The sequence below is a fragment of the Bacillus badius NBRC 15713 genome (genome assembly GCF_001591605.1).
GTDB classification, from domain to species: domain Bacteria; phylum Bacillota; class Bacilli; order Bacillales; family Domibacillaceae; genus Pseudobacillus; species Pseudobacillus badius.
The window spans coordinates 1-54,962 of sequence record NZ_BCVF01000025.1 but is presented as its reverse complement, the minus strand read 5'-3'; the positions used below and the strand labels follow the sequence as shown (position 1 = coordinate 54,962).

General features: G+C 41.8%; 64 protein-coding genes, 2 pseudogenes and 3 riboswitches. Of the genes and pseudogenes, 30 read left to right on the top strand and 36 right to left on the bottom strand.

Features of this window, described 5'->3' with window-relative positions:
* Positions 1-21 precede the first annotated feature (21 nt).
* Entirely contained in the window at positions 22-237 is a 216-nt protein-coding gene (locus tag BBA02S_RS13085) for a DUF6366 family protein (protein ID WP_041113356.1), read from the top strand.
* A 146-nt stretch (positions 238-383) separates the two neighbouring features.
* Here the strand turns inward: BBA02S_RS13085 and BBA02S_RS13080 are convergent, their stop codons facing one another.
* Together BBA02S_RS13080 and BBA02S_RS13075 are read right to left on the bottom strand one after the other, a co-directional pair.
* Positions 384-1,256 (bottom strand): YitT family protein, encoded by an 873-nt coding sequence (locus BBA02S_RS13080; RefSeq protein WP_041113355.1) that lies wholly within the window; start codon positions 1,254-1,256, stop codon positions 384-386.
* Positions 1,257-1,334: 78 nt separating this feature from the next.
* Positions 1,335-1,931 (bottom strand): TetR/AcrR family transcriptional regulator, encoded by a 597-nt coding sequence (locus BBA02S_RS13075; protein WP_041096684.1) that lies wholly within the window; start codon positions 1,929-1,931, stop codon positions 1,335-1,337.
* A gap of 328 nt (positions 1,932-2,259) precedes the next feature.
* On the opposite strand from BBA02S_RS13075, the gene BBA02S_RS21025 reads away from it, so the two are divergent.
* Positions 2,260-2,430: a DUF8096 family protein gene (locus BBA02S_RS21025; protein WP_169799366.1), complete on the top strand. Its 171-nt coding sequence runs from the start codon at positions 2,260-2,262 to the stop codon at positions 2,428-2,430.
* A 104-nt stretch (positions 2,431-2,534) separates the two neighbouring features.
* Here the strand turns inward: BBA02S_RS21025 and BBA02S_RS13065 are convergent, their stop codons facing one another.
* The 3 genes from BBA02S_RS13065 to BBA02S_RS13055 all read right to left on the bottom strand — a co-directional run bounded on the left by BBA02S_RS13065 (position 2,535) and on the right by BBA02S_RS13055 (position 3,918).
* The gene (locus tag BBA02S_RS13065) at positions 2,535-2,771 is read right to left on the bottom strand and encodes a hypothetical protein (protein ID WP_156136594.1); all 237 of its coding nucleotides are present in this window, start codon (positions 2,769-2,771) and stop codon (positions 2,535-2,537) included.
* Positions 2,772-2,827: 56 nt separating this feature from the next.
* A complete protein-coding gene (locus BBA02S_RS13060) occupies positions 2,828-3,451 on the bottom strand; it encodes a hypothetical protein (RefSeq protein ID WP_041096690.1) in 624 nt (207 codons plus the stop codon).
* 89 nt (positions 3,452-3,540) lie between these two features.
* Complete coding sequence (locus tag BBA02S_RS13055; RefSeq protein WP_041113354.1) at positions 3,541-3,918, bottom strand: immunity 22 family protein; 378 nt, start codon at positions 3,916-3,918, stop codon at positions 3,541-3,543.
* 307 nt (positions 3,919-4,225) lie between these two features.
* Between BBA02S_RS13055 and BBA02S_RS13050 the strand changes: the two genes are divergently transcribed.
* Positions 4,226-4,666 carry a GNAT family N-acetyltransferase gene (locus BBA02S_RS13050; protein WP_041113353.1) on the top strand — a complete coding sequence of 147 codons (441 nt, stop codon included), beginning with the start codon at positions 4,226-4,228 and terminating at the stop codon, positions 4,664-4,666.
* A 140-nt stretch (positions 4,667-4,806) separates the two neighbouring features.
* Positions 4,807-4,965 (top strand): hypothetical protein, encoded by a 159-nt coding sequence (locus BBA02S_RS21020; RefSeq protein ID WP_169799365.1) that lies wholly within the window; start codon positions 4,807-4,809, stop codon positions 4,963-4,965.
* Between the two features lie 444 nt (positions 4,966-5,409).
* Here BBA02S_RS21020 and BBA02S_RS13045 read toward each other — a convergent pair whose 3' ends face one another.
* The 3 genes from BBA02S_RS13045 to BBA02S_RS21760 form a co-directional block, all read right to left on the bottom strand.
* Positions 5,410-5,628, bottom strand: coding sequence for a hypothetical protein (locus BBA02S_RS13045; protein ID WP_041096696.1), 219 nt, complete (start codon positions 5,626-5,628; stop codon positions 5,410-5,412).
* 273 nt (positions 5,629-5,901) lie between these two features.
* Entirely contained in the window at positions 5,902-6,213 is a 312-nt protein-coding gene (locus BBA02S_RS13040; protein ID WP_041096698.1) for a hypothetical protein, read from the bottom strand.
* Between the two features lie 44 nt (positions 6,214-6,257).
* A riboswitch (cyclic di-GMP riboswitch) is annotated at positions 6,258-6,343 on the bottom strand.
* Positions 6,344-6,510: 167 nt separating this feature from the next.
* Positions 6,511-7,320, bottom strand: coding sequence for a methyl-accepting chemotaxis protein (locus BBA02S_RS21760; protein ID WP_041096700.1), 810 nt, complete (start codon positions 7,318-7,320; stop codon positions 6,511-6,513).
* Between the two features lie 20 nt (positions 7,321-7,340).
* Positions 7,341-7,427, bottom strand: a riboswitch (cyclic di-GMP riboswitch).
* A 287-nt stretch (positions 7,428-7,714) separates the two neighbouring features.
* On the opposite strand from BBA02S_RS21760, the gene BBA02S_RS13030 reads away from it, so the two are divergent.
* On the top strand, positions 7,715-8,245 hold the full coding sequence (locus tag BBA02S_RS13030; RefSeq protein WP_041096703.1) for a GNAT family N-acetyltransferase: 531 nt from the start codon (positions 7,715-7,717) through the stop codon (positions 8,243-8,245).
* A 152-nt stretch (positions 8,246-8,397) separates the two neighbouring features.
* On the opposite strand, the gene BBA02S_RS13025 is transcribed toward BBA02S_RS13030, so the two are convergent.
* Entirely contained in the window at positions 8,398-8,838 is a 441-nt protein-coding gene (locus BBA02S_RS13025) for an Lrp/AsnC family transcriptional regulator (RefSeq protein WP_041098119.1), read from the bottom strand.
* Positions 8,839-8,971: 133 nt separating this feature from the next.
* Here BBA02S_RS13025 and BBA02S_RS13020 point away from each other — a divergent pair, with 133 nt between their 5' ends.
* Positions 8,972-9,376 carry a carboxymuconolactone decarboxylase family protein gene (locus BBA02S_RS13020; protein ID WP_041113352.1) on the top strand — a complete coding sequence of 135 codons (405 nt, stop codon included), beginning with the start codon at positions 8,972-8,974 and terminating at the stop codon, positions 9,374-9,376.
* Positions 9,377-9,642: 266 nt separating this feature from the next.
* Here BBA02S_RS13020 and BBA02S_RS13015 read toward each other — a convergent pair whose 3' ends face one another.
* The gene (locus tag BBA02S_RS13015) at positions 9,643-10,011 is read right to left on the bottom strand and encodes a hypothetical protein (RefSeq protein ID WP_041096706.1); all 369 of its coding nucleotides are present in this window, start codon (positions 10,009-10,011) and stop codon (positions 9,643-9,645) included.
* A 240-nt stretch (positions 10,012-10,251) separates the two neighbouring features.
* Here BBA02S_RS13015 and BBA02S_RS13010 point away from each other — a divergent pair, with 240 nt between their 5' ends.
* Positions 10,252-10,434 carry an aspartyl-phosphate phosphatase Spo0E family protein gene (locus BBA02S_RS13010; protein ID WP_041096708.1) on the top strand — a complete coding sequence of 61 codons (183 nt, stop codon included), beginning with the start codon at positions 10,252-10,254 and terminating at the stop codon, positions 10,432-10,434.
* Positions 10,435-10,557: 123 nt separating this feature from the next.
* The gene (locus tag BBA02S_RS13005; protein ID WP_052475106.1) at positions 10,558-10,776 is read left to right on the top strand and encodes a hypothetical protein; all 219 of its coding nucleotides are present in this window, start codon (positions 10,558-10,560) and stop codon (positions 10,774-10,776) included.
* A 315-nt stretch (positions 10,777-11,091) separates the two neighbouring features.
* Here BBA02S_RS13005 and BBA02S_RS13000 read toward each other — a convergent pair whose 3' ends face one another.
* Together BBA02S_RS13000 and BBA02S_RS12995 are read right to left on the bottom strand one after the other, a co-directional pair.
* Positions 11,092-11,850: a class I SAM-dependent methyltransferase gene (locus BBA02S_RS13000; RefSeq protein WP_041096711.1), complete on the bottom strand. Its 759-nt coding sequence runs from the start codon at positions 11,848-11,850 to the stop codon at positions 11,092-11,094.
* Between the two features lie 31 nt (positions 11,851-11,881).
* A complete protein-coding gene (locus BBA02S_RS12995; RefSeq protein WP_041096713.1) occupies positions 11,882-12,757 on the bottom strand; it encodes an NAD-dependent epimerase/dehydratase family protein in 876 nt (291 codons plus the stop codon).
* Positions 12,758-12,887: 130 nt separating this feature from the next.
* Here BBA02S_RS12995 and BBA02S_RS12990 point away from each other — a divergent pair, with 130 nt between their 5' ends.
* On the top strand, positions 12,888-13,472 hold the full coding sequence (locus BBA02S_RS12990; protein WP_052477258.1) for a cytochrome c biogenesis CcdA family protein: 585 nt from the start codon (positions 12,888-12,890) through the stop codon (positions 13,470-13,472).
* A gap of 121 nt (positions 13,473-13,593) precedes the next feature.
* On the opposite strand, the gene BBA02S_RS12985 is transcribed toward BBA02S_RS12990, so the two are convergent.
* The 5 genes from BBA02S_RS12985 to yeiL all read right to left on the bottom strand — a co-directional run bounded on the left by BBA02S_RS12985 (position 13,594) and on the right by yeiL (position 19,490).
* Positions 13,594-16,185, bottom strand: coding sequence for a polynucleotide kinase-phosphatase (locus BBA02S_RS12985; protein WP_041113351.1), 2,592 nt, complete (start codon positions 16,183-16,185; stop codon positions 13,594-13,596).
* 2 nt (positions 16,186-16,187) lie between these two features.
* Positions 16,188-17,564 carry a 3' terminal RNA ribose 2'-O-methyltransferase Hen1 gene (locus tag BBA02S_RS12980; protein ID WP_041096719.1) on the bottom strand — a complete coding sequence of 459 codons (1,377 nt, stop codon included), beginning with the start codon at positions 17,562-17,564 and terminating at the stop codon, positions 16,188-16,190.
* A 271-nt stretch (positions 17,565-17,835) separates the two neighbouring features.
* A complete protein-coding gene (locus BBA02S_RS12975; protein ID WP_041098123.1) occupies positions 17,836-18,129 on the bottom strand; it encodes a hypothetical protein in 294 nt (97 codons plus the stop codon).
* Positions 18,130-18,239: 110 nt separating this feature from the next.
* The gene (locus BBA02S_RS12970; RefSeq protein ID WP_052475109.1) at positions 18,240-18,563 is read right to left on the bottom strand and encodes a hypothetical protein; all 324 of its coding nucleotides are present in this window, start codon (positions 18,561-18,563) and stop codon (positions 18,240-18,242) included.
* Positions 18,564-18,818: 255 nt separating this feature from the next.
* Complete coding sequence (yeiL, locus tag BBA02S_RS12965) at positions 18,819-19,490, bottom strand: transcriptional regulator YeiL (RefSeq protein WP_041096721.1); 672 nt, start codon at positions 19,488-19,490, stop codon at positions 18,819-18,821.
* 80 nt (positions 19,491-19,570) lie between these two features.
* On the opposite strand from yeiL, the gene BBA02S_RS12960 reads away from it, so the two are divergent.
* Positions 19,571-20,752, top strand: coding sequence for an MFS transporter (locus BBA02S_RS12960; protein WP_041113350.1), 1,182 nt, complete (start codon positions 19,571-19,573; stop codon positions 20,750-20,752).
* 138 nt (positions 20,753-20,890) lie between these two features.
* Here the strand turns inward: BBA02S_RS12960 and BBA02S_RS12955 are convergent, their stop codons facing one another.
* The 4 genes from BBA02S_RS12955 to BBA02S_RS12940 form a co-directional block, all read right to left on the bottom strand.
* A complete protein-coding gene (locus BBA02S_RS12955) occupies positions 20,891-25,678 on the bottom strand; it encodes an endonuclease (protein ID WP_082040185.1) in 4,788 nt (1,595 codons plus the stop codon).
* 74 nt (positions 25,679-25,752) lie between these two features.
* The gene (locus BBA02S_RS12950) at positions 25,753-28,479 is read right to left on the bottom strand and encodes a 5'-nucleotidase C-terminal domain-containing protein (RefSeq protein WP_082040184.1); all 2,727 of its coding nucleotides are present in this window, start codon (positions 28,477-28,479) and stop codon (positions 25,753-25,755) included.
* A 546-nt stretch (positions 28,480-29,025) separates the two neighbouring features.
* Complete coding sequence (locus BBA02S_RS21755) at positions 29,026-30,738, bottom strand: methyl-accepting chemotaxis protein (RefSeq protein WP_041096725.1); 1,713 nt, start codon at positions 30,736-30,738, stop codon at positions 29,026-29,028.
* Between the two features lie 228 nt (positions 30,739-30,966).
* Complete coding sequence (locus BBA02S_RS12940; protein WP_041096727.1) at positions 30,967-31,203, bottom strand: hypothetical protein; 237 nt, start codon at positions 31,201-31,203, stop codon at positions 30,967-30,969.
* A gap of 316 nt (positions 31,204-31,519) precedes the next feature.
* Between BBA02S_RS12940 and BBA02S_RS20325 the strand changes: the two genes are divergently transcribed.
* A complete protein-coding gene (locus tag BBA02S_RS20325; RefSeq protein WP_082028118.1) occupies positions 31,520-31,843 on the top strand; it encodes a CotD family spore coat protein in 324 nt (107 codons plus the stop codon).
* A 174-nt stretch (positions 31,844-32,017) separates the two neighbouring features.
* On the opposite strand, the gene BBA02S_RS12935 is transcribed toward BBA02S_RS20325, so the two are convergent.
* The 4 genes from BBA02S_RS12935 to BBA02S_RS12920 all read right to left on the bottom strand — a co-directional run bounded on the left by BBA02S_RS12935 (position 32,018) and on the right by BBA02S_RS12920 (position 34,562).
* The gene (locus tag BBA02S_RS12935) at positions 32,018-32,827 is read right to left on the bottom strand and encodes a GH25 family lysozyme (protein WP_052475110.1); all 810 of its coding nucleotides are present in this window, start codon (positions 32,825-32,827) and stop codon (positions 32,018-32,020) included.
* A 227-nt stretch (positions 32,828-33,054) separates the two neighbouring features.
* Complete coding sequence (locus BBA02S_RS12930) at positions 33,055-33,561, bottom strand: hypothetical protein (RefSeq protein ID WP_082040192.1); 507 nt, start codon at positions 33,559-33,561, stop codon at positions 33,055-33,057.
* Between the two features lie 55 nt (positions 33,562-33,616).
* Positions 33,617-34,156: a DUF1572 family protein gene (locus BBA02S_RS12925; RefSeq protein ID WP_041113348.1), complete on the bottom strand. Its 540-nt coding sequence runs from the start codon at positions 34,154-34,156 to the stop codon at positions 33,617-33,619.
* Between the two features lie 52 nt (positions 34,157-34,208).
* On the bottom strand, positions 34,209-34,562 hold the full coding sequence (locus BBA02S_RS12920) for a hypothetical protein (protein WP_156141439.1): 354 nt from the start codon (positions 34,560-34,562) through the stop codon (positions 34,209-34,211).
* A 227-nt stretch (positions 34,563-34,789) separates the two neighbouring features.
* Between BBA02S_RS12920 and BBA02S_RS12915 the strand changes: the two genes are divergently transcribed.
* Positions 34,790-35,080, top strand: coding sequence for a hypothetical protein (locus tag BBA02S_RS12915; RefSeq protein WP_041096735.1), 291 nt, complete (start codon positions 34,790-34,792; stop codon positions 35,078-35,080).
* 309 nt (positions 35,081-35,389) lie between these two features.
* Here the strand turns inward: BBA02S_RS12915 and mscL are convergent, their stop codons facing one another.
* On the bottom strand, positions 35,390-35,779 hold the full coding sequence (gene mscL, locus BBA02S_RS12910) for a large conductance mechanosensitive channel protein MscL (RefSeq protein ID WP_041113346.1): 390 nt from the start codon (positions 35,777-35,779) through the stop codon (positions 35,390-35,392).
* 312 nt (positions 35,780-36,091) lie between these two features.
* Here mscL and BBA02S_RS12905 point away from each other — a divergent pair, with 312 nt between their 5' ends.
* The gene (locus BBA02S_RS12905) at positions 36,092-36,703 is read left to right on the top strand and encodes an MOSC domain-containing protein (RefSeq protein ID WP_052477264.1); all 612 of its coding nucleotides are present in this window, start codon (positions 36,092-36,094) and stop codon (positions 36,701-36,703) included.
* A gap of 94 nt (positions 36,704-36,797) precedes the next feature.
* On the opposite strand, the gene BBA02S_RS12900 is transcribed toward BBA02S_RS12905, so the two are convergent.
* Entirely contained in the window at positions 36,798-37,178 is a 381-nt protein-coding gene (locus BBA02S_RS12900) for a DUF2500 domain-containing protein (protein ID WP_041113417.1), read from the bottom strand.
* A gap of 146 nt (positions 37,179-37,324) precedes the next feature.
* On the opposite strand from BBA02S_RS12900, the gene BBA02S_RS12895 reads away from it, so the two are divergent.
* The gene (locus BBA02S_RS12895) at positions 37,325-37,516 is read left to right on the top strand and encodes a hypothetical protein (RefSeq protein ID WP_041096741.1); all 192 of its coding nucleotides are present in this window, start codon (positions 37,325-37,327) and stop codon (positions 37,514-37,516) included.
* Positions 37,517-37,667: 151 nt separating this feature from the next.
* Here BBA02S_RS12895 and BBA02S_RS12890 read toward each other — a convergent pair whose 3' ends face one another.
* Positions 37,668-37,955 (bottom strand): DUF1292 domain-containing protein, encoded by a 288-nt coding sequence (locus BBA02S_RS12890; RefSeq protein WP_041096743.1) that lies wholly within the window; start codon positions 37,953-37,955, stop codon positions 37,668-37,670.
* A gap of 394 nt (positions 37,956-38,349) precedes the next feature.
* On the opposite strand from BBA02S_RS12890, the gene BBA02S_RS12885 reads away from it, so the two are divergent.
* Positions 38,350-39,930 (top strand): Vga family ABC-F type ribosomal protection protein, encoded by a 1,581-nt coding sequence (locus BBA02S_RS12885; RefSeq protein WP_041113416.1) that lies wholly within the window; start codon positions 38,350-38,352, stop codon positions 39,928-39,930.
* Positions 39,931-40,037: 107 nt separating this feature from the next.
* Here the strand turns inward: BBA02S_RS12885 and BBA02S_RS12880 are convergent, their stop codons facing one another.
* Positions 40,038-40,427, bottom strand: coding sequence for a hypothetical protein (locus BBA02S_RS12880; RefSeq protein WP_041096747.1), 390 nt, complete (start codon positions 40,425-40,427; stop codon positions 40,038-40,040).
* A gap of 657 nt (positions 40,428-41,084) precedes the next feature.
* Here BBA02S_RS12880 and BBA02S_RS21600 point away from each other — a divergent pair.
* A pseudogene (locus BBA02S_RS21600) lies at positions 41,085-41,135 on the top strand (excalibur calcium-binding domain-containing protein); the annotation flags it as partial.
* A gap of 387 nt (positions 41,136-41,522) precedes the next feature.
* Here the strand turns inward: BBA02S_RS21600 and BBA02S_RS12870 are convergent.
* Complete coding sequence (locus BBA02S_RS12870; RefSeq protein WP_125474389.1) at positions 41,523-41,828, bottom strand: hypothetical protein; 306 nt, start codon at positions 41,826-41,828, stop codon at positions 41,523-41,525.
* Positions 41,829-41,883: 55 nt separating this feature from the next.
* Positions 41,884-41,975: riboswitch (cyclic di-GMP riboswitch) on the bottom strand.
* 429 nt (positions 41,976-42,404) lie between these two features.
* Between BBA02S_RS12870 and BBA02S_RS12865 the strand changes: the two genes are divergently transcribed.
* The 4 genes from BBA02S_RS12865 (at position 42,405) to BBA02S_RS12850 (ending at position 46,267) form a co-directional block, all read left to right on the top strand.
* Positions 42,405-43,439, top strand: coding sequence for an ABC transporter permease (locus tag BBA02S_RS12865; RefSeq protein WP_041113344.1), 1,035 nt, complete (start codon positions 42,405-42,407; stop codon positions 43,437-43,439).
* Between the two features lies 1 nt (position 43,440).
* Positions 43,441-44,115, top strand: coding sequence for an ABC transporter ATP-binding protein (locus BBA02S_RS12860; RefSeq protein WP_041096755.1), 675 nt, complete (start codon positions 43,441-43,443; stop codon positions 44,113-44,115).
* A 95-nt stretch (positions 44,116-44,210) separates the two neighbouring features.
* On the top strand, positions 44,211-44,891 hold the full coding sequence (locus BBA02S_RS12855; protein ID WP_041113343.1) for a response regulator transcription factor: 681 nt from the start codon (positions 44,211-44,213) through the stop codon (positions 44,889-44,891).
* Complete coding sequence (locus BBA02S_RS12850; protein WP_041113342.1) at positions 44,888-46,267, top strand: sensor histidine kinase; 1,380 nt, start codon at positions 44,888-44,890, stop codon at positions 46,265-46,267. The genes BBA02S_RS12855 and BBA02S_RS12850 overlap by 4 nt, the downstream gene beginning before the upstream one ends.
* 60 nt (positions 46,268-46,327) lie before the next feature.
* Here BBA02S_RS12850 and BBA02S_RS12845 read toward each other — a convergent pair whose 3' ends face one another.
* Positions 46,328-46,780 carry a GNAT family N-acetyltransferase gene (locus BBA02S_RS12845; RefSeq protein WP_041113341.1) on the bottom strand — a complete coding sequence of 151 codons (453 nt, stop codon included), beginning with the start codon at positions 46,778-46,780 and terminating at the stop codon, positions 46,328-46,330.
* 213 nt (positions 46,781-46,993) lie between these two features.
* Between BBA02S_RS12845 and BBA02S_RS12840 the strand changes: the two genes are divergently transcribed.
* Positions 46,994-47,653: a Crp/Fnr family transcriptional regulator gene (locus tag BBA02S_RS12840; RefSeq protein ID WP_041096763.1), complete on the top strand. Its 660-nt coding sequence runs from the start codon at positions 46,994-46,996 to the stop codon at positions 47,651-47,653.
* Between the two features lie 82 nt (positions 47,654-47,735).
* Positions 47,736-48,227 carry an OsmC family protein gene (locus BBA02S_RS12835; RefSeq protein WP_041096765.1) on the top strand — a complete coding sequence of 164 codons (492 nt, stop codon included), beginning with the start codon at positions 47,736-47,738 and terminating at the stop codon, positions 48,225-48,227.
* A 97-nt stretch (positions 48,228-48,324) separates the two neighbouring features.
* Here BBA02S_RS12835 and BBA02S_RS12830 read toward each other — a convergent pair whose 3' ends face one another.
* The 4 genes from BBA02S_RS12830 to BBA02S_RS21330 all read right to left on the bottom strand — a co-directional run bounded on the left by BBA02S_RS12830 (position 48,325) and on the right by BBA02S_RS21330 (position 50,654).
* On the bottom strand, positions 48,325-48,927 hold the full coding sequence (locus BBA02S_RS12830) for an SAM-dependent methyltransferase (protein WP_041096767.1): 603 nt from the start codon (positions 48,925-48,927) through the stop codon (positions 48,325-48,327).
* A 68-nt stretch (positions 48,928-48,995) separates the two neighbouring features.
* A complete protein-coding gene (locus BBA02S_RS12825; RefSeq protein WP_041096769.1) occupies positions 48,996-49,295 on the bottom strand; it encodes a rhodanese-like domain-containing protein in 300 nt (99 codons plus the stop codon).
* A gap of 242 nt (positions 49,296-49,537) precedes the next feature.
* On the bottom strand, positions 49,538-50,080 hold the full coding sequence (locus BBA02S_RS12820; RefSeq protein WP_041096771.1) for a ribonuclease FAU-1 family protein: 543 nt from the start codon (positions 50,078-50,080) through the stop codon (positions 49,538-49,540).
* Between the two features lie 448 nt (positions 50,081-50,528).
* Entirely contained in the window at positions 50,529-50,654 is a 126-nt protein-coding gene (locus BBA02S_RS21330) for a hypothetical protein (RefSeq protein ID WP_255211756.1), read from the bottom strand.
* Positions 50,655-50,911: 257 nt separating this feature from the next.
* Between BBA02S_RS21330 and BBA02S_RS12815 the strand changes: the two genes are divergently transcribed.
* The 5 genes and pseudogenes from BBA02S_RS12815 (at position 50,912) to BBA02S_RS20310 (ending at position 52,414) form a co-directional block, all read left to right on the top strand.
* Entirely contained in the window at positions 50,912-51,157 is a 246-nt protein-coding gene (locus BBA02S_RS12815) for a DUF2164 domain-containing protein (RefSeq protein WP_041096773.1), read from the top strand.
* An 85-nt stretch (positions 51,158-51,242) separates the two neighbouring features.
* A complete protein-coding gene (locus tag BBA02S_RS12810) occupies positions 51,243-51,527 on the top strand; it encodes a hypothetical protein (protein WP_041096775.1) in 285 nt (94 codons plus the stop codon).
* Between the two features lie 168 nt (positions 51,528-51,695).
* Positions 51,696-51,836 (top strand): hypothetical protein, encoded by a 141-nt coding sequence (locus tag BBA02S_RS21015; protein ID WP_169799363.1) that lies wholly within the window; start codon positions 51,696-51,698, stop codon positions 51,834-51,836.
* Between the two features lie 10 nt (positions 51,837-51,846).
* Positions 51,847-51,984: pseudogene (locus BBA02S_RS20720) on the top strand (pentapeptide repeat-containing protein); the annotation flags it as partial.
* 244 nt (positions 51,985-52,228) lie between these two features.
* The gene (locus BBA02S_RS20310; protein ID WP_087903723.1) at positions 52,229-52,414 is read left to right on the top strand and encodes an aspartyl-phosphate phosphatase Spo0E family protein; all 186 of its coding nucleotides are present in this window, start codon (positions 52,229-52,231) and stop codon (positions 52,412-52,414) included.
* A 144-nt stretch (positions 52,415-52,558) separates the two neighbouring features.
* Here BBA02S_RS20310 and BBA02S_RS12800 read toward each other — a convergent pair whose 3' ends face one another.
* Positions 52,559-52,837, bottom strand: a complete 279-nt coding sequence (locus tag BBA02S_RS12800) for a hypothetical protein (protein WP_041096779.1) — start codon at positions 52,835-52,837, stop codon at positions 52,559-52,561.
* A 188-nt stretch (positions 52,838-53,025) separates the two neighbouring features.
* On the opposite strand from BBA02S_RS12800, the gene BBA02S_RS12795 reads away from it, so the two are divergent.
* The 3 genes from BBA02S_RS12795 (at position 53,026) to BBA02S_RS21010 (ending at position 54,670) form a co-directional block, all read left to right on the top strand.
* Positions 53,026-53,943, top strand: a complete 918-nt coding sequence (locus tag BBA02S_RS12795; RefSeq protein ID WP_041096781.1) for a DMT family transporter — start codon at positions 53,026-53,028, stop codon at positions 53,941-53,943.
* 225 nt (positions 53,944-54,168) lie between these two features.
* Positions 54,169-54,387, top strand: coding sequence for a hypothetical protein (locus tag BBA02S_RS12790; protein ID WP_041096783.1), 219 nt, complete (start codon positions 54,169-54,171; stop codon positions 54,385-54,387).
* Between the two features lie 145 nt (positions 54,388-54,532).
* Positions 54,533-54,670 carry a hypothetical protein gene (locus BBA02S_RS21010; protein ID WP_169799364.1) on the top strand — a complete coding sequence of 46 codons (138 nt, stop codon included), beginning with the start codon at positions 54,533-54,535 and terminating at the stop codon, positions 54,668-54,670.
* Positions 54,671-54,962: the final 292 nt, after the last annotated feature.

Sequence of the window (54,962 nt, the reverse complement as noted above, 5' to 3'; positions counted from 1 at the left end):
ATAGAAGATGGAGGCGGGAAAATGAGGGAAGACAAAGAAATGCCTGAAAGAAAAAGAGAACGACTGAGACAAGAGGAATTAAAAAGAAACCCTATTGGAAATATGAACGATGCATTTAACAGGGCTGAAACCGGATTTCTTGCCGATTGGTTAGGCAGCTTAGGCTGGAGAGGGACTGGCATACTTCTCCTGGCGATTATACTAGGTGCAATCATCGCCGCACTTTTCTTCAAATAAGGGTCTCTTTCCATTTTTTATTATGCCCTTTCCATGACAATGCTGGCCAGCGCCCTTACAGTCTCATAAGCTAAAGGCTGAAATCATCGCAGCAGCTTGGCAGCTGCCGCCACGTTTCATCTTGTCCTCTGTTTGCTGATTTTCATTTAATGGATGTTGCGCTTTCTGAAATTGCCGCCCTTTACCTCTGCAGTGTCATATACGGTCACAAAAGCAGTTTCGTCAATTTCGTTAATGATTTCCTTCATTTTACTTTCTTCTAACCGGTTAATCACGCAGGTGATTTCTATAAACTTCTCATGGGAATAACCGCCGTAAACTTCATTATATGTTGCTCCCCGGCCTAAACGATCGCGAATCGTCTCTACCATTAATTCGGGCTGAGTCGTAATAATCTTAAAGGTTTTAGAACCGCTTAAGCCCTCTTCCACGATGTGAATCACCTTAGAAGCAATAAAATAAGCAATGGCTGAGAGGATGGCTCCTTGCAGGCCAAACACAAATGATACGAAAATAAATACAAACAGGTTTAAAAAAAGAATGAGATCACTTGTCCCAAACGGCAATTTTCGAGAGAGCAGCACCGCCAGCATATCGATTCCATCTAATGCGCCCCCATTCCGCAAAGCCAGACCCATTCCAAAACCGAGAATAATCCCGCCGACAACAGTAACCAACAACGTATCTCCTTCAATAATAGCCGGGATATGATGCATAAGGCTAGTGCTGGCAGCCAGTGAAGCAATGCCGATAGTCGAATAAATCGCAAAGCTTTTCCCAATTTGCTGATACCCTAACCAAATAAAGGGGATATTCATAATGGCAATAAGGACGCCCAACGGCAATCCGAATAGCTGCGAGCCGACGATACTTAGACCCGTCACGCCTCCGTCAGATACGTTGTTTGGAATTAATACCGTTTCTAGCCCATAGGCCGCGATCACTCCCCCAAGAATGACTAAGAATGCCCGAGCAATAATTTTTAATTGATTCGGGCTGTTTTTTTTGATTGCACTCATCAAACCCCTCGCTTCTAATATTTTTTATTTACAAATGTACATAACACTCTTTTTTTACTGATTCCTGTTCACTCACATTCAAGTATCGCCCTTGCTGATGGACCTTAAAAAAATAGTTATGGCCTCATTAAGAAGAGGTTCAAGCTCACTTAATTCCTGAATGCTGGTGAGCTGGCATAATCCTCTTAGCCAGGCTTCAAGCAAGATAGCCGATTCATCCATGTTCTCAATAGCAAATTCTCCATTATCCATTCCTTCCTGCAAAACGGCCCGGTAAGCATTCTTTGGAACAATCGATAAATCGTATAATTCTTTTACCAAGCCTGCACTGGAATCCGGGTTGGACGCCAGCTCCTGCCCTGACTTTAAAAGAGGTGTCTGGTAATTATAAAGAACATGCCTCGCCATTCCATATAGTTTCTCTGTTGCGGAAGAGTAAGCAGCCGCTTTCCTTATCCATTTCTCATGCCACTCCTCTATAGTTTTTCTGGCTAACAAGACAAACAGCTTTTCTTTATTTTGAAAATGGTAATAAATATGCCCTTTACTGTAGCCTGAAGCTTTCGATAGATCGGCAACGGACGTTTGATTATATCCATTTTGTGAAAACAACAATAATGCGCTTTCCATAATCTCTTTTTTCACCTTTTCACTATCGTAACGCCTTTTAGTCAACACTCTGCCCCTTTCTTCCAGTGAAACAGACGTTTTAACTCGATTGAAAACTACTGCACTTTTGAACGAACGTTCTAATTTAATTATAATTTATTGAAGTAATTTGTAAATAAATTTAGATTCGTCATCCTCCTTAAAGGAACTTTCCCTTTTTTTAACGGTGGCTTGGGTGGCAAACGCTGCAGCGAAGACGCAAGTCACAGAGTCTCCGATTGCCTTTCTTCCATCCTTTGCCGGTCTTGTGCCCTTAGCATTAGAAAACAGGCATTTCTCCTTCGGTTTTTCCATGGTAAAATAATCACAGGACTTCAAGAGAAAGGTGAACATCATGGAAGAAAAGAAAGAGTATGACTTAACAGTGATTTATGACTACAGAGAGCATCCAGATGTCATTGCCGGCCGTTGTGATAACTGCGGAAATGCGCAGTTTAAAAGTTCCATGAAAGACGGTATTTTCCTCCGCGAATGCCGGAAGTGCGGCATGAAGAAAATGATTTAAACTGAGCTGGCAGATTGCTCGCTGCCAGCGTTTTAGTTGCCAGCCATCCGCCCTTGCAAAAGAAAAAGCACCCCGAAGGATGCTTTTTCTTTTGCATGTACTTGTTAGCTAGTCAGCCATGCGGCAATCAATCCGGCCGATGAACAACCGCCGTATAAGCCGTTCTCATGGATTTTATCGAACGTATCAACTTTGAAGCTTGATCTTTGAACAAAAAGAAGTTTGACTCTTGAACTTTCAGCTTTGAGCTTTAAGCTTTGAGCTTTTACCGTCGCGGGAGATTCCCCACCAAAATGATCACTATATTTGATTACAGTAAGAGTTAGCGGCTGTAAGGTCAAAGCCGCCAGCACCTGTTCAGTTTTATTGATTTTCGACTAACTAACCTTCTATTTATTTACTCAGGAACTTCAATTTCTGTCAATGTATTTGAAGTAGACAATACAAAATCAACCTCTGCCAGAAATTCATCAATCTGTTTTTCAAGCTTTTCATATTTATCACGGAGCTTTAGCGGATCGACCACTTTCGCCTCGTGTTTTTCGCGGTAGCTTTTCGTTAATTCGTTGCTTTCTTCCACCTTCAGCTTCGCTTCACGGCCATATAGCACTTCCAGCTGATGGTCAAGCTGCTGCTTCACCTCGTCATTAATTTGTTCGACCTCTCTGGTTGCAGCGGCAAACTCTTGCTTCATTTTCTCCAGCAGCCGCTGCTCATATTGGATCGAGGTTTTCCGCTCTATCGCTTCAGCTACTGTGTATTTTTCGCCGGCCACCTCTACATGCGTCATCGCATTAGACAACACGATCGCAGATTTAATAGCGTTGCGCCGCTTAATCAAGTCTAATGTTGATTGGTAAGTTGATTTAGCCTTTTCCTCAAATTCTTTTGTCGCAGCAAAGCCGCTGACTGGCTTATCTCCCACAGCATAGCTAATAAATGGCGTTGCCCTCATCGTCGATTGGATGCGTTTATCTAAAAGCTTTAATTCTGCCAGTCCTCTTGTGATAGACATTTTCATAGATTCACTACCCCCGCTATGTATTCTTTTTTAAATATAGCATAATTAAGGAGTGAAGCGTCTTTTTCATGCACATGATTAAGAAAAAACTATTTATATCTGATACTTCCTCTATACTTCACGCGGTTTAAAACGTTTGGCTGCTTCTCTCTGTATTGAAAATCGTACAGCAAGATGAAACTATTGACACCATCGGTCAAAGTTTCCCCTTGCAGCTCAGTAAAACCAGGAATCACGGCATCATCGTATGAACATCCCTCTAGCAGCGCCGCAAGATGATTGATTGTCTCTTCAAAAAACTCAGCTTCCATAAAATCCTCATCATAGTAATCAATTTGAACATCTTTTTCAAATTCCGACGGAACAGCGTCCCCATCTTCATTATAGGAGATAAGAAGATACTGCTGAAGGTCAGCATTTGTTTTAAACGTCCCTGTCCAGAGTGATACATACCCGTCTCGTTCCATCTAATCCCCCTCCTACAGCTATTTTCGCCTTGCTTAACCCCCTGATCAACCACTCATGTTCCTCTTCCCCTCAACCGGCCTTCCCCACCTGGAACTACTCTTATCCTGGTTGAAACGTTGCACAGTTATGATAGAGTTTTTGATATTCTTGTAATATAATGGAAATACAACTAGCTATCAAGAAACTACTAGTGATTCTAATAAAAAGCCGGCCAGTAAACCCATTGTATGCTCTTGGCTTCAGAGCTCCAAGGCTCTTAACGACATAAATAGTTTTACACAAAATAACGAAATGAGTGATTAAAAAGTGAAAGTGCGATTATTCACCGAAAATGACCTATCTGCTTGTACAGAAACATTTGTGGAAGTCTTTAACGATGAACCATGGAATGATCATTGGTCAATAGAAAAGGCAAAGCAATATTTATCAGGTTTCATAGCTACTCCCGGCTTCAAAGGTATGATCGCTCTTAAAGGACAAACAGTCATCGGCTTTCTGTTTGGGGTTCACCGAATCTGGTGGAATGGCGACGAATTTTTTATCCATGAAATGTGTGTTCGTTCAGAAAAGCAAAATAAGGGGATAGGCACGATGCTTTTGAAGTTCTTAGAAAATGAACTTGAGAATAGAAATGTCTCGCATATTTCTTTACTAACTGACAGAGGAATACCTGCCGAACTATTTTATTTAAAAAATGGGTTCCGTGAAATTGAGAGATTAATGTTTTTATCCAAACGTATTCAGTGAACAAGGCAGAAGAGCTTTTCCGGCCTTTCAGCATTATCTGTGCAGTTTATGTTTACCGCGAAATCCTTCTTCTAGTTGAATTATATTAAAATAACTAGTAAGATAGACTTACAAATATAGTTATTCGAAGAGGGATTCCCATGATTTCTGATGCTGAATTGTCAATTTTTATAAAAGAATTAGGTGAATTGATAGATGATTATTATCGATGCCCAGAAGAGTCTTTAAAAGAAGCCATTTATCAAGATATATTGCTTCTGGGAACGGCGATCTCTGTGGAGGATGAACACTGTTCGTAATTTGCTTCGCCTCAACTCTCGCTTTCAGTTTTTGAATTCCATTAACCAGCCGTCTCGATATTCCCCCTCATGAAGTTCATGTTTAGGAAGCATTCGAATCTTTTAAATCTGCACGTTTCCCAGCACCTTAAAACTCTTATGGATAAAGCCGAATATATTCGATTTCCTTCCCTTTCAATTCTGCTATGCGCTTAACCTCCTCAAAGATGTAAAAAACTTTATCCCCATTATCCATGTCAAAAGAATGATCCCGCCCTTTATAAAACTACAGAATGCGTGGATTTGAAAGCCATTTCGCCAAAAGATATTTATCCTCCTCTGCTAATGGCCTCACGTTTAATATACCCTTGAAAAGCACCTCCAAGCTGTATTGTATGCTCCAATACAGCTTGGAGGTGTTCGATTTATCCCGTTATCAAAGACTATTCTAAAAAAGCAGCGGCTTTATCCTTTAACCAACGGAATCGCTTTCAAGTATTCTTTCATTTCTGCTGCCAAGCATTCTATTTTTGAGCCGTTACTCAATGTAAACGTCAGCTGACCGTCTTTTCCGGGATCTATTCCCGTCACCCTAATTCCCTTCTTTTTGCATGTAAGCTCTACCTCGTGTTCAAACAAAAAATGATCCAATTGCTCATACGTTTTTATTTGCTTTAAATCCATATTTTCATCCCTCCGCAGGACTATTTCTTCATCAACTTTAGAAATTCCTGCTAATTTTTCTTTTTCATTGCCATTTTTACTAGTAAAATATACTCATAAAAAAAGGAGAGTCCGATTTAATAGGCAATAAAACAAGTCCCTCTCACATGAGAGGGACTTCCTGTCTGCTTATAAAGCTCGCTTGATCACATGCATCTGAGCGTTCAGCGCATTGGAAATTTCATTAATTGAAACCTTTCATATAACGGATCGATCAAAGTTCCAGCTTATCAATCAACAGGGTTCATCCTTGAGCAGCCCCTTCAGCTTTTGCTCGGCCGCTTCAAAATCTGTAGATAAGCCGACTAAGAAACGAATGATCTCATTCTGCTGGGACATTTGTCTTAAGGAAAAAAAGACGGCTGGTTTATTGACTTTAAGAACAGTCATTAACTCAGTAGTCGGAAGAATAGAACAAGATCTTGTCCTGACAAATGACCGTAAGAAAACAATGAAATCAAACGCTGAGTCAGGAGTATCCGGACTAGTTTCCATTAAGGCATAAAATTTTTTAATGCTGCTTTTTAATTCTTCGTCTTGCATCATGAGTCCCTACCTTTAACGTATAGTTACCAAATAGGGAATTCCTATCTGGCAGCCCGGCTATCTTAGTGTTGTCCACCTTAGACCCGCAGCTTTGCGTCCTTATCTTTCAATAAGTTTGCCTTTTTCCCTATAATTATCGGTTTTAAGAAAATATTCTTAATACAAAAGACTCATTTTTCAGCCGAATCATTAAAAAATTCTTCGTTATACGTTCCGCGGGCACGGCTTCAAGTTGTTATCTTTATTCCAAACAGGATAAGAACTCCCCTTTTTTCCATCTGTTTTGATTTGAGAAGTTTATTTAGCAACATCCTCCAGTTCTCTAATCCTCTTATTGAATTCAGATTGGGTTCTCATAATGGTTTGTTGCAAATCATCCGTTATTTTGCTAACCTTTTCTACTTCTGTTGTTATGTTCTCTATATTTAAATTCACATTTTTAATTGCCTGATCCACATTGCCGGCCAGTTTCCGCACTTCATCAGCCACTACCTTAAAGCCTCTCCCATGTTCTCCCACGCGGGCAGCTTCAATAGCGGCATTTAGTGCCAGCATATTCGTTTGTGAAGAAACATTGCGTATAATTTTAGAGATTTCACTTATTAATTTTGTTTGCTCTTTTAACGACTCAATTGCTTGTATTTTTTCATTAGAATTCGCCACCACTATATTGACTAATTCTGCCGGCATCTCTTTTAATTGGGAAATAACCTTTTTCGTGCTCTGTTCACGGTCTGTAATATCGGTAGCCATTTTAAGCACTGCCTCTACTTTTCCTTGTTCATTCAGAATGGGAATATAAGTGGCTTCGAGCCAAACGATATTTTTTTCCTTCCCAATCCTCTCGATTTTTTCTTGGAACTTCACTCCTCTTCTCAGGTTATTCCATAGTTCTTCATATTTTCCGCTGTTCCTGAACTCGACTGTACAAAATTGCTTGTGCTGCATGTTTTTCATCTCATCCACTGTATAGCCTAAAGTTTTAGCAAAATTTTCGTTTACCCAGATAACCTCTCTGTTTAAATTAAACTCTATCATGGCTAAATTTGATTCTAATGCAGCCAAAACCATGGCTTGATCCAATAATTGCGTGCTTGTGTTGACCATTTGTTCCTCCCTCTCATGTTAGAGGCAGCCCAGCCGTCCTAATCCATTTGATTTTAGACCCGTCGGCTTTGCGTCCTAACCTTTCGATTAGTTTGCTTTTCACACTCTTAAAGTTGGCACAGTGATAATCAAGTCAGTTAACTTTCTCTTAATAAGTGCAACAGCCTTCTGTCAGCTAAAATGATAGAAGGCTAGTTACTGTCATTATACTTGAAATGAAGAAAGACGACATAAATTTCCATTGAAACCTTTTCGAACTTTCTGGATGCATATTATATGACTAACCATTCAAAAGCTGTATAATAATGGTGAATCTGAAAATAGAAGGGACTGAACTATGCGCAGATATCAATATTTTTAACTCATCCAAAAAACTCAACTGGAGGTAAAAGTATTGATTAAAAATTTGTATACCCAAAGGCTGCACTTGAGAAAAATGACTGTCGCGGATTCATCCAGCTTGTTTGACATATGGTCTGATCCTGATGTGACGAGGTTTATGAATATCGATCGCTTCACAAATGAAGACCAAGCAAAAGAAATCATCACTTACCTGGATGCATTGTCTAAAGATAACCAAGCGATTCGTTTCTCAATTATTGAATTGACATCTAATCGCATTATCGGTTCATGCGGATATAATTCCCTCGATTTTCAGAACGCCAAGGCTGAGATCGGCTACGATATAGCGAAAGCGCACTGGGGGAATGGATATGCGCCGGAAGCCATCTTATCCCTAGTAGAGTATGCATTCAACTCCTTGAACCTTCATAGAATTGAAGCAAAAGTAGAGCCGGAAAACCTAAACTCTATTAAAGTGCTGGAAAAGCTCAACTTTACTTTCGAGGGGACTTTAAGACAATGCGAAAAAGTGAAAGAAACGTTTATTGATCTCAGCGTGTATTCCCGGCTTAAAACAGACTAAATGTTGATTTATTTTGCCGCATCTCTATGACATTAAAAGGTTCGGCTGAAACGATCATATAGGTCAGCCGGCGGGTCTCTGTCTTTTAAAGACATAGACATCCGCCGGCTTTATGCTTTTTGTCCCTTCCCTCCCACAGAACGGGGCATCCATCAATCCGCTTCAAAACTTGCATGAGTTTGGACTTTTGAAAAAATAAAATGCGTGACCGTTTGCGCAAGCGGGCTGACACTATCTATGAACTCTTCCGCTTCAGCAAAAGTTTTAAAATGCATTTTCAGCATATAACAAGCATCCCCCGCCACCCGGTAACAAAACTCTACATTTGGAACCTTCGCTATCAAACGTTTAAAAGAGGCATAGTCGCCGTTTTTCACTGTGGCCTCTATGATGCATTGTATAGGCAAGCCTAGTTTCGCATAATCCACCTCTACTGTATATTTTTTAATTAGCCCAAACGACTCCATTTGCCTGACTCTTTCCGTTACGGATGGAGAAGACAAATTTACTCTCCTCCCCAGCTCGCTCATTGATAAGCGGCTATTATGATAAAGTTCATTTATTATTTTTTTATCGATCTCATCAATTTTCATTTTCAAAGAAAATTCTCCTCTATTCATTAAAACTTAAAAGTATGATCCGTTTATTTGTTTGTAATTTAATGGGAATAGACCTTTTTATTTTTTATAATTAATTTATATCGAATATAGCAAGGAGGCTCATTCAATGGCAACTATTATTGAATCAGATTTTGGAAAAACACCTTTCCAGCGACTTTTAGGCCATAACCAACAAGTAATGGAAGCATGGGTTCATTTAGGAGATATATTAGAAAAAGACGGGTGGCTGCCCTCTGCGTTAAAAGAACAAGTGAGGCGGACTTTGGCACAAGGCAATGGCTGTGAATATTGTAAAGCAAAAGGCAAACCTGAACCCGGTAAGTTTACTGAAAAAATTTCGATGGCAGCAGGATTTGCAGAAGTATTTCTGAAGCAAAAGAGCAATATACCAGATTCAGCCTTCACTCTATTGAGAGAGTGCTTCACTGAGGAGGAAATCAGCGAACTATGTGCGTTTATTGCATTTGCCACTGCCTCGCACTATTTTGGTGCCATGATGAAATTAAAATGATGAATCAATAAGGAGCACCGGAATCATCCTTAGACTGCCGGGTATGAAAAGTGCGGTTACGCAGGGAGTACTAGATGTTTAAACAACAGACTCTCCTTATTATCAGCAAGGATAAGGGCCATCTTTACCATATTGATTTAAGGATGGCTCTTTTACATAAGAGATTATCCTTTTACTCAGCTGGTTTTACCTGCTCCCTAATAAAAAAGACAGGCCGCCGCCCGTCTGATTGGATAGTAGAAAATAGCTTTATTCTTTTTATGCGCTTATTGGCTAAAAGCATGTATGCGTCCCTTGATCTCTGCAGCTGCCTCGGTTGGATGTTCCATTTGAAAAACAACATATTGATACCTTTCATGCCCTTCCAGTTCCATAATTAGTAAAGATCTGTTTTGTTCGAATGAAAGAAAATACCATTCATTTGCATATTTGAAGCTGCCTTCATAAATATTTAAGAAAGAAATGGACGTGCCTGGCATCCTGAGCATCCATCGAGGCGCTCGAAAATCATCAACTACTATACTTTTAATTCTATTGTATGGTATATGAATCTTCCGCTTTAAAGCAAAAAAGCTTGTTACACCCGTTAAAGTCAACGTAAGTCCTTCTTCACCAAAATAAATTTTCCTCCCCATGCCCACACCTCCAAATGAGTCTGTACCTCGGCACTCTTTTGCACACGTTCATTTGTTCTTTCCTGAGCGGCCCTTTGGGAAAGCTGAATAGCGTCCGCTCCATTTTTAGCTTAACAACAATACAACAATAATAATTTTTGTAAAATCCAGCAAAAACATTCCTTTTAATGTCATAAAGTTGTATAATATCCTCTGGTTTAACTTTCCAAGAAATAAATCTGGTCGTTTGGAGTGTTGGAGATGATCATACAAAAAGAAGCAAATGAATTAATTAACCAAATCAATCATATTAGGGATTTAATGATCTTAACAGGACTGCGTAATGGTCTTAACGATGACCAAACCTTAAAATATAGCAAAGAACTGGATAAGCTCATTCATAAGTATCAGCTCATGACCTCATTCTCTTCCCATACATCATAGCTAAGAGCTTGCTGGCTATGTGTTCTTTAAAGGTTCTTAAGCAGCCGCATGATCTATTGGTAAAATGTTCTTCGGTACATAAACTATTTACAAGAAACGTCACCGCCAAAAAGGAGTGAAAGAGTGGAACTGTTTGTTGTTGCAATATTGGTTTCTCTCATCTTCGGATCATTTTCTTATATGCTGCTGCAGCATGCAGACAGCGTGTTAAAGGTAAGCTCTTTTTCAAAGGAAAGACTTGAAAATCCATTTATAAAAAGGTTGATCAAATTTATGGGCTGGTGGTTTTTATTTCTCGTGGCAGCTGTATGGATTCTGGCTATTGTCTCTTTGTTTGATTAAGTCCAAGAGCACTTTTTAGAAAGCTTGGCCCTGCATCTGTTTAGCAGCAATCAATGATTCGAGATTTGAAGGTTGTTTTTATTGGCAAAACATCTATTTATTCTATCATTCGCAAAATAAAAATCTTCTTTTATAATGAGATTCCCCTGGCCAGGGGAATCTCATTTTCGTTTTACCAGGCAGAGAATTATACGAACCGAAGCCAAGTAAGTTTAATGGCAATGTTGGATTTATGCGCGCAGATCATCGGTTTATGCACGAATTCACCCGATTTATGCGCGCACATATCACTAATATGCCCGTCATCGAACTGAACTATTTTTTCACAGCCTCGAACGTAACCAGTTCAGTCTCTTTAGTTGGCTCCTTCTTGTAATTGTATTCTGCAGAGCAAGTGATTTCCGAAAAACCGATACTTTTTAATATAAGCTTAAATTCCTCGATCCCATACCAGCGAAGGACAAACTTTTGTAATTCTGTATCCACTAACTTGCCTTTTTGCCACTTTTCATATTTTAAATAGGAAAGAGTGTATTGATCCACCCAATTGATTTCCACTGATTTATTCTCTAATAAAAGGCCCTCCTCATGAGAAAGAGGAAAAGTGGAAGTAGTGATTTCTCCTGTACGCCAATGACCAGGTATTCCAAGGTCAATGATTACGCGTCCATTAGGAGCCAAATGGTCATAAAAGCATTTCAATGCAGCTTTCGCATCTGCCAATTTCTCAATTAAACAAAAGGAACCTGTCGGTATGACAATCGCTTCGTAGGTTGAAGGCAATGAAAAATCAGATAGATTTCCTTCATAAAGACTGGGATTCAAGCCCCGTTCTCTGCAATGTTCACGGCATGAATCCAACATTTCCGGCGAATAGTCAATCCCATCTACACTATACCCCTTCTCTAATAAAGGAATTAAAAAACGACCTGAGCCTACTGCCGCTTCAAGCACCTTTCCCTTTGTTCCTTTTAGTCTATCAAGATAGTACTCAATATCTCCATTGATCGAATGACCAACAGGCTTTGTTAAATTATAAAGTTCCGTACTTAGACGGCCATAATAACTAAACAATTTATTCCCCCCATTTTCTGTGTATCAGAGCCTATTTGTTATTAACTGCAATAGCTTTGACTAATGGCTTCAGCCAATCATGCAAGTCGGTAAAATGAAATCCTTGATTGGCGGCTTTTTCATTGGCCATATACCAGGAAGCAGGAATGGCATAAGGTGAACGGATGTCATCGCCTCCGGCTAAAGAGATGTTTGCTTCTTTGCCTGTCACTGCTTCAATTAATTTAATTAAAGCAGCCAATGATATTTTGCCATTCGCTGCGGCATTATACGGTCCCTCTACTTCTTCCAGTCCGGCCCAATGCAAAAACCGGGCAGCCTCATCTGCTTGAATAAATGACATTTCTGCTTCCATGCTTACCAATCCAATAGGTTCTCCTTTGGCTATGCGTTCAACATGAAAATGCAAACGTCCCGTATAATCATTCTCTCCCATAACAATGGGGAAGCGAACTGCAGCAACCGGAAATAAGGCATATTGAAAGAACACGGCCTCAGCTTGGCGTTTTCCTTCTCCATAAGTAAAGTCTGCTCTGTCCCCCATTTGAATTTCATAAGTATATGGATCGAAATCGGCTTCGCTTTTTTCTTTCCCATCCGCTTCATATGTAGAAAGAGTAGACGTAAATACCAGCTTGCCAATCTTGCCGTTAAATACCTCACAAAAAGAATAAGCATCATTTGAAGAGTAACAAATATTATCATATACGAGATCGAAATGACGCCCTTCAACCTTCTGTGATAACTCCTCCTTCTTCAAACGGTTCGCTGTCATATGTTCCACTTTATCGCCGAATGGATTACTCCCGCGGGTCATAACCGTGACTTGATGTCCCTCTTGGATTAATCGCTCCACTAATTTACGCCCAAAGAAGCGTGTGCCGCCTATTACCAAAATTTTTTTCATTTATAGGCCTCCTTAGCATATGTTTTCATTCATGTCTTTTAGCTTCGGTGAATGCGATCGCTCCATAAATCCAAGTATATACCAATTATAGTATATTTTACAAAATAATGAACACTTAAAACGGACATTTGTGTATGCAGGTTTTGAGTTTAGCGGCTTGTCAATTGCCATTTACTTTTCAATCGGCTTCACGCTTATATACTTTACTATCGGCTTTTCTGCAAGTTTAGCAGGCAGCCTGTTCATCCGGTATAATGACCTGATCCAAATGTTTGGCGGGATATTCTTAGTGACGATGGGATTATTGTTACTAGACATTTTTCAGCCCGCCTTTTTAATGAAAGAACGGCGCTTTAGCCACACAAAAAAAAGAATCGGCTTTCTTAACTCCGTCATTGTTGGCATTGTCTTCGGCGCCGGCTGGAGCCCCTGCATCGGACCCATCTTTGGAGCTATTATTTATGCCAGCTTGATGAACCCTGCTCAAACCTTCTTTAACATTGCCGCTTACTCTTTAGGGTTCTGCCTCCCCTTTATTTTAATGGCATTCTTTATCAGCAAAACCAAACTGCTGGTCAAATATTCTTCTATATTTATGAAAGCCGGAGGAGTATTGATGATAGCGATCGGCCTGATTGTATTTTTTGATAAAATGACGTACATAAATATATGGAGCGCCAAATTGCAGACCCTCATCGGGAGCTTATTTCATTAATTTTGCTTTTAACAGCCGATCCAGCTTAACAAACCCAGCTGCTCTTCTCAGAGGAAGGCCAGCTGGGTTTGTGCCTTGTTTATAGAGCTCTCCGGAACCGCTTAGCTTCATGCCCAATCCATTATAATCGTGGATCTACGGGATCGGCTTCCATAGCCAATGTAGCGAGTACGCATTCATGAACTCTTTCAATCGATTCTCCATTGACAAACCTTTTAATTCCTTCAACTCCTAGTGCAAACTCTTTTAATGCTAACTTTTGTTTTTTGCCTGTATTTCTATTCTTTAGTCTGGCAAGATTTTCAGGGCGCAAATAGTCCATTCCGTAAATAATGTTGAGATACTTTCGGCCTCTGACCTTTATCGCAGGCTGGACCAGCTTTCCCTTATTTCTTGAAATAAAGGATTCAGGTTTAATAACAATTCCTTCATGTCCTTCGCTCGTCATCTCTTCCCACCATTTAATGGCTTCTTCTTCACTTTCCTTGTTGTGGATGATTTTATATTCTGTTTCCACAAAGAGGCTGGAGTGCTTGGAAAGCTCTCGGTTCATCTTCATATGCCAAGTATGGGGCCGGTCAAAGAACACTTCATTGCTGTGGGCTAATATGTGAAAGGGGGCAATTTGAATTTGGTCCACCTCCCCGATATCCCAGCAGTATTTCTGAAAGACTTCTTTAAAGGTCATGGCATTTTCTAATTTGTGCTCGTATTCTTCCAGCCACCCTTTTAAAAGGTTATTTTCCTTGAAAGCTGCCTCGATTTTTTCCTTTAGCTTGGTCCGATCCAAAATCGCATTTTCTGCAACATGTGCATACTGATTGCTGATCAGTTCTTTTGCTTTCAGATTCCATGGCATAATCTCCGCATCTAGCAGCAAATATTCGGTATCATATGTTTCAAAATAACCATAGTCCTTCAAGTCTTTGTGAATCTTCAGCACCAATTTTTCCTCTGTAGGAGCATCAAAGAAACGTCTGCCGCGCCTCGTATAGATCACTCCCAAACTATCTATTCCTACATGCTTCTTAGCTGCTGCCTTGTCCTTGAATAGAAACAAAATCGCTCTGCTGCCCATATGTTTTTTCTCAGCAATCATTGTTTCAATCCCTTGATTCCGATAGTAATCGATGGCCTCTTTCGGATGCTCAAGGTAGTTGTCTAAAGAGGAGGCATTAGGAGTCGGGCTCATTGTCGGCGGGATATAGATCAATTGTTCGATGGGAATGGTAAAATGTGAAACCGCATCAACAGCCGATTTTGCAATGTCCTGATGAATTTGGACTGCTCCCAGCTCTTCAGTTAAAACGGAATAGCCGTTCATCAATCGGCCGATATTAGGTGGAGCCAGCCGCTTCTTTTCCCACTCTTTTAGCGGATTATCTGCAGACTCTGCATAATCCTTCAGGGCTTTAACCGACACAAATTCTTTTTCCGGAAACCGAAAGGCCGTCAACTTCCCGCCAAACACCACACCTTGGTCAATATTAATGGTGTTATTTATTAAGAGCGGCTGAGGCTTCGGATCATGTCCCCAGACAATTAACGTAGTTGTTTGATGATGGATGAACCAATCTTTTCTTATCGGCTTCCCTTGCTGGTCGAACCCATCTGTATCGCCATAACGGCAAAAATCGCTAATGTCACGGGATTGTTTCCCGATAAATTCATCTTTTATTCCAGCGTGAGCACAGACTAAAGCGCGCACACCGTTTTTTGTAAAGACATAGTGTGAAGGGGCTTGCAGGAGAAATTCTTTTAAAGCGTGTTTGATCTCTTCCGTTCGTTTGCTGCCAAACGCTTCTTCATATTGCTGGAAATCCTCCGCAACCTTTTCATCCCCATGGCTCAAAGTCACCTTTCTTCCTTCTAGCCACCTGGCTATTTTCCAGCCATGATTGCTGTCAATCATGTAAGCAAGGCCCTTTTGTACATGGCGCAAAAAGAATAACATCGTGTTAAGCGATTGCGGCCCGCGACTCATCACGTCTCCAACGGAAATGAATTTTCTGCCATTTGGATGAATGTAGAGCCCTTCATCATTTTTTTCATATCCCAGCTTCTCCAATATCAGAATCATTTCATCATAGCAGCCGTGAATATCTCCTATTATATCGATTCCCTGCTTTACATCTATTTCAATCGGATTGGTGCGTCTGATGAACTCTATATGCTTCGTTTCATCCAGTAAGTAGGTGGATGTGTAGCCTTCTTTTTTAATAAAACGCTTTTCTCTTTTAAATGTTTGATACTGCTGCTTCAGCCGTCGTTTTCCTCTTGGATGATCTCTTTGGCCATCTCTCTCGATAAGTGTATCTAAAGGGATGTCCAGCACGATCGCTATGATCGGAACATGGTTTTTTCTAGCCAATGCTATGTATCTTTTTCTGTCGTCAGGATGAAGGTGTGTGGCATCCACGAATGTTAATTTATTTAATCTGCACCTTGCGTCAATCACTGAGTCCATCATTGAAAAGGCTTCTTTTGAAATAGTTTGGTATTCGTCCAACAGACAGTCTGCCTCATCTTTGGGTCTTTCCCGCCAGTCTATAAATTCCCTGTCGCTGACTAACACCCGAAACTCATCGGAGCTCACGACCTCTGATGACAGTATTTGTTTCTTTTCAATCATGCTTTTTAATAAAGTGGATTTGCCGCTGTTAGATGGACCAACCAGTAAAACAATTCCTGCATACGGTACTATTATTTTCATCGTTAAACCTCTTTTCTCACAAACATGCACATTTGAGTTGGACAGCCATATTGTTTGTGCTCTTCTCCAATGCCATCAAATATAAGCTCATATGGATACTGGGCACTTCTGTTTAAACACCAATGATGGAATTCCTCTCGTGTCCACTCAAATCGATGGTCACTGTGGCGGAAATGTTCCTCCATGTCGTACACATTGTTGTACTCTTTATTAGGCGTGGTAATGATCAACACATTAGGCTGATATTCATTCAAAATGGTGTCCATGACCTTTGGCAATCGAAACTCATCAATGTGTTCAATCACCTCACATAAAATCATGATGTCCTTTCCTTTTAATCTTTCATCATAGTAAAAGAGTGATCCCCATAACGGGGTGGGCTTGACATAGCCGGCTTTCGATTCTGCTTTATCAAACAGCTCCAGCGCCCGTATGTTGGCAGACTCTGAAGGTTCCACTGCCAGAATTTCTTTGATTCCATTGACAAACCCTAACCGAACCGACAGCTTCCCTTCTCCTGATCCAAAGTCGACAACGCTCTCCCTAGGCTCAATTTTGCTGACGGTCTCAATGATTTTTTCGTATCGCAGCTCGTTTAACCGAACTTTTTTAACAGCTGGCTCTTTGCTGCCTTCCTCTTGGCTGTCACTGCGATCCTGAGTAATTTTGCTGTTCTCCACCATGCTGTAGATTTCTTTAAACCGAAGAGACTGCCGCCAGATGAAATCCTTTTGAGGATGGTCTTCTAACCATCCTTGCCCATATCTCTCCAATTTCTCAATTTCTTTTTCATCGATATAGTAATGTTTATAATTGTCCAAAACAGGAATTAAAACGAAAAGTTGTCTAAGCCCGTTTTGTAAAGTGCATACGCCATTTAGGGAAAGGTATCTTGCTGTGCTTTTTGGCTTCATATCAAAAGAATAGCCTGTTTCTCCGCGGGAAATTTCCACTTTGTACCCTAATGGCTCAAAAAGATTGATGATCTGCTGGTTGGAGAGAGCTGAGGCAACCGGACCAAAATCAAACTGAAAAGAAAATGGATGATCCACCCACGCTGAAAACTCTTCTTTTGGCTGCCCGTTCAATGCCGTTCCTAAGGCAGATCTTATAAATGAGCAAAATATACTGCTGACGGCAAATTCCCTGTCATTTATATAATGGGTAATATCATAGGCATTAGAAGTATGTTTCAACAGTTCTATCGGGTCCGGTGAAACAAAAATCGTTACTTCCACTTCTGTCTCGCTGAACTTGCTGTAAAACAGTCTTACCGAATGACCTTTGTGATTTCTTTCGTACAGGTTAGCAGGATTTTTGGCTAACAGATGCGAAAGAACTTTTACATTATCGCCAGTAGCTTTCATCGTTAACTGCATCAAAACACTTCTTTCTTCAATTGAATTAGAAAATAAACTCCTCAAAATATTAAAATAACTATACCATATAATATGCCAAATAACTCCCAAAGCGGGAAGCAGTGATCTCTACCTACGCAAAAAAAACCAGGATGTCCTGGTTTTTGCGTATTTTTACTTATTAATAAACAAACTCTCGCCGCTTTCCATTCATCCGGAACTGTGACTTTCTCTGTACTCGATATTCGATTGATCCATAGCGTCGCTGGTATTTAAAAGAGAGAATAAATGATTAATGATTTTCCGAATTATGAGGATTATATAATTTAACCCTGGATAAATTGTTGCTCTCGCTTCTCATCTTTTTCTTATCTCTAGCTACTAAATCTTCGAGCTTATTTAACGCTTCTTCGAATTCACTGTTCGTTAACTGCTTAGTCGCTAATAAAGAGCAAAGCATCGCATAAGCGATTGACTTAGTATCCACTTCTACATGTACATGAATATCGACATCCGAATTTCCGCTATTTCCAATCTTCGCTGCATTATTTTCCGAATGAGCCATCTCTTGATTTCTGGGCGGCAAGGAATTCCCTCTCTCCCAAAAGGGGAGCCTTTGCGGAGATCCCATTCCGTTTTCCTCATTTCTATTAATTTTGAGGTGAAAGGACAAAGTTGTCCCCTCACCCATCACGATTAAATATCAAATCTCTGTGCTTGTTCCTGGTCTTGGTCCTGGTCTGAATTTGCTCTTGAACGTACTCTTGCAACAGAGTCTGAATCTACATGAACGTCAATACGAACATTAGCATTTCCGCTGTGAATTACTTTAGCGATGTTCGTGTTTTTATCGATGTTTTTCAATCTATTCTCATTGTCAATTTCATTATCATTTCGGACGTCCACATCAACACGGTCATCAATATCTACTCTGAATTCATTATCGACATCGATATTTGTTCTTGAACCGACATTTTGTCCATGCTTATGGCCTTTACTTGGAAACCATACTTCACTCATTTTCATTCCCCCTTTCTAAGCTCTTACTGTATTTTATTCCTGATCATCTCTTTTGCATGGACAAACCTCTTAGGACAAACACATATATTTCAAGTATTTAAGAATGATTCACCTTTCTTCTATGTGTCTATTGTCATTAATACGGCAGTGTTAAATCTTGCTGTATCCTATCCAGCAAACCTTCACCTGTTGGTCTATGTGTACAGATTGATCTCTCGCCTCTTCCTCTCTTGTTCCATGCTTCCTGCCATTTCTCTATCGATTCTTTAACACCTCTGCCAGTTCATATAACGGCTCGGGCTGCACAATTCGATAGTGGCGGCCCTCCTTTTTTAAAAATCCGCTGGAACAAAATTGCGCAAGCACATGCAATAAATGCCGGTAGGAAACCCCTAAAAAATCACAAACTGTTACATGCTTTTCCTTGTAAATCTCCTGATCAGCTGTTTGCAAAATAAAATCCGCCAGCCGATTTTCCAGCGGGAAAGCAAGGCTTTGCGAATACTTCGCAGCCATTTGGGTAGCTTTTCCGCTTAAAAATTTCGTTAACTCACGCAAGAACGTCACATCCTCCAGCAGTTGTGTCCGGCAGCGGTAAAAAGGGAGGGCAAAGCAAACCGTTTTCGTGGAGCTTTGAATTCCTTTTGTGTAGTACACTTCATTTAATAATTCCATTTCTCCAATATAGTCATTCTCGTTAATAAAATTAATTAAGGAAACCTTCCCGTTTTGATGCGTGACGTAAATTTTGGCTTTTCCTTCAAGGACATAAAATAAAAAGTCAGGCCGCGTCCCCTCTTGAATGATCCATTCATCACGCTCGTATTCATGTACCTCTATCAGTTCTTCCACTGGAAAAGAAAATAAATGAGCGATGGAGTACGCCTCCAAGTAACGCCTTCTTGCTTCATCTTTGTAAATTTTCATCATCCACCTCAAAAGTATGAGATATCTCATATTATTGCACCTCCCTCCATGATATCATGCAAACAATGGAGGGATATAGAATGAATACACAGCGCTGGATGAGCAGCCAATTTTTTAGTTTTTATATGACATGGGGCATTTTTCTTCCCTATTGGACAGGGTGGATGATTCATACAAAAGGAATTACGGTTTCACAGGCCAGTTTCATTATGAGCTTAGGCTTGGTGATTAGAGGTCTTTCTACATTGCTCGTTTTTCCTTATTTGTCAGGAAAATTTAGCAGCAAAGCGTTATTAAATGGAATGGCCATCGGAACGCTTATTGCGCTTCTCTGTTATATTCCAGCAAGCTCCTTTACTAGCCTGCTAGTTGTGACATTGCTTTTGCATTTCTTCTACCCGACGCTGATGCCTGCTTTAGACAGCGCAGCCGGCGCGCTCGTGCAGCATAATCAATTACGGCATTATGGAAAAAGCCGCTCTTGGGGATCGATCGGGTTTGTCGTAGCCGGTATGATTTTGAGCGTCTTCACAGGAGCCCTTGGGGATGAAGCCATTCTATGGGCGCTGTTGCTCAGCACATTGGGGTTTGTTTGTTTAGGCTTTATGCATGCGCCCGTTGTTTTATCTAAAAAACCGGAAACAGACCCGGCACAAAAAGGCGGCATGATAAAGCTATTTCACATCAAACATTTCGGTCTGGTACTCATTATCGTGATTTTGCTGCAAGCAGCCCACGCCTCTTATTACAACTATGGCTATATCTTTTTGCAGGAAATCCATGCACCGAAATATTTAATCGGACTTATTATTAACATCGCGGTTATCGCAGAAATCATTTTTTTCGCAGTTGCGGATCAAGCTTTCCGCAAATTTTCGGTTGCTTCCTTGCTGACACTGGCAGCTCTTGGATCGTCCGTCCGCTGGCTATTAGTATTTGCCTTTCCAAATGTCGCGGTTTTTTGCATCGCTCAAACATTGCATGCCTGCTCATTTGCTATGGGACATTATGCCTTTATGAAATACTTAATCCAGCATATTCCGCATGCACAAATCCCGAAGGCCCAAGGCATGTACTCTGCACTGGCACTTAGCTGGAGCACAGCCATATTTACGATATTTGGCGGCTACCTATATGAAGTTGAACCGAGGTACGCCTTTCTTGGGATGATCCTCTGCACCATTCCGGCTATGCTGCTTGCACTCGTCTATCGGCGAGTGGAATATAAACATAGAAAAGACGTTGCCGCTTCTTCTGTATAGCTTGTTGATATACAGCACTCTGCAAAGCGTTTTTTAAAAAACAGGCTTGTCCGCGTTGGACAAGCCTGTTAAATGTAAATATTGATACAACTCGCTCCCTTGTTGATGCTGCTGTACGACGAATACCAGATATCTATGTCACCAAATGTCTTTCACCCACTCTGGGTGGTCAATAAACGGGTTCCGGTTTCCTTGCCATTTTTGAATGACGTTGTTTCTGTTTCTCTCAAAATCGTCCACTGGATCTTGCTCGTGCCATTTCACTAAAATCGATTGCTTGCCATGATACGGGTTTTTTCCGTTATTCAGCTTTTCATTTAACTCAAGATCTACCCGATCTCCCGGCTCGTAACGAACGGCCATGTACAATAACATTCTGGCTACATCGCCTTTGACTCGGTCGGGCGGCTCCCATGAATCAGCCGAGCGATAGCAGCCATTACAATTCTTCACGGCATTCCCGCCGTTATCAAAGTCTAAGTTCCCCCGGGTGCTGTTTATTGTTACGTCTGTTGGACGCAAATGATGAATATCCGTTCCCGGTCCTTTGCTTGTCCCGAAATCGCCATGAGATTTGGCCCACACATGCTCACGGTTCCAATTCCCCGCATTGCCGCCGTTCAAGCTTTTTAAACGAGATTGTCCGGAATAAAGCAAGATCACATTATTTGAATTAGCAGGGTCCTCATCCGTCTCTTTCAACGCCTCCCATACTTCCTCATACGAGAGCTGCCGGTGGTCATCGATAATTTCATGAAGAGACGCTTTTAAGAGGGCCCCTGTTTTTCCATAGGCATCTTGATAATAGTTCTCTGTCGACTGCTCGGCTGCTTTGACCGTTAGGCTAAAACGCGCTGTTGTACTTTGGTTTCCATCTGTCGCTGTAACCGCCACGAGATGGTTTCCCTCTTCAAGCTCCAGTGCAAGTGTTGATGTTTTTGGATCAATCCTTCCTTTTGTAGCGGCAAAGGTTAATGGATCTCCCTCCGGATCAGTAAAGTAATCCGGTAAATGCAAGGAAATGATCTCCCCTGGCACGGCTGTCTGATTAGAAAATTCTTTCTTCAATACAGGCGCTTGATTGTTTCCTGAAGAAGGAAAGTCAATAGGCTCTCCTTTTGAATTTGTTATTTTAATGGAATCAGGTGTTGCTCCATTCTCATATTTAATGCCAACAAGGTGTTCGGCACCTCTAATTTCTTTCAGGTTCTGTCCGTCAACGATTACTTTTCCTGCTTTAACACCCTTGAAGTCAACGATGGCCCCTTTCTCTTTTGGACGGATCGTTACTTTCGTTTGGCTAAAGCCATCGCCTGTCAGTTCGGCATAACTGCTTGTTAGCCAGATCCCTTCTTCAATAACGGATGAATGGTCCAGATGAATAGCGACATTCGGCGACTTAATGGTCAGCTTATCCGTCTTAAAACCGACCAAGTTAAATGCTTTTTCGGGCTTGACCGGTTCCGGAACTTCTTCTCCAGCACTTTTTAAGTCAATTTGGGCCAGCACAGGATCATGATCACTGGCACGGCCGGCCATATCAGTAAAATCTGCATTGACATGAAGAATGTCCACCCGGGTTTGATTGGCTAAATGATTTGATACTAAAATATGGTCTAACACTTGAGAGTTTCCTTGGTATACGTATGTGTAACGGTCAGATTCTTCTACTTGATTAATCATATTTGTCATATATTCACCTTCGTGAATTTTTAACGATTCGGAAAACTGAAAGTCGTTAAAATCACCCAGAGAGACAATGTTTGCAGCAGGATTTTCTGTCTTGACCTCCTTAATAAAGGCGGAGATGACAGCTGCAATTTCTTTTCGCTGTGCTTCACTTCTATAAACAGGCGGTTGTTGCGAACCGAATAACGGCGTATCTCCGTTTTTAGAGTTCCAGTGATTCGCAATCACAACGATGCTTTCACCTTGGAAATCAAACTGCGCAGCCAATGGCTTTCTGCTGTTCTTAAAGGCAGGATGAGCCGGATCAATGCGGCCAGGATTCATCGTTAATTTCCCATCTTTATAAGCAACCGCTGTTGTTGCGTTCCCTGCAGGCATTCCCTCGGTTAACGACACACGTTTAGGATTGTACAGAAACCCGACACGGATATTTGCATTGGGCTGGCCGCCGTCTTGATTAGACTCAGGATCAATATTGACATACTTATATGCCGGCCCGCCCGCTTTTTCAATCTCATTGATCAATCGCTGGTAAGTTTGATTCGCCTTCGAATCACCAGCATCCGGACCGTTATTATCTTGAACTTCTGTCACACCGATAATATCCGGGTTTTGCATATCAGAAACAAATGCTCTAGCCAGCTTTTTAGCTTTGTCGTCTGATGTAGTTGTCAGGTTGTTTGAAAAATTCTCCAAGTTGTAAGAGGCAATCGTTAACTTGTCTTCCTTCTTTACAATAGTTGTTTGTTCCGGCTTTGCCTGGCCTTTTTTGTGCACTGCTTTCATCTCATTCAGTCCAACGTAAATTTTATAGTTTTGGAATGAATAACCGACTACACCGGTAATTGGCCCGTCGAATGTATCGCCGGTCGCAACTTCAAAGTCGCGCGCTTCTTTGTTCGGCTCCAGCCGGAATTGAATGCGGTCGGCATTTTGATGATCTTTTTCCAGCAGCAAGCCCCCATGTAAAGAATTGGTTCTCTTACTTTCAAGAACAGTTACAAGATCTCCATGTTCTTGTGGAGCCACCGCTTTTACACGCCCCGTTTGTACACGCATGCCTTCGAGGCTTTCCCAAAAGTCAATTGCATCTACATCCGGATTAAAAACAGAAAGCTGGTCGCTGTCAATTTTTTCGGTTGGTACATTCGTTTCGTCGATCACGGCCGGCTTTGGCAATGCTGCCCCTTTTTCTTTAACTGTTACATGACCCCCTTGGTCATTACGAACATTGATCTGAGTTGTTTTCATATCTGTTTGCTGGCGGTCATCGAACCCGTCAATAGCATATTCACTGACTTTTCCGGTGACAGACACTAAATCTCCTACCGCGATTGGCCAAGGGTTCTTGCCGCTGTACAGAACTATTGCTTCCGACGTTTTGGGATCATGGTCTGCCAGCTCGTCCGGCGTTTGAATATGATAATAATTTGCAGTGCCTAATTTGAAAGAGTAAGTAACAACCCCTTCAATATTCTCCACTGTTTGCCCATCAAATGGCGATTTGTGACTGGCCCCTTGAATATCATGAATTTGCAAGCTATCTGTGATGCGGTAATGAAACTGTTTGGTGTCGCTCATTTTGCCATCGGCTGTTTTTACTGCAGCTTTTACTGTTGTTGTTTTGTTCAGTGCTATCGGCGCCTCATACTTTTGCCCTTTTTCTGCTGGGTCGGAACCATCTAGCGTATATAATATCTCCGCATTCGCTGTGCGTGTCGATAAAGTCACAGTTGTGCCGCCTGCAAATGTGCCGCTATCCGGATTGGCAAATACAGGATGAACCACTGAACTATCCGCAGCGATGTCTTGCTGCGAACGTGGAATGAGTTGGTAGTCACCATTATACTGCTGCACAATTCCTGTAATAAAATCGTACTTACCGCCTTCTGTTACGTCCAATTCACCGGTCTCATCACGAACAATAAATTCAGCGGAACCATCTTTCGCCTGATAATTTGCCCAAGTCCCGCCGTCATTCACGCCTGTAATTTCAACATGTTTCACAGTAACCAGCTTTGATTCATTATCTTCGTTTATTTCCGTGCCGGACACTTCCGCAGGAGCCGGAACACCGATAGCTGCTTTTTTCTCATTTATCTTTGCATTGTCTAATTGCAGAAGCCCTTTAAATTCGGCAATTGTTCCTGTTAGTGTTACCTCGTCGCCTACAGCTGCATCTAAGTTTGTCGGGCGAACCGCTATTCCGCCTGTCTTATCTTGAACAGCCATAGTGTTTTTCAATTTAGCTGTAATGATTCCCTTAACCGTCACCGTCTCATTAAGCGCCTTTGTACGGGCCTCCGCGATCGGCACAGTTTGTTGGGCAGGATCTGACGCTGCCACTTGGCCTGTCGGCGCACTCGTCACAGCAGATCCATTATCTCCGCTAATGATTACTCGGATGAACTTCCCTGCTTGTGCGGCTGTTAATTCGAATGTTGCTTTTGTCGCCCCTTCAATATCTGTGTAAACGCCATCTGCTGCGTCCGCCATTTGCCACTGATAGGTTACATTCGTTGCTCCTTCATTAGCTGACGCTGTTAACGTTTCACCCGCTTTAGCTGCTCCCGAAATAGCGGCAGATGTTACTTCTATCTGTTCTGTTGGATCGGTGGGCATTGAGGAGTTATCCATCTTGTGAAAGCCTAGATTAGAAATGTCATCTATAGGAAACGCTACCCATTCTTTTGAAGGGTCGAACGCATCATGAGCCGCTGTATCGCCTGCTGTGATGGATGGATGGCGAACCAGTGTAGTATCAATAGTTGTTGGATGAGTCCCCCAGGCATTGCCAGGATCAACCCCCACTTGCCCGAAGGAATCAATCACTGCATTTGATTTTTTCAGAACGATGGCATCATCGCCGTTGAAGTTAGCAATGCCATGAGCCAGCTGCCCTTTATCTTTGATTGCTTGACTTGCGTTCCCATTGTAAACAACATACGTATTTCCGGATGCCAGCGTGCCTTTTAGGGATAAACTTTGTGTTGCATTGGCTGCTCCGTTTGAATATAATTCCAGCTTATATTGGCTTAAATCAATCGGGGCGCCTGTGCCATTATATAGCTCCAGCGCTTTATTATTGCCGCTTCCCTCAATATACTCTGAAATAATTAAATCAGCCGCGGCAGCGGATGCTTTGGTTGCCGTCGGAAAAGCGGGGATCAACAGGCTTCCGGCTAATGTGACAGAGAGAACGCTGCTTAATGTTTTTTTCCATTTTTTCTTGCTCATTGGATTAGTCTCCTTTATTGGCGAGGATTATTTCATTGAATTCTTCTTCCTCTTTCTACAATCAAAAACAACGATTAAACAATCGTCTCTCCCGTTACCTCCACACTTGATAAATCTATCGCAAACAAATGATCTAGCCCTGACAAATCTAAGCTGCCTCTCACTTTAATGTTCTCCAGTTTAAAACCTGTGCCGGCTGTTCCTTTAAGAATTAAGTTTCCTTTAACCTCTGCATCGTTTAAAGCAGCCGCTCCCGTTACATCAACTGTCACATCTGTTTCATGGATTTTGGGAGATCCAACTGTTCCGGAGAAGTCAGCTCCTGTCATTTCTCCGCCGCTGGCAGCTGCATCCGTAATGCGCCCTTCAATCTCAGGGTTCACTGTGCCCAAGTTCTCCAAATGGTCTCTTAGATTTTCCCAATCGGATAATCCTAAGTCTGTTACACGGCCTTCTTCATAAGCGTTTTTGAACACACCATAGCCGTCTCCGCCTTTAGCAGTGAAGGCATTGGTTGCCACCTTGTATGTTTCATTCGCTTTAATCTCTTCATAAGTGCCGTCTGCTTTCTTATAAGAGATGGATACGACGCGCTGGTTTACTGGCTTGGAAGAATCAAATTTAATTTTTGCTCCAGATACGTGCAAGAAGCCGCCATTTTCTAACGGATAAGATGTGAAACTCGTTTCAAATGCTGCTTTCAATTCCTCACCGGTGACGCTCACTGTGGCTAATGTGTTGCCGAAGGGAAGGACGTTAATGACTTCACCGACAGTAATTGGACCCGTATCAATCGATGTTCGAATACCGCCGCCGTTTTGAAGCGCCATAATCACTTTCGGATCGTATTGTTTGGCTTTAGCCAGCATACCGTCTGTAATTAAATTGCCAAGCTCTGTTTCATTTTTACGAACGCTTGGTTTGGTGCTATCTCCCCCAGTACGCGGATTTTCTAACGGTTTAGCCGCCGTAGCCCCCGTCGGCTGATTTTTCGTTTCGTCTACTTTGGCTTTGAAGGGTTCCAATGCTTCGAGCATTTCTGGATCTTCCTTTTTATCTTTAATTTCAATTAACTCACTGGCTTGACCGATGACGTTCCCAGTTTTGTCGAATGTGACGTCTAATGTACCTAAATAGTTATTGTATTGATCTGCCTGAACAATGATAGTCGGACTTTTCGTTTTGCCGGTTTCATCCTTGTCAATGCTAATAGCTTCATTTAACTTCGTATGACTATGACCGCCGACGATCACATCAATCCCGTCTACTGTGGCAGCTAAAGTTAGATCATTATCTATTGCCTGGTTGTCATCGTACCCGATGTGAGAAACGGCAACGATTTTATCCACCCCTTGTCCTTCAAATGCTTTTACTGCTTTTTCCGCTTCCGTGATATAGTCTTTAAATTCCACTTTGCCCGGGCTTGAAATATCTTTCGTTTCTGCGGTAGTTAATCCAAAAAAGCCTACTTTTTCGCCATCTACTTCTTTAATAATCCCGTTATAAATCTTTCCATCTTCCGGTTGGCTGGAGATTCTGTCACTAAATAAGCCTTTAAATTTGTCGTCTTTCGCAAAATCAACATTTGAGCTGACAAACGAAAACTTTGCTCCTCTAATGAAGTCAGCCAGCGCCTGATGGCCTGCTTGACTTGATCCCAGATCAAATTCATGGTTGCCGAATGTCATCACATCATAGCCCATAAGGTTCATGAGCTTTAAATCTGCTTGTCCTTTAAATTCATTGAAATACAGCGTTCCTGTGAAAACATCTCCTGCATCTACTAATAGCGCTTTTGGCTTTTTAGCACGCACTTCTTTGATTGCCGTCATTTTTTTTGCAGCATTATCCAGATTTCCGTGCGTATCGTTTGTATGCATGAATGATAAAGTGAACTTTTCATTTGGCTGTGGCGGATTAACCGCTCCTCCATCATCTTTCACTGTAAAGCCTGTTTCTTTTGATACGCCGTTCAATGTAACTTTCACTGTATATGTTCCCGCAGAAAGACCCATGAATTCAGCGGTTGTCCGGTTGCCGGCAACCTTCACTTTCTTTGTCTCGACTATTTTTCCGCCGCGCATAACTTCAACGGTTGCTTCTGCATTTTCCGGCGCGTTTCTAAAAGTAACCATTACCTTAGCTGTTCCGTTTGATGAAGCCGTTACTTCCAATTTCTCCACAATAACTTCTTGACGTACGTCCAGCTGGGAGAGCTTATATAAGAACAAGGCATATTCTCCGCGTTTGATGTGGGCCGCTGTTCCGTAAGCTGTTGCTGTCTTTCCTGATGTAATGCCGTGTTTCACAAGCGCTTTTACCGCCTCCTCATATGGCGGTGACACATCGGTAAAAGGGAGTTTTGTATCGATCCCTTTTAGCTTATACGCTTCAGCCAGCATAAGGGCCGCTTCCCCGCGTGTAATGCTTTGCTCTGAACCGAATATTGTTGCTGTTTTCCCACTGATAATTCCCGCTTTCTTTAAAGCATCCACATAAGGTTTCGCACGATGAGGCACATCTGTAAAGCCCGAAGCCTCTACATTTTTTATGTCTAATTTTAATGCCTTAGCAAGCATCACCGCCGCGTCGACCCTCTTAATTGAAAGATTGGTTCCAAAAGCTGTACTTGTCACTCCAGAAGTAATTTTATTTTTAATAAGATAGTTTACTGCCTCTTTATATGTACTGGACACATCTGTAAATGAAGCAGCAAATGCAGGGGGGAGGGCTGCCGCTACTAAAGCGGCTGTTACTCCTGAAGCAATAAATTTGCGATGAGAGCTGGATGGATAAGTCATTTGTCTATTTCCTCCAATGCGTATATTATTCGAGCCAATCGTGTCCTTTGAACCTTGAGAATGATAGTCATCTAGCAAGTTATCAATTAAAACTTTATCATACAAATTGTGCGAATTTTGTAAAAATAAAGTAAAAGATACTTAATAAATAGAAAGCTAAATAAAGAGAAACTCTTATACTTCAAGATTCTTTAACGGCAAGATCTTTTTAAAAAAACTTTACAATCGCTTCACACCCCTTGAAAATCTCCAAGTAAACGGGAAGAAGTGAACTTTCTATCTCTCTTATCAACTAAGAAACTTTCTTTACGGCTATAAAATAAAAAACGCCAAATTCTCCTTTAAGGAAAATTTAGCGTTTCTCAAACATCCGACACTATTCATCTCGCGCTCTACTCTGTAGCTCAAGCCAATCACAAAGGATCAATCGTTAATGGGAATAGTCTTCCATGCCTTTTCTTTCAATCAGCGTTCAACTATGAAAGAAAAGAACATTCCATCCGCTTCTCCTCAAGAGCATTCTTAACTAATCCTCTGATTTATGAATTATAATTTAAACTTCTTCACATGATTTTGCAGTTCTTCCGCCATATAGGACAGTGATGCAGCGGAATGGGAGATCTCTTCCATAGAGGCCAGCTGCTCTTCTGTAGCTGCAGAGACCTCTTGTGTGCCGGCCGCATTCATTTCGGTCACTTCTGTGATCGAATCAACCGAGCGAACAATGGTCTGGACGCCGGCAGCCACTTGTTCAATAGTCGCTGTCACTCTTTCTGTTTGAATGGCCACGTCACCGACGGACTGATAAATATGTTCGAAAGAGCCGCCGGCTGTTTCAACAGCTGTGATGCCCTCGCGAACCTCTTTCTTCGCTTTTTCCATTTCGGAAACCGCCTTGCTTGTTTCACTCTGGATCCATGTAACCAACGCCGCGATCTCTTGAGCAGAGTTAGAGGACTGTTCAGCCAGCTTTCTCACTTCATCTGCCACAACAGCAAAGCCGCTTCCATGCTCCCCCGCGCGTGCTGCTTCAATCGCTGCGTTCAAGGCCAATAAATTGGTTTGTCCAGAAATGCCTGTAATCACATCTGTAATATGCCCGATCTGCTTGGAGCGCTCCCCAAGTTCTACAATAACCGTCCCTAACGTATTGACTGTTTCATTGATCAGGTTCATTTGATTGACCGCTGTCTGCACAGAACCTTTTCCTTCTCCTGCTTTATCTAATGAAAGTTCGGCTGCCGCGGACACATTTTGCGAAGAAGCGGATACTTCCTCCACTCCGGCGGACATTTCGCTGACAATGCGGGAAGTTTCTTGCATGCTTCTAACCTGTTTTTCTGTGCCGTCAGCTACTTGCAGCATGGTTGAGGAAATCTGATTTGTTGCTTGACTTGTCTGTTCCGCACTCACAGACAATTCTTCGGATGCCGCTGCGACTTGTTCCGCATTTTGGCTGACGCTGCTGATCAAGGCTTTTAGATTTCCAACCATTGTGTTTACTTCCCGCCCTAGCTTTCCAACCTCGTCTTTCGCCTCAATGTCGATTCGTTTGCTTAAGTCTCCTTTGGCGACAGCTTCTACTACGCTGACCATATTGTGTAACGGACGGCCAATTATACGAGCAATAAAGTAACCTAAACCAATGCTAAGAAGAATAGATAAACAAATAATGAACATAGTCAGGTTGCGGGAAGAAGACACCACTTGATTGCCTTCTATCTCCTTTTGTTTGGCAAGTTCGATGTTCATATCAATAAGTTCTTGTAAAGTGCCCTCGACATGATCTCCTGCTTGCTTAAATTTTGAATGAAGTTTCATGTAATTTTTCACATCATTCTTTCGAGCCAGCTCTATGGCTTGATCTAACAGGAGGTAATACTCCTCTAAAGCTGACGGGAGCTTCTTGTACAGAACGCTTTCTTCATCGGTTAACTTAGTCTGTTCATAATCAGCGAGCGTTGCTTCGAACTCTTCTTTGAGCTCACTCAGCTTCTCTTCATATTCCGCATTTTGTTCAGGCGCTGTCGTTACGAAAGTCATATCCCGAATATTGACTCTCATTCGCTGATACAGGATTGTAGCTTCAGAAAGGTGAGTAATCGATTTCACGTTGCTGTTATACATATCTTCCATTTCAGTGCTAAGTTTATTTATGCCTGTTATCCCCATCATTCCTACAAAAGCAACAATAGCTGCCAGCAGGATAAAAGAAGAAACCAGTTTTGTTGCAATTTTCAAGTTATAAAACCACTTCATCGTAAGCCCCCTAAACACTTATATAGTCCTAGTATTTATCGGTGCTATTGTTTCCTTTATTAATAGCAAAATTCAGCGGGGCGCAATAAAATTTTTTCGCTTTTTGCATAAGACATTTTTCATATTTTTATAGCTGTCATTCAAACATGATCTATTCATGCCTGCACATAAAAAATCCTTGCCGCCTAAAGGACAAGGATAGGTGCTCTATAAAAAGGGAGTCCCGGCTTACAAGGAACCGTTATTGATGTTTTCCGGCGGGACTACTTCTAAATAATGATCAAGTTCCTCAGGCGATAACTCCAACTGCGAGCCGTCGCTCAATATGAGCGCAAGGTCCTCCCCTTCTTCTGTCGGCTCCACTAAAGTGACAGACAGCCCGCTTTCTCTGCAGCGGATATCTACCTTATTTTCAAAAATAAAATCATCCAAGTCTTCGAAGCTTTTAATTCCTTTCAGCAGCAATTCAACCATCCCCTTTTTTGGTTATCTTTTTTATTTCCATATGTATATGTGAAATCCTTTTTACAATTGATAAAATAAGAAAAAACCGGTACATTGAACTGCTTTCAACGATCGTTTCATTCGCCCGCTTTTAGATGAACGGCTAGCCAATCGTCCTATGTCACGCTTTTCGCTCCTTAAGGGAAATTTTGATTCTGCACATGTCATCAATTAAAAATTTTTATTTATAATAAATAGGCATCTAACTAGTCCATTTTCCTTATCTTTTCATAAGCTATTATTGTTTAATACCTTACGAAAAAAAGGAGGTTATGATATGTTTAACAAGCCTTGGGCTGGCCCTGGAGGCTGCCCGCCTCACATTTGTCCGCCTCAAGTATTGCCTGCTCAATACGATCCGCCATTGGTTTCACCGACGCAGCAATTTGTCAAACCTAATATCATAAACACTGTCGTGCCACATATTCATCCTTCCCATACTACTACCGTCAACAAGCATATGATTAATCATCAGCACTATTTTCCACACACAGAATCCGTTGTAAATGAGTGCTGTGAGCAGCATATGATGTGCGGCATGCCGCCTAATCCTTGCTGTCCTCCAATGCCAATGCCGAGACCAAGACCATACGGATTTTAAGAGACATTCGCCTCCAATTGATGAACCATGATCTTTCAAAAGCCAGGGATCTCCCTGGCTTCAGACTGGAAACAAACTCAATGAAAATTGGCGTTTGTCTCCAGTCTTTTTGTTTTCTTATGGATGGGGACTATCGCTTTCCACTTCAGGAACGTGGATAGAGCGGGACTTTTCTTATTCTTCTCGCCTGATCATCGGATTAAAGCCAAACGTCAGGCTGATTTTCCGCTGAGCTTCCTTGGCGGATTCCAGCGTTTCAAATAAACCGGTCCACACTCTTTTCTCCTTAAAGAATGGTTGATAGCCCAGCTCTTTGCCGATTCGCTTTGCCTGCTTTTCGGCTTCAGCCTCAGAATGAAAGGTGCCCGTATAAACCCGATACTGTCCTTTTACAGCGGCAGCTAATTTCAGCTCTTCTTGCTGCAAAAACCAGGATAACTGTTTACTTCCGGTTAGTTGGTTTAAATCAACCGGCCCTCTCACGCCAGCTAAAGCACCGGTTGCCGTATATTGATGAAGATCACAGGAATAGTCCGGCTTCCTGCCGCCATAACGGGGGATCCAAATGAAGTCCGCGCAGATCTTATCTGCCTCAAACAGCTTGTATGTATGATGGCCGACGTATAAGCCCACTTTTTTAGCGCCTAACCTCCGCAGCTCATCAAGAAATGATTGGGTCCCTGCCTTCATGTCATCCATCGTTTTCACCTCTACATCCGCCACCCAGAACAACGCAGCTTTGTCACCGCGCTTCCAAAATTCTTGCGCCTCTTTTTTGGCATCCTCGGCAGAAGCAAAGCGGCAAAAAGCATAATTGCCAAACGGGACACCATAGCTCTTGGCACCGGCTGTATAGCTTTCGTATTGCCGATCCCGCATTCTGATGCCATCTTGAACCCTAAGAATAGCAAGAGACAGCTCAGCTGCTGCTTTACTCCAGTCAATGCTCCCTTGATGATGAGATAAATCCGCAATTTTGCCCATTTTCTGTCCCTCCTCCACCATTCATTGCTGTTTGGGTCTATCCTTGCGCCGACTCTTTTCTCTCATGTAATTTTCCACATTTTTCTCCTTTTCTTGCTGCGACTGATCGTTCATAATTAGAGTATATCCCTTACCCCCCTATAAAATAAAAGAGGACACTCAGCCGGGAAATTCTATGTCCGCTTGCGTGTCCTCTCTTTTTTCTTATTTATATCGATAAGTCCGCTCTAGAATGTGCACCAAAACACGCGATCAGTGACCGGCTGGAAGTCTGTTACTTTAGTCAATTGCAGCAAAATATCGGTTTCCTTCGTTCCTGTATACTCATCTGTATCTACATTATAATATTGGACAAATTCCACTTGATAGGACCCGTTTTCAATTTCTATCCTATAATTAGAGCAATTAGTATGAGGAACTGTATTGTCTTCAAACTGGGCTGCCATCGTCAAGCAGTCATAATCCACTAAGTACAGCTCGTTTTTCGTTACTTCAATATACCCTTGCGCTTTCCTGAAGCACGGCTGAGCGGCTGCTTCCGCTCCAATCTGCACCTTCACCTTCCAAGAATGCTCAATTCCTTCATTTGTCATTTGACACACTAGAATATGCCCTCGCTTCATTTCATTCCCGAAATGCTGCAAGAGACTATCAAGCTCCCAGTCTTCATCAACAAATGATTGATACGTATCACTATTGGCTACCCCAATAAAATTGGTATCCCCGAATTTCATACAAAACTCCATTTCTTGTCTCCTTTATCTATCAATCCAGTTTAAAAGATATACTTTATTGAGATGGATTCTTTTTTAGCATTTGCTGCAAAAATTCTTCAGATTTTCCTTTTGGAATACTAAGACTTTCCCAATTATCCCCTTTTAATTGCTTGCCGATATAAAGGATTTGCCCGATATGAGCGGAATAATGGACGATCTGCCTTTCTATTGCCTCCAATACAGTGTGGCGTTCACCACGGATAAGAACCGTTTTTAACAAATCCTGCTCTTCTAAACCGTCAAGCGCATGAAAAAGAATCTCCCAGCCTTTTTCCCAAGCATCCATTAATTCTTGCTGTGTCGATCCCTTATCTTCAAATTCCTGTTCTCGGTTTCGATCCGGCTTTTCTCCATCGGAAACTAAAAAATCAGACCATCGTGATTTCATATTCCCGCTTACGTGTTTGATAATGACCGCTACACTATTGGATTGTTCATTAAATACCCAGTGTATTTGCTCTTCTGATAATTGACGAACAGCCTTCTCCCCCAGGTTTTTCATCTCTTGAAACTTTTCCCGGACGACCTTCAAATATTCTTTTCCGATATTCATCTCTATCCCCCTCATCGTTAGACAAACAAAAATTTCACTACATCACAATTTATCAATTTTTTTCAAAAATGGCGCTCTCCCGCAAGTTGGCCCTATAAATCCTCCTGGCTTTGACCTCAAACAGGTCCTCTATTAAAAATGTAGCACGGAAAACGAGAATTCTCTCTTCCTTCCCCTTTCTCGAAGAGCTATTTTTGAGCGGCTTGCCGCAGAAAAGATAAAGCCTTTTATACTCTTCTTCCGCTGTCTGTTGATTCCCTTTAAAATCAAGAAAATTTTGTGATACTTCGTAAAAACCGGCTGCCACTTGCTCTTTCGGATCATCTGTTTCTTCCAGCCTGTTTATATTAAGCAAACTATGGCACGAAAGAGTCTTCACTTCGTCTTCCTGTAAATATTCAATCATTGTTTTAAGTGGCTCATCAACAGGCTTTTCATGCCCGTTTTATACCAAATGAATGAAGGCGTACAAACTGGCCAGTATATTAATTACTTGATCGCTCTCTCTTAGATTACTGCCCAACCTTTCCTCAGAGAAGCCATCCTGTCATTTTCTCTTTTATCCTCTTGTTTATCCGCCCGCATTTAAGGTAATAACTAGCTAAGCGCCATCTATTGCAAAGGAGGGTCTTTTTGAAAATTTTCATCTTAATTGTTAGTATTGCTTTTCCAATCGCTATGGCTTTCCTGCAACATCACAGGGAAATCTTTCGAACAATTTTTAACATACTTGCTATTGTTGCCTCGCTCGTATTCGGCAATATCGCTGCTGCTTCTATTTATCAAATCCTAGTTGACAACACTGTATTCATGACCGCCATTCATGGTATTTTTCTTAATCCATATTTCTTAGCATCTGGCGCTTATTTTGGGGTGTTCATCGTTTACAGACTGATCCTCCTTGCTGCGGATGAAAAGGCATAAATTCCTTTATCGACAAGATAGGGAAGAAATATCCATTTCGTGTAACTTCCCTCTTCTTATGTACTCTATTAATTGAAATGGAAGGCGCACAGACTCCAGCGGGATCTGCGGGACAGGGGAGACCCCGCTGGCGATTTGGCGCCGAGGAGGCTCACCGCCCGCCCCGCGGAAATCGAAGCGCCTGGAGTGACAATCAACAGCCCCATCCACCCGAAAACAAAAAGACTGTAGACAAACATCAACTTTCATTGAGTTTGTCTACAGTCTGAAAGCACCACGACCCACCGTGGTGTTTTTCTTAAATATGGCCTACACTCTGCTTCTTTCTCCCTGAAGTAGATCGCGGATCTCCGCCAGCAATTCTTCTTTTTTATCCAGCACTTCCACTTCTTCCTCTTTCGCCAGTTCTTCTTTACGCTTAAATTTCGCGAAAAAGCGAATCACCATAAAGATAGAGAGCGAGATAATGAGAAAATCCAATACCGTTTGCAAAAAAGCCCCATAAGCCAAAGTTGCATTGCCAATTTTAATCGATAATTTGGATAAGTCCACTCCGCCTACTAAAATCCCAACAAGCGGCATAATAATATCATCCACAAGAGAAGATACGATTTTGCCGAAGGCGGCACCAATGATTACCCCAATAGCAAGATCAAATATATTCCCTTTTAAAGCAAATTCTTTGAATTCCTTTAACACCAAACGTCACCTCCCTTTTCTGTCTCTTACTTGAATAAGCTTACTATACTACGCTCACTCATTCAGCAAAACAAAAGATTTCCTTTTGTGCACAATAAAGTAAAAAAGAACTACGAAAGCAGGCAATGTACATACCATACCTTTGCTTCAGCACGAAACGCAAATCATGTATGATGAACGACTAGCCTATCTTACTATTCGGACAAATGATAAAATAAAAGGATCAATAATCAAGGAAAGCAGGTACAGATAAAAGTGAGAAGCAATAAAGCGATTGAACTAAAAAACTTTTCGATTGGCTTGCCTCAAAAAATGACATATGGAGATGGCCAGGAGATGGAAACAGGCATTTGTAAACAGCCGGTCGCAGAAGCTTTCTTAACAAAAGAAGGATTTAAAGGCGATGGAGTGGCTGACTTGCGCTATCATGGGGGACCAGACCGCGCTGTATGTGTATATCCGCATGAGCATTACTTATTTTGGGAAGAGGAATTTTCCCGCCCTTTGCCAGCCTCGGCTTTCGGAGAAAATCTAACGGTGACGAATATGCTGGAAAAGGACGTGTGCATCGGTGATATTTTCCAGCTGGGAGAGGCAATTATACAAGTCACACAAGGAAGAATCCCCTGCAGCACAATTAACAAGCGGACGGATAACCCGGTGCTTCTCAAAAGAATCGTGCAAACAGGATTTACCGGTTATTTATGCCGGGTATTGGAAGAAGGCGCAGTCCGCAGCGATTCCCATATTAGGCTATTGGAATCCCATCCCAAGCAAGTATCTATTCTCGAAGGAAATGACCTTTACTTTCACAGACCAAAAGAAATTGAAGGAATCCAGAGATTATTAGCTGTTGAGGAATTAGCTGATGAATGGAAAAAACTCATGAAGGAACGGTTACAAAAGTTAACTTCTCTTCATTAGGCTCTTTTAAGCAGGAGACGCCTGAAAGAAAAGTAAAGATTGCTTTTCTTCCAGGCACTTTGCTGGTGATTCAGCAAGCTAATTACGGCAGCACTCACTTTCTGACAAAATCAATATATCTTGTACCTTGAAAGGTCAATATACCGGTATCTCCCTCTGCCAAAACTCCATATTCTTTGCCGGAGATCCGAAATTCTGACCTATCCCCGTTTTCAAATTCAAATGTAACAAAATAAGTGGTCGTTGAACTGGCCGTGTGGTCGTCATGCGAATGACTATGCCTTGTTACGTGTACCCGCTTTGTTTTCACCATGGCCGGCACAGACAAGCGCGGCGATTCTTCGTTCTTTTTCCATTCGCTCAGTCCGTTGAACATCCTTCCGATGATCCCTAAAAAGACAATTACAAAACCAACGATGACCAGCACCGGCACAGCAGTGAATAACCACCCTCCGCCCTCGCTCACCTCATACATTCCCTCCATCTCCTTGCCCTTAACAAGACATACGAACAGAACAACAGAAAGTTTCAAATAATGGAAAATCACCATCGCCTTCCTCTGTCTTTCATTCCATATTATGGTATAATAAACACCAAAAGAGGAAAGGAGCGGGCGTGCAGATGAACTTTGCTACGTTTATTGCCATTGTGTTAGTCGCCATCATTGTAGACTTTTTTTGGCTTGATATCGAAAACAAACGGTGGGATTGGCTGAAAAATCGTTCAGTATCGCAGCAAGTGTTGTTCTTTGCTTTCTTTCTCGGTGCTTCCATGGTTCTTTACTATGTATTCGGATATAAGTTTTTGAACTAATTGCCGTGTGCGGGAGCCTGCTGCACATGACGGGCACGAAAGGCAGGCTCCTATTTCAACTTTTCCATTCCATACAATATTCTTCCCAACTAAAAACAGCACACTCTTATGTAAGAGGTGCTGAAACTTGCCTTTATTCGGGCAGAACGGTTCAATCTCTGCTTCTGTCCGCTTCTTCTTCCTGCATGATTTCATCGAAAGCGGAGGAAACTTGATCGAATTCTTCGTCACTTGCAATAGCTGTAAAATCGCCATCCTCATCGACTTTTAAAAAGAAAATGTCAATGTCCTCTTCACTCTCCTCCTGCAGGTCCTCGACAAATCCGACGGCAGCATATACACTGCCCTCCATCTCAATGACCGCAAGCACTTCCACACCTTGCTCTTCATTATTTTCATCACTAATTGTAAAAACTTCACCAACTTTAATGTTTTCCATGTAGTCTTTCTCTCCTTTTTCAACAGGTAGTCTTGCCCATGCAGTGCCCTTAGTCATCTTATTTCCAAATAGATTGCGGTTCATGCAGGGAGTTTGACAACTCTAAGCATATCATTTAAAGTAGTGTGAATAAAAGAACGGAAGGGTGAACCAATTACATGAAGTACTAATCCTATTTATGAAAACAAGCAATGGAAGGCACTTTTTACAGAACAATGCTTCTGTCTTCTTTAAGATGCCTTCAAGCGGAGTTTTCAGAATAGGATAGGTCCTTCTGTAGTTGAACCTAAAAGGAGCAGCCTCTTTTTAGCGTCCACCTATATTTGTGTCCCCTATTCTGACTCCAGATAGGGGGCTTTTTGTCCCTGAATCATAAAAAATGGGGGATGAGTATATGTTATTATTGGAAGCTTTGCAAATTAAGCATTATGTAAAAGACCGCTTGTTATTAGACATCGATCAACTGTATATTCATAAAAATGACCGGATTGGATTGGTGGGCCGCAACGGAAGCGGAAAAACTACTTTGTTGAGCATATTAGCTGGAGGCTTGCCTCGAGAAAGCGGAACGATTATTCACCATGCTCAATGTGAGCTTTTGCCCCAGCTAAAAACAACGGATGCTGCTAGAAGCGGCGGAGAAATAACACAGTCATACATCCAGCAGGCTTTAATGAAAGCACCGGACATTTTTTTAGCGGACGAACCAACAACTCATCTTGACACAGAGCATATCGAATGGCTGGAGAAAAAACTGCTTCAATGGAAGGGCTCCTTCGTCATCGTCTCTCATGACCGGACATTTTTGAACACGGTTTGTACAAAGATTTGGGAACTAAATGACGGTGAGATCAAAGAATACAAAGGAAGCTACAGAGAGTATGAAGTACAAAAAGAGGCGGAGTTCCGGCAGAAGAAGCTGGCTTATGAGAAGTATGAATGCAAGAAAAAACAACTTGAAGAAGCTTTACGGTTAAAAGAGAAAAAAGCGGAGAAGGCAACCAAAGCCCCTAAAGGATTAAGTTCTTCAGAAGCAAGCATTACCGGAGCACGTCCCTACTTTGCAAAAAAGCAAAAAAAGCTGCAAAAAACAGCGAAAGCAATTGAAAAGAGAATAGACCACCTGGAAAAACCAGAAAAAGTGAAGGAATACCCGGCGCTTAAAATGAGCTTGCCGAATGAAGAGGTTTTGCAAGATCGAATCGTTCTCCGGCTGCAGCAGGTTTCCGGCACAATTGGCCAGCGTCTGCTTTGGGATAGCCCTGATTTTCATATCCGCGCTGGTGACAAGCTGGCAGTAATCGGGCCAAACGGCAGCGGGAAAACGTCTTTGTTAAAGAAAATAGTCCATCAAGACAGCGGAGTGACAATTTCTCCCGCTGTGAAAATTGGTTACTTTAGCCAGCATTTAACGATTTTGGATGTTAAGAAATCTATTTTGGAAAATGTCCGCTCCACCTCCAAACAAGAGGAAGCACTCATTCGGACAGTACTTGCCAGACTTCACTTTTACAAGGACGACGTTTACAAACCAGCAGGCGTCTTGAGTGGAGGAGAGCGCGTAAAAGCTGCACTGGCTAAATTATTTTTAAGTGATATTAATATGTTCATTTTAGATGAACCGACAAGCTTTCTTGATATTGACGCGACCTATGCCTTAGAAGCTCTCTTAAAAGAATATTCGGGCACGGTCATCTTTGCTTCTCATGACCGCCGCTTGATTGATAATGTTGCTACAAAAATGGCTGTCATCCGCAACCAGAAAATTGAGCTGTTTGAAGGAACCTATGAACAGTACAAACAGCGCAAACAGCTAAAGAAGAATCCGGATAAGAATGCGGATAAGCTGCTTGTGCTGGATATGAAGATATCAGAAGTGCTTAGCCGGCTGAGCATTGAACCTTCGGAACAATTAGAAAAAGAATTCCAGCTGCTTTTGCAAGAAAAACAGGCCTTGAACCGGTTCGATCATTAAACATAAGGCTTACCAGACCATTTTACTTTATTATCCGGAAAGCTGCCTATTCAGCAACAGCCCCTGCTTTTAGCAGGGGCTGTCATATAAAAGCCGTTCCTTGCCTCTTACGGAATAATGCGGCTCCGGGCGGTTACTGCCTCTTCCTCAAGCACGCGCACTCCGCCAGCCACTTCGTAGGCTGCTCCAATGGCTGTAAGCAAATCTCCTGTAATAGCCAGCTTTTGCTCCTGCTGCAGTCTGTTCACATCTGTCTCGTTAATTTGACTCGACACGGAAACCGCTTCTAGAATTTGACCGATTGTCCTGATCCAAACAGCTGCCAACACTTGCTGCTCTCCGATTGAATCTGTTTGATCCTCAGCATATAACAGCCCTGACAAACCTTTAATTTCGATCAGCTGTCCTATCACCTGAACCCACAGACCCAATGCCACCTCTTTCTCCAATGCCAAAACCTTTTCGCTTTTTTGCTTCTCAATTGTTTTATTCTTCATTGCTGCCCTCCGAAGTTTGCCCTTCTCTATTTTATGAGAAACAAATAGTATGGTGCCGTCCTTCTGCAGACAACCCCCCGCATTTTATTTTCACAGTTGTCAACCTTCTTCCTCATTATAAATACATAATGATTACTTCTTCTGTTGGTACTTTATTTCTATTTTCAATAGAATAATACTTCCCTTTATGCCCCTTTTTCTTCATATATTCTGCTCAGGTGACTATCTCCTAATGTATAACTCCTTCGCCTCTTTCCTTCTTTTGCATGAACAGCTAAAACATCAGCATAAAACAATAACAGAGCTTTTCCGATGCTAGGATTCGGTTCTTTTACGGAAATATTGGGAACATGTTCCTTTATTTTCAAAAAAACACTTTTTATTTCAAAATAAAGATGGTACTATTTGATTGCTAAGTAAATCTCTTACAATACTTTATGAATATACCAACTTAGAGGAGACTAGATCTTTATGTTTACAAAGAAATCCGCCTGGTTCAAGCCTGTTGCTGCAGCTGTTCTATCATTATCTTTAGTCAGCAGTTCCTGCAAAGCCGAAACCGGCTCCTGTAAAGCCAGCTCCGAAGAAGGAATCCTTTAAAAATTGTACAGAGCTTAGAAAAAATATCCAAAGGGTGTAGCAAAAGGACACCCAGCCTATGATCCAAAGCACGATCGTGATAAAGACGGCTGGGCTTGTGAGCGATAACACATCACACAGCAAAAAAAATTAAAAAGCCCCGCTCGCAAAGGCAGGACTTTTTAATTTCAGTGTTAGATAAATAGATTGATTAATAAAGCTGCTTACATGGCTGTTTCATCTGTTAGTCACACTAATTTATGTAAACGTCGCTTGCTTTATTATTTCCATAACAACGAACAGTCCCTCGGCTATCACATTGAAATCGAGACCCCTTATTCGCATGATCTTCGTTAACACTATTTTGACTGATTTATTCTTGCATCATCATTTTCTTTTTGCAGCATTCTGGTTTATATTTTTTTGCTCTCTCTTTTTATAACACTTGCCCCCGTTCCATCGCTTTCCTTACTCTGCTCTCGCCTGCAACAAGTCACTTTACCAGCCTGACTGCTATCAGATATTCAGTAATTCCTCTAACCTTTCTTCCGGTGTTTCAATGTCCTCCGGCAAATCAGTTAAAATTCCCAGCATCAAGTTTTTTTCGGCCATGTCCTGTAACGTGTAGAATACGTTCGGTTTATGCTTTTTCAAAAGAGCCATGACCTCCTGCGCTGGCAAAGGTGTTCTAGATTGAATTTTTAAAAGAGAGCGTAAATAAACCAGGAAATCATGAGCGGCATCTCTGTTGTCTGGACATTTCTTTAATAAATCATAAAATCGGCGAATGCTTCTTCTTAATTCTTTATTTCCTTCCATCAATTTTGGTCCCTGCCTCCAATTAATATAGTTGTCCAAATGAGGAAGTAGATTCCTATTTGGCAGCCCGGCTATCATTGTTCACTGACCGTAAACTTTAGACCCGCAGCTTTGCGCCCTTATCTTTCAATAAGTTTGCCTTTTTCAAGTAGAAACAATTTAATCATACAACAAATAAGATCATCATAACACAATGAAAAATTATATTAAAAAAATATTACTTATCATTGTTAAAAAACATGTCGGCGATTTTTTATGCTTGTGCAGAAACAGCAGTTTATAAGATGACGAGGTTGAGGTTGGCTTAAATAAGAGTGCCGCCTGTTTAGAATATCATTTTTTTCCGCTTAATCACATCCTTGTTTTTTACAATTTCTTCATTTATTTATTTTTTCATGAAAAGCGCATTCTTCTGCCCTTCTCAATAAGCGCCCAAAAGGTCCTTTCACAGCATATTCCATGTATGCTGATATTTGCCATCCCACGCTCGATAAATGTAATTTTCCGTTCATCTTTCGTTCATGTAATGCGGGTACACTTACTATATCACGTCAGAACGAACAGATAGGAGGAATAACAATGAACATGGCCTGGAAAGAAATTAAAAAGAATAAAGGTCGGTTTATGATTTTAGGATCGATTGTTTTTTTAGTTAGTTTTCTGACTTTCATTATTTCTGGATTGGCAAACGGCTTATCTCAGGACAACGCTGCCTTAATTAAGGAATTGCCGGACGGCTCCTTTTATATGGATGCTAATGCGGATGAAACATATAATCTATCGAAAATAGACCCTGACACTCAAAGCAACCTGTTAAATAAACAAGCGGAAGCCGCAGCGCTATCCATTCAAATGGGCTTTCTGAATAACAAAAACGACAAGCAGCAAAGCGTCGCCTTTGTCACTTCAACGGATTCGTCGCTTTTTCCAAAAGTCAAAGAAGGCGAAGTTGTGCTTGATGCTTCCATGAAGGATACCGGCATAAAAGTCGGGGATGTTCTAACCAATAATCAATTTAGCGGCAAGTTTACCGTAAAAGGGTTTGTTGATGGCAAGAAATACAGCCACGCGCCAGTTGCTTTTATTAATAGTGAAAACTATAAGGAAATGTACCGGACAGAGGAAATGCAATTAGTTTTTGTCCCTGGAGAAGATAAGGCGCAATCCGTAGCCGGACTGCAAGCCTATTCAAAAAAACAGTTCCTGCATACTATTCCAAGCTATAACGCGGAACAAATGTCTTTGAATATGATTGTCTGGTTCCTGGTTGTCATCAGCGGCATGCTGTTCGCCATTTTCTTCTATATGATGAACGTTCAAAAAATTGGGCTGTACGGCATTTTAAAAGCCATCGGTGTAAAAACCGGAACGCTGTTCAAAATGATGTGGACCCAAATGCTTCTTATTACAGCAGGTGCCCTCAGCTTGTCTGTAGCACTGAGCCAAGGCTTTAAACTACTGTCACCTGATGGCATGCCATTCAGCTTGACGCTTGATACAACGATCCAATTATCAATCGTCTTTCTCGTTATCGGATTTATCGGTGCTACACTTTCAGGAATTCAAATCAAAAAAGTGCAGCCGCTGCAAGCCATTCAACAAGGAGAGGTGTAATATGGCTATTTTCACCATTGATGAAGTGAAAAAAACATTTTCAAACGGCGAAATAGAAGAAGAAGTATTGAAAGGCATTAACCTGTCTTTAAAAGAAGGCGAAATCACTGCTCTAGTCGGGGCTTCCGGCTCTGGAAAGAGCACTTTGCTCACCATTGCAGCGGGACTTCAGCCTGCTTCAGACGGACAGGTCGTGTTCGAAGGAAAAAATATTAGCGCAATGACTCAAGAACAGATTCGGAAAATACGCGCCAGCAAATTTGGGTTTATCTTTCAATTTGCCCACTTGGTTCCTTTCCTTACCGTTGAAGAACAGCTGGAGCTGATGCTTGATGTGTCAGAATCAACGTTAAAAAAGGACGAGAGAAAAAAAGAAATTGATCGTGTTTTAAAGCTAGTGGAGATGGAGCACCGGAGACACGCTTATCCGGCTTCTCTATCCGGCGGGGAGAAGCAGCGGGTGGCTATCGCCCGCGCGATCATTCACAAACCAAAAGTTCTGTTTGCAGATGAACCAACAGCCAGTTTGGATTCAAAAAGATCGAAGGATGTAATGGCACTCATTCAGCGTTTGACCCAAACGCTGAACATTACCACTTTAATGGTGACCCACGACGAAGACATGCTTTCCTACGCCGACCGCATTATTAAAATGAGTGATGGAATGGTTTCTTAAAGCCGTTTCTTTTGCACAAATAATCTATTGATAGCCCTCGCCTCATGTGCGGGCTATTTTTCATCTTTTACCGCTCATATGGAGGAGAAAATATAATGACAACTATTCTGATTGTTGATGATGATGTTCATGTATTAAAATTGATCGACATTCACTTGCGCAAAGAAGGATATCAAGTGGTCCAAGCCGCAGACGGCATGGAGGCACTGAATATTCTTTCCAGCCGTACGTGCGACTTGGCCGTTGTGGATGTAATGATGCCCTATATAGACGGCTATAGGCTGACTAGAGAAATTAGAAGCCGGTATGACCTTCCCGTTATCCTCTTAACAGCGAAAAATCAAATTGAAGATAAAGAACAGGGGTTTTCTTCGGGCACAGATGACTATCTGGTCAAACCGTTTGACCCGAAGGAATTGCTTTTCCGCATCAAAGCCTTGTTAAGAAGATACGATGCCCAGCCGGATGAACTGCTCATTCAGCTCAGGAACACGCGCATCAACAAGAAAAGCTACGAAGTCCATACGGAAGGACGGACATTGCTCCTGCCGCTAAAAGAATTTGAACTGTTATTCTTTTTGGCTTCCAATCCGATGCAAGCTTTTTCCCGTGAACAGCTGATCGAGCAAGTGTGGGGCTTGGACTATGATGGAGATGAACGAACGGTTGATGTTCATATTAAGAGGCTGAGAGAACGCTTTTCCAAGCTGACAGCTGACTTTCACATAAAAACCGTTCGCGGGATCGGCTACTTACTGGAGGCCAAGCGGGTATGAAGTCGCTTTATTCAAAATTTGTTGTCGTCACAACCGGAATTATGCTGCTAAGCGGACTTCTTGCTTTCTTTATTTCCAATGTTTACTATCAGCAAAAGTTAAAATCATACAATGATCAAAAAAACACAGCTATTGCCCTTAATGTTGCTGCTTTTACTGACGAGCACCCTGATATGAATCTGGAGGAGTATTTGCAAAGCCTCTCTGCTGTCGGCTATCAAATTTATTTGGTCGACAGCAGCGGACGTGAAACTTTCTTTGGCGCCGCTTTCAGAGACAAGCAACTAGCTGAGGCGACAAAAAGGCAGGTGCTGCAAGGAACGGTCTACCACGGGATTCTTCATTTTCCGCACAAAACATTCGTGACCGGCTTTTTCGCCAATGAATTAAAAAATACAATCGGCGTCCCGCTGACACATAACGGAAAACAATATGCCCTCTTCCTTCGCCCGGATATTAAGCTGCTCTTTAACGAAATGCATCTGTTATTCGGCTGGCTGCTTGTGTTAGCAATTGTGTTGAGTATTGTCATGGTAGTTTTCGCCACCAACTATTTAGTCAAGCCCATCTCCCGCTTAACAGCGGCCACAAAGCGGCTGGCTGAGGGAGATTTTCGCGTTAAGCTTGATACAAACCGGAATGATGAGCTAGGGGAGCTGTCAAACAGCTTTTCACGAATGGCGCGGCAATTAGAACAAACCGAAGAGATGAGAAAGGAATTTATTTCAAATATTTCACACGATATACAGTCGCCCTTGTCTAATATCAAAGGCTATACGAACCTGATGAACAATGAATCGATTAGTTCTAAAGAAAGGGATTCCTATGCTTCTATTATTAACAGTGAAATTAAAAGGCTTTCTACTCTAACGAAACAGCTGCTGCTTCTGGCCTCCCTGGATCGAAATGAAGATATGGTCAAAAAACGCCCATTCAACGTTGGCCAGCAAATAAAGGAATTAATTCAAAGCTACCAATGGGCCATCAGTGAAAAAGGCATTCTTCTCAGCTATTCTTTGCCTGATATTGAAATCATCGGCGATCCTTCTTTGCTCAATACCGTCTGGGATAATCTGTTAACTAATGCCATTAAATACAACAAACCAAGCGGCAGTATTGATATTGCCATCGAAGTGAAAAAAGATGCTCTCCTCATTACCTTTAAAGACACCGGCGCCGGCCTGAGCCGGACTGAATTGGAAAGAATCTTTGAACGCTTTTACCGGGCAGACATGATGCGTTCAAGAGCAATTGAAGGCACTGGCCTCGGTCTGTCCATCGCCGCGACTATTATGAAACTGCACGAAGGCCATATTTATGTAAGAAGCAAGGAAAAGGAAGGCTCCGCCTTTGTCGTGGAGCTGCCCCTTAGCTAATACAGGGTTTTTGGTGCCATGCCTTTCTTCTGCATGGCACCTCATTTTTTGGATAAGCCGCTATAAATCTTGAGACAGCCGAATCATATCTCTGCATTGAATCCCATTCTCAAAAATTTCCTCTGAATAATGCCTGATAAAGAAATCAGCATCGACACCAACCACCCGGAAACCGCACTTTTGATATAGAGCCAGCTGACCGATGCTGGAGTTGCCCGTGCCAATTTCAATTGTTTGGTACCCCTCCTTTCCAGCCTCCCGGATCGCATGCATCACCAGCTGCTTGCCAATGCCCTTGCCTTGCTGTCCTTCTGACACCGCTACATTTACCAGCTCTACCGTATGAGGCCTTGTGGGCAGCAGCACATACACGCCAATAACCTCGCCGCCTTGTTCAGCAACCAAACACTGCCCCCTCTCCACATACTTCTCCACCGCCTCCAATGAAGGATCCGCTGACAGCAGCAGTTCAAACGGCGGGTGTTCATCTTTGTTTAGTTTTCTAATGATCATTATTTTTCACCTTGCCGATTTATATTTTCTTTTAATTTACCATTTCTTGCTTATAAGCTACATACTTTCCTGCTTTCTTCCGGTTAAACGAATCTCCCCCTCTTACCGCAGTTGCCCTATCCAGCCAAGAATAATGCCTTTTGCTGTACTTTTTCAGAGAAAAAGCCAAGAATAGAGAAATCATAGATACACGATTCAAAGGAGCAGGAATAGATGCAAAGTGAACATTTTTTATATCCAACAAATATTATTAACATGTTTCCGGCGTCGCAAATTGAACATTGGACAGCTAACAAGAACATGGAAACATTTAAAAAAGGTGAGCTTATTTGTACACCGGGACAACTGTCTGATTCTGTCTACTTGATCATTGAAGGCCACGCCCGCATATTTCATATTCACTTGGAAGGCAAAGAATGCGTGCTTGGCATTTTGTCAAAAGGTGATTTTATTGATTTGCTGCATGTTTTCTCTCAAAAAGAAAGTCAGCTGTTTGCCAAAGCATTAACCGAGGTGAAGCTTATTTCTCTCACAAAAGCAGAGGTCAGAAATGAAATTCAGCAGAATAAAGAATTATCAACGACGCTCCTTTACTATTTCGCCAACAGGCTTCAAGACACGATAGAAGTGCTTGAACAAGTCGCGTATGGAAAAGTTGAGGAGCGCTTGCTCTTTTTATTGGATAAGCTAGCAAACAAATCCGAAAAAAAAGAGGACTGGTATCCTTTACCTGAATTTCTTACCCACCAAAACTTAGCAGGAATGATTGCTTCAACGCGAGAAACCGTTACGCTTGTAATCAATAAATTCATCCAAACTGAAAAAGTAAAACAAGAGGGCCAGCGCCTGTGGATTAAAAAAGCTAAAAATTAAAGCAGATGTAAGGAGCCTTACATACAGCAGCTGCCCGCCTCCTGTATGATCAATGTGACATAATCATTGAGGAGGATGCATAATGAATCAAATTTCACTCGCAGCAGCACAGCAAACAGCAAGTGCCATCAAGGAAAATCCAGCGTTGAAAATCAGGAGCTGGCAAGCACAAATCCAGTGGCAAACCGGTGTGCAAAATAAAGTGACTATCCGGGATTTTGACCCAATTCTTACAGATGAGCCGGAAACACTGGGCGGCACAGATCAAGCGCCTAATCCGGTAGAATATCTTATCGGGGCAGCCGGGAGCTGTTTTGCTATTACCTTTGAAGTAATGGCCAGCGAAAAAGGCATTCCATTGAAAAGCGTAGATGTTGAAATTAAAGCAGATTTAAATGCGGCTGTTTTTCTTGGCATGGAAGAAGGAGACGGAGGAATTCTAAACCCGGTTATCACATTAAGAGCAGACGCGGAAGCTCCAAAAGAAGAATTGAAAGAAATTGCACAGGCTGCTTTAGCAAAATCTCCTGTCCTATCCAGCTTGAAAAAAGACATTCAGCTGATTATCCAATAATCAAGTTCTTTCACACGCCGTCCGATTCTCTTCGGCCGGCGTGAAGTGCTTTCTCTGTGCCCAGTTCAGCTGCCAGGCAGCATAGGATGATCTCTCTTCACTTTTCAGGTTTTTGGCCCACAAATTGGATGACATGAGATAATCCGTTGTGCAACTCTCCTTCATGACGGACCACTTCCCCCATAAAAAAATGTACAATACGCCAATCGGAAAACACGCTCCAAAACTCCTCTGGCGCATATAAAAAGCGACTGTCTTTGGGACCCCCGCTCTTGTAAGACAATTGGCAAAGAGAATATACCTCCGCAACAAAGTATCCTCTAGGCTTTACTGCTTCCTTAATGCCAAGAAACGTTTGGCGGCGCAGCTTTTCTGGAAAATGACCGAATATACACACAACCTCATCCCAGCGGTCCCCCTCCCATTGAGCTTCTTCCAAGTCCATCAGCTCCGTTTGAACAGCCGTTCCCCTTGCTTTTGCTAATTTCTTTGTTTTCTCCAGCCCGGATGGTGCATAATCCCAGGCAGTCACCTTCATTCCTTGCTCAGCTAAAAAAACAGCATTGCGCCCCTCTCCTTCTGCAATAGCCAATGCTTCTCCTGATAACTGCAATTTTTGCTGCGTTTCTTCTAAAAATTCGTTTGGTGCTGTTCCATATACATATTTTTCACTTTTAAAGCGTTCATTCCACTTATTCATCCTTCTCTCTCCTTTACGGCCGATAGAGTCTTCTATAAGGAAAGGGCGCTTTCGCAAGCGCCCTTTCCTTATTCTGCAGCGCCAGTCCAGCCGTTCATGCCGCCAGTCATATTTTTTACTTTTAATCCTTTTTCAGTCAGCCATTCACAAGCTAAACTGCTTCGATTGCCGCTGCGGCACACAACAATATACTCCTTGTCTGGATCTAGCTCCTTTGCACGTGTGAGCACCTGTCCCAGCGGAAGATGCATAGCGCCGGGAATTTTCCCTGCGGCTACCTCGCCAGCTTCTCTTACATCAAGCACACAGATATTTTTATGTTCTTGCAGCAGCCTTTCCACTTCCTCCGGCAAAATTTCAGGAAACATGGTGATACCTCCTTTGTTTATTTATAATTTTTTGCATCCATTTACCCCTAAGGGTATATTATGATACAACTAGGGAGATGTCAAAGATTTTAACTGCCTCCTGCAGCAGTTCTTAAAAAGTGCCCGCAATAGAAAAATGCAGCTGGTTGGTGACAGAATGACTAACCAGCTGCATTTTAGCCTGATAAAGTTTCAGGCCTTTATCGCCTTTTTCTCCCATTTTAAAACATGAGCCGAAAAAACTAATAACCGTGTAACAACGGCAAAAGCCATTGATGGGCATATGTATGCTCGCTTTCTAAAATAAGTTGGTCGAGAATTACCGGCATAGAATGGATAAATGCCTGCAATGTTCGGTGCACCGTTCCATTCTCAAATTGTTCAATCGGCTCCGGCAGCTCGTCCTCATCTAAAATAAAATAAGTGCCATTCGGAAGAACCATAATATCAATGATTAGATCTTCGAAAGAGAGGAACTGATCCGTTAGCTTTGTCTGCCGGACAATGTTGAAATAAGCCCCTAAATAAGCGCCATTGCCATCTCTCCAAATATACAAATTATACGGCCGATCCTTCCAATAGTAGGCAATCGTATAGCTGCCTTTAGGGATCGTTAACTTTACCTGCTCAGCAGTCATTGTAAAGGTATATTGTATTTTGTGGAAGAGAACCGCTGTTTGATCGCAGGCTTTTAGCAGCCTGCACGCGTGTTCGACAATCGTAGAATCATACTTTATTTTTCTTTCTATGATTCTATTAAATTGTTGATTGACTAGTGTTCCCATTTCTGCAGCTTCTCCTTCTACTGACTCATACTCTTCTTTATTGATTGTATCATGTATCGTTCATGTAATAAGCAATAGAAGGATCATTAGCTGTATAACTAGATCATTCAAACAACAAATCAGGAATAAAGACAAGGAGAGGGGCAAAATCTAAAATCACTACGCAGAAAAGCTCGATTGGCAAAGCCGGCGTGGGGGAAGCTCTTCAAACCTGCACAAGGCGCAATGATCATTGAATTAGAAAGAGTCATCTGCTGTTGGAGAGAATAAAGAAGATAAGTGCCAGAGAAAGAGTAAATATGAGTTTTTTAAAAGATGGCGAAGGGCTTACCCCTTTTTACTTTTACATAGATTATACAGCCATTAAACAAGATATTTTCAAGGAACTCACCAGCGAAACTTGAAAATCCTCATGAGGAACCATTTCGGAAGCCTGCTGATCCTTCCTTTATTTTGCCCCCGAATGTTTAGGCGCCTCATTTGAAAATTTACGAAATAAATAAACAACATAAGCGTTCAAGTCAAATTGATCTTTATGAATGAAACTGGAAAGTGTCAGTTCATGCTTTCTCATTGTTATTCTCCCTCCACTTCTAAATTAAACTTTTCTTCTATTCATGCTGCCGGAGCGCCGGATAAAAACTGCTCCTACTTCCACTATAATAGAAAGCGCTTACAAAGTGAAGGGGTTATTCCCATAAACTTTTCGACTAATTTCGTGCCTTATCTGCTGCTATAGGGCTCTGCTCCTTTTTGACTCAATAAAACCTATTATTTTCCGTTGCTGCGATGTATAGTTACAGTAATAAAAGCTTTCAAGGAGGAGAAGATTTGTTTATCAAGCTGACAAAAGAACAACGAGAAATAATGATTGCGGATATTCAATCGTTTTTTTCGCAAGAAAGAGACGAGGAAATCACTCAGTTTGCTGCCGAAAGAGTGTTAGATTTTGTTACAGGGACGCTTGCTCCCCATTTTTATAACGCCGCTGTCTCAGATGCAAGGTTTATTGTTGAACAGCAATTCTCCTCAATAGAAGATGAAATTCTCACGCTGGAGCGCCCTATAAAGCGATGAAAGCAGGAATATCCAGAAAAGAAGCTCTTCTTCTGGATAGATTAAGGGAAATCCACTCATACTAGAACTGAAAGGCGGTGTATGAATGGATTTCCCTACTATACATACAAACTTTTGGGACGCCGTTATTGCCGTTCCTGCTGTAATCGTATTAACCCAGCTGATTAAAATGTTTTTTAAGATACCTAAATCGCTGGTCCCGCTTGTCGCTCTTTCAATTGGGCTTTTGATTTCAGTCTTTATCAGCCATAGAGGACATTGGATAGCCGGATTGTTTATGGGCTGGTTCTACGGCTATGCTGCAATTGGTTCTTACGCCTCTCTGAAAACAAGTATACGCTCGTACTTGAAAAAAGTGAGGCGTGAATAACCTCCGGTCCGCCCTTTTTCGTACTGATTGAATGACGCTGGATGATAACGGTTCCAGACAAGCATTGACCGTCCAATTTATGGATGATACTATGAAGTAATTAAAAGAATATTCTAAATAAAGAACTCTCTATTATTTAAGCGGTTTAGAGTTAAAGGAAGTGCCCTCTTGTCTAATCGCACAGATGTATTGCTTCATACTCGCCGCAGTGATTTTCATGCTGACTGCAAAAACTGTTTTGGCTTATGTTATGTCGCCTTGCCTTTTGCCGCTTCATCTGATTTTGCTTTCAATTGGGAACAGATTTAAGAGGAGCTCTGCTGATCTCAGCGGAGCAGACTTAAGGGGAAGTATTTTTCTCACCCAGGCGCAAATTAACGCGGCAAAAGGCAGCCTAAACACAAAGCTGCCGCCGGCACTTATTCATCCGCCGCATTGGTTTGCCTCTTCACCTTAAGAAGCTTTAGCTTGTTTTTTTAGCGAATAGAGCGCCAAGAAATGGCTGGCACCTCCCTTTCCTGACGTTCTATTTCATCTTTACTCCGTACGGGAGTCCTTGCTCTTTTCTAACGCACAAAGTTTCTTTTTATTTCAATTACTTTTGTAATATTCGATCTTTTTCTTTGCTTTCTAAGGTTGTATAATGTACCCAACCGCATACGAGCGTGTCCTTTCGATTTACCGGCAAGGGAGGATGAAAAGTGATTATACAGGAAACACTTGATGAGCTAATTACCCGAATTAACAGCGTGCGTCACTTGATGGTTTCGACAGGTCTCCGTAAAAGTCTTTGTGATTGCGAAACTCTGAAATACAGTGAGGAATTGGACGAGTTGATTCACAATTATCAGCTAGTTGCCTGCTCACGCCTTCCTAGGTCCGGGTAATAGACTCAATGGGTCCGGCTGGTGCACACCTTTCTCACTTCATCGGCCAGGCATAAGCCTGGCGCTTTTTGCTTTCTTATCCGGCAAGAACCTCTTCTGTGTTTTTCTCTGCTCTTATTTTGTGATGAGAATGGCACCGCCTCTTCACTTACTTTCTTCCATTGATCCATTCGTAAGTGAGCGAAACCAGCTTTTATCATCTGAGTCCAATGCCATATTAATGTATAGCTGTGTCAAATCTTTCGTATCCTCCGGAAGAAGTTCAGTGTTTGTTTTATTCATCTCATAATGGTTAAAGCGCTTGTTCCCTTGAATTCTCCCATTTTTGATTACACAGACAAGTGCGCTGCAATGATCTGATTCAAGCACATACCCCGACGCATAATGGTGTTTGATTTCTACCCAATCTCCTTGTGCATACATCGCTGCCGCCTCCTTTTGTAACAGACTCTCCAACTTTTACTCATCTTAACCATAAAAAAAACCCCTTCATCCTTTCCCTCTTTAACACGATACGCGAACGGCCTTTTCCTTATTTATGGATCGATGATATTCAATGCAGAAAATCTTTGTTAGTATAGAGGAGGTGAAAGCAATGGGGAGGGAAAACGATGGATAATAAACTGGCACTGCTGCTGATCGGCTTAGGTGCTGCTTTATGGGGAATTATTGGCGTATTCGTCACTTATTTATATGAAATGGGCTTTACTCCTGGACAGGTCGTGGCCTTGCGATCCTTTTCAGCGGCTTTGCTTCTTGTCACTTATACTTTTTTTAAAAACCGGCGGCTTTTAAACATCCGCTGGGCGGATAGTAAATACTTTGTCGGGACCGGAATTATCAGTATTGTCTTTTTTAACTGGTGTCTATTTAGCGCAATCGAGGAAACTTCTATTTCAATTGCCTCCATTCTTCTTTATACGGCTCCTGCCTTTGTTGCAATTTTCTCAAGAATGTTCTTTAAAGAAGCATTGACCCCCCGCAAGGTCTCTGCCTTGTTTATTACATTTCTTGGCTGTTCGTTTGTGATCGGCATTTTGCCGAATATGAATGAGACAATTTCTTTGTACGGCTTCATTCTCGGCCTCGGTTCAGGCTTTTTCTATGCGCTGTATAGTATATTCGGAAAGTTCGCCCTTCAGAAATATGATTCGTTAACTGTTACAGTTTATACGTTTCTATTTGCGGCGGCGGCGTCCATTCCAGTTAGCGGAGTCTGGCAGGCTGGCGCTTTATTATCTGATATGAAGGCATGGGGCTACATCATTGGGCTTGGTGTTCTTTCTACGGCACTTCCTTTCATTCTTTATACGAAAGGATTAAGCAAAGTAGAATCAAGCAAGGCCTCTATTATAGCGACCATTGAGCCGGTTGTAGCTTCCCTGGTCGGATTTTTAATCTTTCATGAGACGTTGCATGCTTGGCAATACATTGGAATTGTACTAGTTATTTCAGCTGTTATCATTGTCCAGGAGCCGGCGCAAAAATCCAAAAAGCCTTCCGCCGTTTCAAAACAATTATCTTCATGACCCGGCGATTGCCGGGTCATCATTTTTCTTAGTCCCTCATCCTGAAATTCAAGCAAAACGACTATTGTCATCATTCATTCACAAACCTCCTTTATTCAGCAGCTATTATAAACTTATTTATATCAATATCAGAGGAAGTGTGTTATCGTTGGTTACAACAAAGAAAATGAAATTATTGGAATTTCACTTAGTCCCTTTCCACTAACTCAAGAAAGGAGTGCTAGGATGTCTGTAGAAAAGCTCAAAGAAATACTGGAGATGCTTCGTTACTATAATGCTGTGGAAATTACCCATACTTTCAAAAATGGCGAGAATCCTCTTTTGTCCGTTTGCTGTTTGAAAAATACGTCCACCTTTCAAATCACAATACTTGATAGTAAAACAGTCAAGTATTTCGAATGTGTAGAGGAAGCCGCAAAAACCATTGAAAAATTAATTCATTAACGTTCTTTTACAAAACTCCTTAACTTTTCAGGGGTTTTTTATTTTGCTTTAGGTGGTTTACATTCGTTTAAAACCGGGTAAACATAAAATCTCTGTTTATGTATATACTTTCTTCATACTCATTTAAAAGAAAGGGGAATGTCACATGGAGCCAATCGATTATTTTGCTTGGATTATTTCTATCGTCCTAGGTGTTGTGTTTATTAGCTCGTTAGCTATCTTATCGAGGAAACCAAGATTATTTTCTGAGAACAGAAAGAAATCTTCTGAGGTAAATAAATAAAATTCCTTCTGATGTACTTCAATCTATTAACTGTCATCTGCTTTATCCAACTCAGTGTGTCCTTCCATTTAAATTTCAAATAAGGCTTTCTTAAACAACATGGCTGATTTTTCTATTGATTCCGTTGCAGACGAATGCTCTCCGCGGCCAATCACCAAGCCGCTTCTCTCGTCTCATCCAAGTCATTGAGAAGTCAAAAGGAAACAATAATAGAACCTCCAATTAAAAAGCAAGGCGGCCTTGCGCAGCCTTGCTTTTTAATTGACTTGTGAATGCGGGCCGTTGATTTCCA

Excerpts from the sequence above, each read along its gene's own strand:
- BBA02S_RS13085 (WP_041113356.1), top strand. The coding sequence starts at position 22 with ATGAGGGAAGACAAAGAAATGCCTGAAAGAAAAAGAGAACGACTGAGA.
- BBA02S_RS13080 (WP_041113355.1), bottom strand. The coding sequence starts at position 1,256 with ATGAGTGCAATCAAAAAAAACAGCCCGAATCAATTAAAAATTATTGCT.
- BBA02S_RS21025 (WP_169799366.1), top strand. The coding sequence starts at position 2,260 with ATGGAAGAAAAGAAAGAGTATGACTTAACAGTGATTTATGACTACAGA.
- BBA02S_RS13060 (WP_041096690.1), bottom strand. The coding sequence starts at position 3,451 with ATGAAAATGTCTATCACAAGAGGACTGGCAGAATTAAAGCTTTTAGAT.
- BBA02S_RS13055 (WP_041113354.1), bottom strand. The coding sequence starts at position 3,918 with ATGGAACGAGACGGGTATGTATCACTCTGGACAGGGACGTTTAAAACA.
- BBA02S_RS21020 (WP_169799365.1), top strand. The coding sequence starts at position 4,807 with ATGATTTCTGATGCTGAATTGTCAATTTTTATAAAAGAATTAGGTGAA.
- BBA02S_RS13045 (WP_041096696.1), bottom strand. The coding sequence starts at position 5,628 with ATGGATTTAAAGCAAATAAAAACGTATGAGCAATTGGATCATTTTTTG.
- BBA02S_RS13040 (WP_041096698.1), bottom strand. The coding sequence starts at position 6,213 with ATGATGCAAGACGAAGAATTAAAAAGCAGCATTAAAAAATTTTATGCC.
- BBA02S_RS21760 (WP_041096700.1), bottom strand. The coding sequence starts at position 7,320 with ATGGTCAACACAAGCACGCAATTATTGGATCAAGCCATGGTTTTGGCT.
- BBA02S_RS13025 (WP_041098119.1), bottom strand. The coding sequence starts at position 8,838 with ATGAAAATTGATGAGATCGATAAAAAAATAATAAATGAACTTTATCAT.
- BBA02S_RS13020 (WP_041113352.1), top strand. The coding sequence starts at position 8,972 with ATGGCAACTATTATTGAATCAGATTTTGGAAAAACACCTTTCCAGCGA.
- BBA02S_RS13015 (WP_041096706.1), bottom strand. The coding sequence starts at position 10,011 with ATGGGGAGGAAAATTTATTTTGGTGAAGAAGGACTTACGTTGACTTTA.
- BBA02S_RS13010 (WP_041096708.1), top strand. The coding sequence starts at position 10,252 with ATGATCATACAAAAAGAAGCAAATGAATTAATTAACCAAATCAATCAT.
- BBA02S_RS12995 (WP_041096713.1), bottom strand. The coding sequence starts at position 12,757 with ATGAAAAAAATTTTGGTAATAGGCGGCACACGCTTCTTTGGGCGTAAA.
- BBA02S_RS12985 (WP_041113351.1), bottom strand. The coding sequence starts at position 16,185 with ATGAAAATAATAGTACCGTATGCAGGAATTGTTTTACTGGTTGGTCCA.
- BBA02S_RS12980 (WP_041096719.1), bottom strand. The coding sequence starts at position 17,564 with ATGCAGTTAACGATGAAAGCTACTGGCGATAATGTAAAAGTTCTTTCG.
- BBA02S_RS12970 (WP_052475109.1), bottom strand. The coding sequence starts at position 18,563 with ATGAGTGAAGTATGGTTTCCAAGTAAAGGCCATAAGCATGGACAAAAT.
- yeiL (WP_041096721.1), bottom strand. The coding sequence starts at position 19,490 with ATGAAAATTTACAAAGATGAAGCAAGAAGGCGTTACTTGGAGGCGTAC.
- BBA02S_RS12960 (WP_041113350.1), top strand. The coding sequence starts at position 19,571 with ATGAATACACAGCGCTGGATGAGCAGCCAATTTTTTAGTTTTTATATG.
- BBA02S_RS12955 (WP_082040185.1), bottom strand. The coding sequence starts at position 25,678 with ATGAGCAAGAAAAAATGGAAAAAAACATTAAGCAGCGTTCTCTCTGTC.
- BBA02S_RS12950 (WP_082040184.1), bottom strand. The coding sequence starts at position 28,479 with ATGACTTATCCATCCAGCTCTCATCGCAAATTTATTGCTTCAGGAGTA.
- BBA02S_RS21755 (WP_041096725.1), bottom strand. The coding sequence starts at position 30,738 with ATGAAGTGGTTTTATAACTTGAAAATTGCAACAAAACTGGTTTCTTCT.
- BBA02S_RS20325 (WP_082028118.1), top strand. The coding sequence starts at position 31,520 with ATGTTTAACAAGCCTTGGGCTGGCCCTGGAGGCTGCCCGCCTCACATT.
- BBA02S_RS12935 (WP_052475110.1), bottom strand. The coding sequence starts at position 32,827 with ATGGGCAAAATTGCGGATTTATCTCATCATCAAGGGAGCATTGACTGG.
- BBA02S_RS12930 (WP_082040192.1), bottom strand. The coding sequence starts at position 33,561 with ATGAAATTCGGGGATACCAATTTTATTGGGGTAGCCAATAGTGATACG.
- BBA02S_RS12925 (WP_041113348.1), bottom strand. The coding sequence starts at position 34,156 with ATGAATATCGGAAAAGAATATTTGAAGGTCGTCCGGGAAAAGTTTCAA.
- BBA02S_RS12920 (WP_156141439.1), bottom strand. The coding sequence starts at position 34,562 with ATGATTGAATATTTACAGGAAGACGAAGTGAAGACTCTTTCGTGCCAT.
- BBA02S_RS12905 (WP_052477264.1), top strand. The coding sequence starts at position 36,092 with ATGACATATGGAGATGGCCAGGAGATGGAAACAGGCATTTGTAAACAG.
- BBA02S_RS12900 (WP_041113417.1), bottom strand. The coding sequence starts at position 37,178 with ATGTATGAGGTGAGCGAGGGCGGAGGGTGGTTATTCACTGCTGTGCCG.
- BBA02S_RS12895 (WP_041096741.1), top strand. The coding sequence starts at position 37,325 with ATGAACTTTGCTACGTTTATTGCCATTGTGTTAGTCGCCATCATTGTA.
- BBA02S_RS12890 (WP_041096743.1), bottom strand. The coding sequence starts at position 37,955 with ATGGAAAACATTAAAGTTGGTGAAGTTTTTACAATTAGTGATGAAAAT.
- BBA02S_RS12885 (WP_041113416.1), top strand. The coding sequence starts at position 38,350 with ATGTTATTATTGGAAGCTTTGCAAATTAAGCATTATGTAAAAGACCGC.
- BBA02S_RS12880 (WP_041096747.1), bottom strand. The coding sequence starts at position 40,427 with ATGAAGAATAAAACAATTGAGAAGCAAAAAAGCGAAAAGGTTTTGGCA.
- BBA02S_RS12865 (WP_041113344.1), top strand. The coding sequence starts at position 42,405 with ATGAACATGGCCTGGAAAGAAATTAAAAAGAATAAAGGTCGGTTTATG.
- BBA02S_RS12860 (WP_041096755.1), top strand. The coding sequence starts at position 43,441 with ATGGCTATTTTCACCATTGATGAAGTGAAAAAAACATTTTCAAACGGC.
- BBA02S_RS12855 (WP_041113343.1), top strand. The coding sequence starts at position 44,211 with ATGACAACTATTCTGATTGTTGATGATGATGTTCATGTATTAAAATTG.
- BBA02S_RS12850 (WP_041113342.1), top strand. The coding sequence starts at position 44,888 with ATGAAGTCGCTTTATTCAAAATTTGTTGTCGTCACAACCGGAATTATG.
- BBA02S_RS12845 (WP_041113341.1), bottom strand. The coding sequence starts at position 46,780 with ATGATCATTAGAAAACTAAACAAAGATGAACACCCGCCGTTTGAACTG.
- BBA02S_RS12840 (WP_041096763.1), top strand. The coding sequence starts at position 46,994 with ATGCAAAGTGAACATTTTTTATATCCAACAAATATTATTAACATGTTT.
- BBA02S_RS12835 (WP_041096765.1), top strand. The coding sequence starts at position 47,736 with ATGAATCAAATTTCACTCGCAGCAGCACAGCAAACAGCAAGTGCCATC.
- BBA02S_RS12830 (WP_041096767.1), bottom strand. The coding sequence starts at position 48,927 with ATGAATAAGTGGAATGAACGCTTTAAAAGTGAAAAATATGTATATGGA.
- BBA02S_RS12825 (WP_041096769.1), bottom strand. The coding sequence starts at position 49,295 with ATGTTTCCTGAAATTTTGCCGGAGGAAGTGGAAAGGCTGCTGCAAGAA.
- BBA02S_RS12820 (WP_041096771.1), bottom strand. The coding sequence starts at position 50,080 with ATGGGAACACTAGTCAATCAACAATTTAATAGAATCATAGAAAGAAAA.
- BBA02S_RS21330 (WP_255211756.1), bottom strand. The coding sequence starts at position 50,654 with ATGAGAAAGCATGAACTGACACTTTCCAGTTTCATTCATAAAGATCAA.
- BBA02S_RS12810 (WP_041096775.1), top strand. The coding sequence starts at position 51,243 with ATGGATTTCCCTACTATACATACAAACTTTTGGGACGCCGTTATTGCC.
- BBA02S_RS12800 (WP_041096779.1), bottom strand. The coding sequence starts at position 52,837 with ATGTATGCACAAGGAGATTGGGTAGAAATCAAACACCATTATGCGTCG.
- BBA02S_RS12795 (WP_041096781.1), top strand. The coding sequence starts at position 53,026 with ATGGATAATAAACTGGCACTGCTGCTGATCGGCTTAGGTGCTGCTTTA.
- BBA02S_RS12790 (WP_041096783.1), top strand. The coding sequence starts at position 54,169 with ATGTCTGTAGAAAAGCTCAAAGAAATACTGGAGATGCTTCGTTACTAT.
- BBA02S_RS21010 (WP_169799364.1), top strand. The coding sequence starts at position 54,533 with ATGGAGCCAATCGATTATTTTGCTTGGATTATTTCTATCGTCCTAGGT.